Source organism: Xanthomonas sp. fls2-241-TYG-148 (assembly GCF_030208815.1).
Classification (GTDB): domain Bacteria; phylum Pseudomonadota; class Gammaproteobacteria; order Xanthomonadales; family Xanthomonadaceae; genus Xanthomonas; species Xanthomonas campestris.
In genome coordinates this window covers 576,717-618,333 of record NZ_JARVTE010000003.1, presented here as the reverse complement: position 1 = coordinate 618,333, position 41,617 = coordinate 576,717, and the positions used below count along the sequence as shown (strand labels likewise).

Annotated in this window: 38 protein-coding genes (1 of these 38 running past the window's edge); 19 read left to right on the top strand and 19 right to left on the bottom strand. The window is 67.2% G+C overall.

All coding sequences use genetic code 11. The features are described from left to right. Nucleotides 1–539 precede the first annotated feature (539 nt). Nucleotides 540–2,342: a DUF885 domain-containing protein gene (locus QRM60_RS07950; RefSeq protein ID WP_115556387.1), complete on the bottom strand. Its 1,803-nt coding sequence runs from the start codon at nt 2,340–2,342 to the stop codon at nt 540–542. Between the two features lie 100 nt (nt 2,343–2,442). Between QRM60_RS07950 and QRM60_RS07945 the strand changes: the two genes are divergently transcribed. Both QRM60_RS07945 and QRM60_RS07940 read left to right on the top strand, forming a co-directional pair. After that, the gene (locus QRM60_RS07945; protein ID WP_267478103.1) at nt 2,443–2,568 is read left to right on the top strand and encodes a hypothetical protein; all 126 of its coding nucleotides are present in this window, start codon (nt 2,443–2,445) and stop codon (nt 2,566–2,568) included. Then, the gene (locus tag QRM60_RS07940) at nt 2,565–3,365 is read left to right on the top strand and encodes a DUF4349 domain-containing protein (RefSeq protein ID WP_042598281.1); all 801 of its coding nucleotides are present in this window, start codon (nt 2,565–2,567) and stop codon (nt 3,363–3,365) included. The genes QRM60_RS07945 and QRM60_RS07940 overlap by 4 nt, the downstream gene beginning before the upstream one ends. A 60-nt stretch (nt 3,366–3,425) precedes the next feature. On the opposite strand, the gene QRM60_RS07935 is transcribed toward QRM60_RS07940, so the two are convergent. The 4 genes from QRM60_RS07935 to QRM60_RS07920 form a co-directional block, all read right to left on the bottom strand. Then, nucleotides 3,426–3,719, bottom strand: coding sequence for a hypothetical protein (locus tag QRM60_RS07935; protein ID WP_014508313.1), 294 nt, complete (start codon nt 3,717–3,719; stop codon nt 3,426–3,428). An 89-nt stretch (nt 3,720–3,808) separates the two neighbouring features. Further along, the gene (locus tag QRM60_RS07930; RefSeq protein ID WP_285445925.1) at nt 3,809–5,143 is read right to left on the bottom strand and encodes a DUF2867 domain-containing protein; all 1,335 of its coding nucleotides are present in this window, start codon (nt 5,141–5,143) and stop codon (nt 3,809–3,811) included. Nucleotides 5,144–5,260: 117 nt separating this feature from the next. Then, entirely contained in the window at nt 5,261–5,575 is a 315-nt protein-coding gene (locus tag QRM60_RS07925) for a metalloregulator ArsR/SmtB family transcription factor (protein WP_012437889.1), read from the bottom strand. Nucleotides 5,576–5,842: 267 nt separating this feature from the next. Beyond that, nucleotides 5,843–6,835, bottom strand: a complete 993-nt coding sequence (locus QRM60_RS07920; protein WP_285445912.1) for a LysR substrate-binding domain-containing protein — start codon at nt 6,833–6,835, stop codon at nt 5,843–5,845. 170 nt (nt 6,836–7,005) lie between these two features. Between QRM60_RS07920 and QRM60_RS07915 the strand changes: the two genes are divergently transcribed. Continuing rightward, complete coding sequence (locus QRM60_RS07915; protein WP_273672260.1) at nt 7,006–7,893, top strand: DMT family transporter; 888 nt, start codon at nt 7,006–7,008, stop codon at nt 7,891–7,893. 76 nt (nt 7,894–7,969) lie between these two features. On the opposite strand, the gene QRM60_RS07910 is transcribed toward QRM60_RS07915, so the two are convergent. The 4 genes from QRM60_RS07910 to trxA form a co-directional block, all read right to left on the bottom strand. Further along, the gene (locus QRM60_RS07910) at nt 7,970–8,875 is read right to left on the bottom strand and encodes a peptidylprolyl isomerase (RefSeq protein ID WP_285445911.1); all 906 of its coding nucleotides are present in this window, start codon (nt 8,873–8,875) and stop codon (nt 7,970–7,972) included. A gap of 236 nt (nt 8,876–9,111) precedes the next feature. Next, on the bottom strand, nt 9,112–9,351 hold the full coding sequence (locus tag QRM60_RS07905) for a DUF378 domain-containing protein (protein WP_042598290.1): 240 nt from the start codon (nt 9,349–9,351) through the stop codon (nt 9,112–9,114). 170 nt (nt 9,352–9,521) lie between these two features. Then, nucleotides 9,522–9,971 carry a DUF4442 domain-containing protein gene (locus QRM60_RS07900; protein ID WP_285445910.1) on the bottom strand — a complete coding sequence of 150 codons (450 nt, stop codon included), beginning with the start codon at nt 9,969–9,971 and terminating at the stop codon, nt 9,522–9,524. Nucleotides 9,972–10,092: 121 nt separating this feature from the next. Continuing rightward, entirely contained in the window at nt 10,093–10,950 is an 858-nt protein-coding gene (gene trxA / locus QRM60_RS07895) for a thioredoxin (RefSeq protein WP_014508307.1), read from the bottom strand. A gap of 157 nt (nt 10,951–11,107) precedes the next feature. Between trxA and QRM60_RS07890 the strand changes: the two genes are divergently transcribed. The 6 genes from QRM60_RS07890 to rsfS all read left to right on the top strand — a co-directional run bounded on the left by QRM60_RS07890 (nt 11,108) and on the right by rsfS (nt 17,938). Beyond that, nucleotides 11,108–11,734 carry a DUF998 domain-containing protein gene (locus QRM60_RS07890; RefSeq protein WP_285445909.1) on the top strand — a complete coding sequence of 209 codons (627 nt, stop codon included), beginning with the start codon at nt 11,108–11,110 and terminating at the stop codon, nt 11,732–11,734. A gap of 72 nt (nt 11,735–11,806) precedes the next feature. After that, entirely contained in the window at nt 11,807–14,449 is a 2,643-nt protein-coding gene (leuS, locus tag QRM60_RS07885) for a leucine--tRNA ligase (protein ID WP_285445908.1), read from the top strand. A 417-nt stretch (nt 14,450–14,866) separates the two neighbouring features. Further along, nucleotides 14,867–15,517 carry an LPS assembly lipoprotein LptE gene (gene lptE, locus QRM60_RS07880; protein ID WP_285445907.1) on the top strand — a complete coding sequence of 217 codons (651 nt, stop codon included), beginning with the start codon at nt 14,867–14,869 and terminating at the stop codon, nt 15,515–15,517. Nucleotides 15,518–15,537: 20 nt separating this feature from the next. Further along, nucleotides 15,538–16,566 carry a DNA polymerase III subunit delta gene (holA, locus tag QRM60_RS07875; protein ID WP_115556381.1) on the top strand — a complete coding sequence of 343 codons (1,029 nt, stop codon included), beginning with the start codon at nt 15,538–15,540 and terminating at the stop codon, nt 16,564–16,566. A 167-nt stretch (nt 16,567–16,733) separates the two neighbouring features. Then, on the top strand, nt 16,734–17,462 hold the full coding sequence (nadD, locus tag QRM60_RS07870; RefSeq protein WP_238595608.1) for a nicotinate-nucleotide adenylyltransferase: 729 nt from the start codon (nt 16,734–16,736) through the stop codon (nt 17,460–17,462). A gap of 56 nt (nt 17,463–17,518) precedes the next feature. Next, nucleotides 17,519–17,938: a ribosome silencing factor gene (gene rsfS, locus QRM60_RS07865; RefSeq protein ID WP_042598304.1), complete on the top strand. Its 420-nt coding sequence runs from the start codon at nt 17,519–17,521 to the stop codon at nt 17,936–17,938. Between the two features lie 72 nt (nt 17,939–18,010). On the opposite strand, the gene QRM60_RS07860 is transcribed toward rsfS, so the two are convergent. Then, nucleotides 18,011–19,546, bottom strand: a complete 1,536-nt coding sequence (locus QRM60_RS07860) for an alkaline phosphatase PhoX (protein WP_042598306.1) — start codon at nt 19,544–19,546, stop codon at nt 18,011–18,013. Between the two features lie 120 nt (nt 19,547–19,666). Between QRM60_RS07860 and rlmH the strand changes: the two genes are divergently transcribed. Further along, nucleotides 19,667–20,137, top strand: coding sequence for a 23S rRNA (pseudouridine(1915)-N(3))-methyltransferase RlmH (gene rlmH, locus QRM60_RS07855; protein WP_011037743.1), 471 nt, complete (start codon nt 19,667–19,669; stop codon nt 20,135–20,137). A 516-nt stretch (nt 20,138–20,653) separates the two neighbouring features. On the opposite strand, the gene QRM60_RS07850 is transcribed toward rlmH, so the two are convergent. Then, on the bottom strand, nt 20,654–21,331 hold the full coding sequence (locus QRM60_RS07850; protein WP_225042378.1) for an energy transducer TonB: 678 nt from the start codon (nt 21,329–21,331) through the stop codon (nt 20,654–20,656). Nucleotides 21,332–21,714: 383 nt separating this feature from the next. Continuing rightward, nucleotides 21,715–22,452, bottom strand: coding sequence for an SIMPL domain-containing protein (locus tag QRM60_RS07845; RefSeq protein WP_285445906.1), 738 nt, complete (start codon nt 22,450–22,452; stop codon nt 21,715–21,717). Nucleotides 22,453–22,574: 122 nt separating this feature from the next. Here QRM60_RS07845 and QRM60_RS07840 point away from each other — a divergent pair, with 122 nt between their 5' ends. The 3 genes from QRM60_RS07840 to QRM60_RS07830 all read left to right on the top strand — a co-directional run bounded on the left by QRM60_RS07840 (nt 22,575) and on the right by QRM60_RS07830 (nt 28,707). Next, nucleotides 22,575–23,147, top strand: a complete 573-nt coding sequence (locus tag QRM60_RS07840) for a Maf-like protein (RefSeq protein WP_115540621.1) — start codon at nt 22,575–22,577, stop codon at nt 23,145–23,147. After that, complete coding sequence (gene rng / locus QRM60_RS07835; RefSeq protein WP_011037739.1) at nt 23,148–24,647, top strand: ribonuclease G; 1,500 nt, start codon at nt 23,148–23,150, stop codon at nt 24,645–24,647. It abuts the gene before it with no gap. 169 nt (nt 24,648–24,816) lie between these two features. Continuing rightward, nucleotides 24,817–28,707 carry a YhdP family protein gene (locus QRM60_RS07830; RefSeq protein WP_285445905.1) on the top strand — a complete coding sequence of 1,297 codons (3,891 nt, stop codon included), beginning with the start codon at nt 24,817–24,819 and terminating at the stop codon, nt 28,705–28,707. Between the two features lie 12 nt (nt 28,708–28,719). Here QRM60_RS07830 and QRM60_RS07825 read toward each other — a convergent pair whose 3' ends face one another. Continuing rightward, nucleotides 28,720–29,475 carry a DUF6065 family protein gene (locus tag QRM60_RS07825; protein ID WP_285445904.1) on the bottom strand — a complete coding sequence of 252 codons (756 nt, stop codon included), beginning with the start codon at nt 29,473–29,475 and terminating at the stop codon, nt 28,720–28,722. Between the two features lie 98 nt (nt 29,476–29,573). Between QRM60_RS07825 and tldD the strand changes: the two genes are divergently transcribed. After that, the gene (tldD, locus tag QRM60_RS07820) at nt 29,574–31,019 is read left to right on the top strand and encodes a metalloprotease TldD (RefSeq protein WP_014508291.1); all 1,446 of its coding nucleotides are present in this window, start codon (nt 29,574–29,576) and stop codon (nt 31,017–31,019) included. A gap of 343 nt (nt 31,020–31,362) precedes the next feature. Here tldD and yjgA read toward each other — a convergent pair whose 3' ends face one another. Then, nucleotides 31,363–31,956, bottom strand: coding sequence for a ribosome biogenesis factor YjgA (yjgA, locus tag QRM60_RS07815; protein ID WP_115556375.1), 594 nt, complete (start codon nt 31,954–31,956; stop codon nt 31,363–31,365). Nucleotides 31,957–32,154: 198 nt separating this feature from the next. Between yjgA and pmbA the strand changes: the two genes are divergently transcribed. Next, nucleotides 32,155–33,522 (top strand): metalloprotease PmbA, encoded by a 1,368-nt coding sequence (gene pmbA, locus QRM60_RS07810; RefSeq protein WP_285445903.1) that lies wholly within the window; start codon nt 32,155–32,157, stop codon nt 33,520–33,522. Between the two features lie 127 nt (nt 33,523–33,649). Beyond that, the gene (locus QRM60_RS07805; RefSeq protein WP_040942277.1) at nt 33,650–34,039 is read left to right on the top strand and encodes a DUF4870 domain-containing protein; all 390 of its coding nucleotides are present in this window, start codon (nt 33,650–33,652) and stop codon (nt 34,037–34,039) included. A 71-nt stretch (nt 34,040–34,110) separates the two neighbouring features. Here the strand turns inward: QRM60_RS07805 and QRM60_RS07800 are convergent, their stop codons facing one another. Further along, on the bottom strand, nt 34,111–35,208 hold the full coding sequence (locus tag QRM60_RS07800) for a M35 family metallo-endopeptidase (RefSeq protein ID WP_285445902.1): 1,098 nt from the start codon (nt 35,206–35,208) through the stop codon (nt 34,111–34,113). A gap of 110 nt (nt 35,209–35,318) precedes the next feature. Here QRM60_RS07800 and QRM60_RS07795 point away from each other — a divergent pair, with 110 nt between their 5' ends. Beyond that, complete coding sequence (locus tag QRM60_RS07795) at nt 35,319–35,528, top strand: hypothetical protein (protein WP_153065443.1); 210 nt, start codon at nt 35,319–35,321, stop codon at nt 35,526–35,528. A gap of 165 nt (nt 35,529–35,693) precedes the next feature. Here QRM60_RS07795 and QRM60_RS07790 read toward each other — a convergent pair whose 3' ends face one another. From QRM60_RS07790 to QRM60_RS07775, 4 genes are all read right to left on the bottom strand, one after another. Next, complete coding sequence (locus QRM60_RS07790) at nt 35,694–36,569, bottom strand: polyprenyl synthetase family protein (RefSeq protein WP_076054633.1); 876 nt, start codon at nt 36,567–36,569, stop codon at nt 35,694–35,696. Then, the gene (locus tag QRM60_RS07785; RefSeq protein WP_011037729.1) at nt 36,570–36,833 is read right to left on the bottom strand and encodes an exodeoxyribonuclease VII small subunit; all 264 of its coding nucleotides are present in this window, start codon (nt 36,831–36,833) and stop codon (nt 36,570–36,572) included. 31 nt (nt 36,834–36,864) lie between these two features. Continuing rightward, nucleotides 36,865–38,163, bottom strand: a complete 1,299-nt coding sequence (gene tilS / locus QRM60_RS07780) for a tRNA lysidine(34) synthetase TilS (protein ID WP_285445924.1) — start codon at nt 38,161–38,163, stop codon at nt 36,865–36,867. Between the two features lie 84 nt (nt 38,164–38,247). Further along, nucleotides 38,248–39,954 (bottom strand): alkaline phosphatase, encoded by a 1,707-nt coding sequence (locus tag QRM60_RS07775; protein ID WP_285445901.1) that lies wholly within the window; start codon nt 39,952–39,954, stop codon nt 38,248–38,250. A gap of 139 nt (nt 39,955–40,093) precedes the next feature. On the opposite strand from QRM60_RS07775, the gene QRM60_RS07770 reads away from it, so the two are divergent. Beyond that, entirely contained in the window at nt 40,094–41,434 is a 1,341-nt protein-coding gene (locus tag QRM60_RS07770; protein WP_228419106.1) for a dicarboxylate/amino acid:cation symporter, read from the top strand. 7 nt (nt 41,435–41,441) lie between these two features. Further along, a protein-coding gene (locus tag QRM60_RS07765) for a class I SAM-dependent methyltransferase (protein WP_228419107.1) crosses the window boundary here: on the top strand, nt 41,442–41,617 show its start. The gene runs 643 nt beyond the window's last position; the window shows 176 of its 819 coding nt (coding positions 1–176); it begins with the start codon at nt 41,442–41,444; its stop codon lies beyond the right edge, outside the window.

Sequence of the window (41,617 nt, the reverse complement as noted above, 5' to 3'; positions counted from 1 at the left end):
TAGCCACTTGCTATGTTGGCCACACGAGGCTTCGCCCGCACCCTCATCCGCCCCTTTGGGGCACCTTCTCCCGAGGGGAGAAGGGATGCAGGCAGCTCACATTGAGCCCCTCTCCCGTCGGGAGAGGGGTTGGGGTGAGGGTACGGGGCGAAGCCACTTGCTATGTTGGCCACACGAGGCTTCGCCCGCACCCTCATCCGCCCCTGCGGGGCACCTTCTCCCGAGGGGAGAAGGAATGCAGGCAGCTCTCATTGAGCCCCTCTCCCGTGGGAGAGGGGTTGGGGTGAGGGTACGGGGCGTAGCCACTCGCTAGTTGGACTACACGAGGCTTCGCCCGCACCTCATCCGCCCCTTTGGGGCACCTTCTCCCGAGGGGAGAAGGGATGCAGGCAGCTCTTCATCAAGCCCCTCTCCCATCGGGAGAGGGGTTGGGGTGAGGGTACGGGGCGTAGCCACTCGCTAGTTGGACTACACGAGGCTTCGCCCGCACCCTCATCCGCCCCTGTGGGGCACCTTCTCCCGAGGGGAGAAGGACGCGGTCACTGAATCGGCTGATCCAGCATCAACTCGCGTGCAAAGCGTACCGGCGGTGCGCCGTAGGACAGGATCTTGTCGTGGTAGGCCTTCAGATTGAAGGTGCTGCCCAGCTTGTCCTGCACCGCCTTGCGCGTATCCAGATGCTCCTGCACGCCCACGAAGTAGGTCGGCAACTGGGCCGACGACAGCTGCGCACGCACCCACTTGCCCGACGCTTCGCTTTCCTGCTGGAAGGTGTCGTGGGTCATCAGGTGCATCGCCTTGTCGCGATCCCAGCCGTCCACGTGTACGCCCTGGTCGAGGATCGCGTTGGCGATCGTGCGCAGATAGAACTTGAGCTGCACCAGGTGGAATAACGGGTCGTTATCCAGGTAGCCCTGTTCCTGCATCATGCGTTCGGTGTAGACCGCCCAGCCTTCGGCAAACATGCCCGAGCGCAGCACCGCGCGCAGCGTGGAGGGGAACTTGCCCGAGTGCCAGCCTTCCAGGTAATGGCCCGGGGTGCCTTCGTGGATGCTGAGCAGGTGGATCATGCGGCTGTTGTATTCGCGCAGGAACGAATCGACCTGCTTGGCATTCCAGTCGTCGGGGATCGGCGACACCGCATAGAACGTCTTGAGGTTCTTGTCGAGCGGGCCGGGCGAGTCGCAGTAGGCCACCGCCACGCCGCGCTGGAATTCCGGCATCAGGATGATGTCCACCGGCGAATCGGGCAGGGTCATCAAATCTTTCTGGCGCACGAATTCGGTGGACTGCGCGAGCGCCGCCTTGGCATCGTCCACCACCTTGTCGCGCGCCGGCTTGTCGGCATAGGCCAGTTCCAGCGCCGCCTCGATCGCGGCCTGCTGCTGGTCATCGCTGGGCGCATCCGGCAGGGCCGGCGCGCCGGGCTTGTCCTTGAGCACGGTGCGCGCAATGCCGTACATCTCCGTGCGTACGCGCGTGAGCTCGGATTCGGCACGCTGCTTGATCTCCGCACGCGAAAGCGACGACAGCAGCGCAAACTTCAGCTTCTGGTCGTACTTCTCCGCGCCCACGCGGAAGTCACCCTTGGCGTTGGGCACCAGCACCGTGTCCAGCCAGGTTTGCTGCTCGGCCACCGCTTTCTTCAGGTTGTCGATGGCGGCCTGCGCACGCGCGGCATCGGGCGGGGACAGCTGGCCGATGTTGGGCGCGATGAAGGTGTCGACGATGCTGAGGATGCCCTTGTTCTGCTTGGCCACCGTCTCGGCATGGATCTTGGGCACGCGCGCCGGATCCAGGTTCTCGCGCGCCTGTGCGAGCAGGCTGGGGATCTTTTCCATGCGCTGGGTGGCCGAGGCCAGGCGCTCGGGCAGCGGCGCGAATTCACGCGCCATCAGGCTGTACAGCGCGCTGCCGGCCAGGCCGTTGTAGACCTGCGGGTCCCAGGCCCAGCTCTGCAGCACCTCGGTGTTCCAGATTTCCGATTGCAGCTGGTTGCGCAGGATCGCCGCGTCCACCTGGTTTTCGCGCGAGAGCTTGCTGACGTCCAGCGCATCGAGCTCGGTCAGTAGCTGCTTGCCGGCGTCCAGGCTGCGCTGGCGGCCGGCGGTGCTCAGATCATCGAGCTGGCTGTCGAAGCGGTGGTCACCGACCTGGGTGGCATTGACCGGCGACAGTTGCATCCAGGTGTCCAGCGCGTGCTTGGAGAGCGCGGCAAAGCGCGCATCCGGGCTCTGCGCATCCTGTGCAGTGGCGGCGGCGGTGCCGGCACGCGGCGGTTCGGGCTGCTGGCAGGCGCTGAGACCGGCGAGCAGGGCGAGGACGAGCAGGCGTTGACGCATTCGTGAGTCCTGGGTGGTAGCAATCGCTCAGCATAGGCATCCAGGCTGCCGGCCGCATCCGCCATTGGTTTACCCTGGCCACCTTCCAAGGAGGTGGACCATGCACGACACCTGCAGTTTTGATTGCGGACGCATCGCGTTCGATCTGCACACCGAAACCCGCATCCGTGGCGTGTACGGCTGCAATTGCTCGCCGCGCCATGCGGCCGAAGGAGCCAGCCGATGAGCGCCGCGCTGCGCACGGTGCTGCTGGCGCTGTTGTCCTGTGGTCTGGTGGCAGGCTGCGCTCAACAGCAGCGCGAGCTTGCCGGTGGGGCCGCTGCGCCTGCAGCGCCGCCGTCCGGCCAGGGCAATTTGCTGGCGTATGAGCACGAAGTGCGGATCGAGTTGGCCGCCGACCAGATCGGCCCACGCATCACCGCAGTGCGCACTGCCTGCCAGTCGGCGCAGTACGGCGATTGCGCGTTGCTGGCGGTGTCGCAGGAAGGCGGGCGCGCGCCCAGCGGCAGCATTCGCGTGCGCGTGGCGCCGGACGGCGTGGACCCGTTGGTGCAGCTGGCTGGCCAGCAAGGTGATGTGGCCGCGCGCACCACGCATGCCGAAGACCTGGCGCAGCAGATCGCCGACACCGGCCTGGCGCAAGCGCGCCTGCAAAACGAACATGCCCGGCTGCTGCAGCTGCAACAGCGCCATGACCTGGCGGTGACGGATCTGCTGGCCTTGTCCAAGCGGCTGGCCGAGATCGAAGCCGAAGCGCAGCAGACCCAGCAACAGGCCGCGCAGCAGCAACGCCGCGTGCGCACGCAGTTGCTGACCATCGAATTCCGTGGCACCAGCGGCGAGCAGGGCCGTGGCGAGATCGCCGAAGCGGCTGCCGAGTTCGGTCAGGTGTTTGCCTCCAGCGTGGCCTTTGTCATCCGCGCGGTGGCGGCCTTGGTGCCGGTCGTGGTGGTGCTGGCCATCGTCGGCTGGCTGCTGCGGCTGGCGTGGCGCTGGCGGGCGCGGCGGCGCCGGGTGGTGTAACGCCTCAGGCAGGCCGGCGCACAGCGCTGGCCTGCCCAGATGCGGCAGTGCGATGCGGGCTTAGCCCTCGTCGACCTCGAATTCAATGAACACATCCAGCTGCAGCGCCAGTTCCTGCACGGCGTCGCGCACCTTCTGCGCAGTCGATTCGTTGCCGGCTTCCACTTCGAATTCGTGCGTGCCCGGACCTTCGTCGTCGGACAGACCTGCCGAACTGGAGTCGTCATCGTCCAGGTGCGGCATCAGATCGTCGACTTCCTCGACGTGCTCGATGCCTTCGATGCTCTGCAACAGATTGCCAATGGCGCGGGCATCGTCGTCGGTGCCGGTGATACGCATGCGAAGAGTCGGCATGGGCGTTGGTCCTGAGTGGTGGGAACGCAGAGCCTAGGTAGCGGCAGGCAAAGGCAAGGTGATGGCCTGCCGGCTCCGCGTCATGCGCTTCATGCCGGCTGCGTGCGCCAGCCTGCCTGCGCGTGCTGCGCCGTCTCCAGCACCTGCCGCGCGGCGCTGCCGAGCATGGCCGGCATGATGTAGTGACGATGGGTGCGGTGGATCGCCGCCATGTACAGGTGCCCGAACAGGTTGCGGCAATGCACCTGCGTCGCCATGGTCACCGCGAGCGTGTGTTCACCGGTACGGCGCACGCTGATCGCCGAGCGGAAACGCACGTGTTTGTCGTCCGCGCCCAGTAGCACCTGCACCTGCCGGCCATCGGCGTCGCTGCGGTGCGCCAGCACCGGGTAACGGCCGGCGAACCGCTGCGCTGCATGCGGGTCCAGTAACGACGACACCGGGCAACCCAGCGGCGAGGTGCGCAGCCCCAGCGGTTTGACCATCAGGTTGCGCAGCCGCATCAATCCGCTCACCCCGCTCGGTGGCTGGTCGATGAAGGCCTGCAGCAGATCGCACATCAGCTCCGGCAGCCGGTCGCTGTGCAGCTGGCGGGTATCCAGTTGCACCTGATGGCTGTCCTGGTAGTGCACCGGCGCGCTGAAGTGCGCGTGCAGCAGCGCATCGTCTGCCACGGTGGGCAGTGCGCGCACACGCGGTGCCGGCGCACTGGTGGCCACGAAGCCGCCACGTTGTGTCAGCGCCAGGGCCTGGCGCAGGCGACCGGCCCAGCGCCGCGCACGGGCGCACGCACGCTGCTGCCAGCTCTGTGGTCTGACGTTGAAGGACAGCGCCGTGGTCGGCACCTCGCTGGGGCGGAACTGGTCCGATTCCAGCAATGCGGTGACCGCCGCCGGCAGCAGCTCGGTGAGGCTGGCGATGGTGGCCTGGCCACTGCTGACCAAGGCCTGCCGCGCGCTGTCCAGCGCACCCGCGGCTTCATCGGGATGGCAGGACAGGGCGAACAACGCCGAATGGCTCGCGCTACCGCGCGCTGGCGCGAACTGATGCCAGGTGCCACCGCCAAAGCGCACCGTGAACAGGCTGTCGCCGGGCAGGTCCACATGGCGCAGCGCGTGCAGGAAGGCCTGCGGATCCTGCGCAATCTGCTGCGCCGAAGCGGTCGAGAACCGCAACTGCGCGCCGCCGCTGCCGGTCACCGCAGTGAACACGCGGTTGCCGGCATGGCAGTGAAACGGATGCCCCTGCGGGCCGACCGAAAACGAGAACAGCGAGGCCGGGTCGCCCAGCTGGAAGTCCGGTGCCGACAGCTGCGCCGATGGCTCGTCCAGTGCGGCGTGATGGGCCGGGTGCCGCTGTTGCCGCACGCCGGCCTGAGCGATCAGGCCGTCGCCGGCGCCTGGATCCAACTGGGCGATCAGGATCACTTCCACCGGCCGCCCGCCGCTGCAGGAGGGCAGCAACACGCGGGGGAAACTCGCTTCGGCAACAACCTGTTGTGGGTACATGGCAATCCTTGCAGTCATGACGAAGAGCGGAATTCAGCGCGGTTTCTTGGCCAATTTGCGCGATTCGCGTTGCAACGGACCGGCCTTGGGGCAGACCTCGAAGGCGAAACCGCTGAGCGTGTTGACCATGTTGTCCGGGGTCAGCCGGTACACCACGAACTGGCCGCGCCGTTCGCTGCTGACCAGGCCAGCCGCCGACAACACCGACAGATGCCGCGAAATGGCGGGCGCACTCATCGCAAAGCGCTCGCCAATCTGGCCAGCGGTGAGTTCCTGCGCCGACAGATAAGCCAGGATCTCGCGACGTGGCCGCGATGCCAGGGCTTCGAAGATGCGATCGATCGACATGATGGCTTAGCTAATTAACGAATTAGCTAATTAACTCGCTTGGTGTGCGAGGTGTCAAGTGATTTTTACTGGCGGGTCTGGCTGGGAGCGACGCCCGTCCCTGTTTGGAGAGGGTGAAGTACGGTGCAAGGCCGTGTTGGCGTGCTCGCATCTCATTGATTTTGGGTAGCCGCTACGCCGGTAGGCGGCAGACTGATTGCACCGCTTGCATGACGGGAGGCATCGCGGCGCAGTTGCAGATGGCGATGCACTACCTCCGGCGCAAGCTCACTCGGATGCCGGCGCACGGCGCGATCGCCGTCGCTGGCTTGGCGCGCGCGTGCTCTCGCCGGTGGGCAATGCCAGCAGTTCGGCGGGCAGTGCCGGCATCGGCGTGCGCTCGTCCAGTGCTTCGCGTTTGAGCCAGTCGATGAACACGGTGGCCGCCGGGCTGGGCGCGCGATGGCTGGGGTGCACGATGTAATAGGCGTAGCGCGCCTTCAAGGTCGGGCCGGGCAGGCGTACCAGCTCATAGCGCTGCAGATACGGTTGGGCAATGTGCTTGCGTGCCAGCACCGCGCCCAGTCCGTACACGGCCGCGCGCATCGCATCGGTGCTGTCGTTGAAGGTGTGCATTGGCGGTAGCGTGGTGCCGCGCACCTGCGCCGCACGGAACCAGTCGCGCCAGCCTTGCGGCGACATGTCCGACAACAGCGGCAGTTGCGCAATCTGCGCTGGCGTCTGCAATGCGGCCACTTCCGGCAACGAGGGCGAGGCCACCGGGAACAGTTCGTCGTCCATCAGGTGGTGCGAGGTCAGCCCCGGCCAGGCGCCTTGGCCATAGCGGATGCCCACTTCCGGCCCGCCTTCCTCGAAGCGAGAGAACGCCGGGTCCGATTGCAGGTCCAGGCGGATATGCGGGTGCAGGCGGCAGAACCGCGGCAGACGTGGCAACAACCAGCAATACGACAGCGACCGCAGCGTGGTCACGCGCAACGGGATGGCGTCTTCGCGCGGATGCAGATTGCCTGCCACCGCGGCGATCTCGGCCAGCGCCGCGCTGGCGGCATCGGCCAGCTGGCGTCCTTCGGCGGTGAGCATTACGCCGCGCGGCAGCCGCTGGAACAAGGTTGCACCGAGCAGTGCCTCGAGCTTGCGCACGTGATGGCTCACCGCGCTGGCGGTGAGGTGCAGTTCTTCCGCCGCATGGGCGAAGTTCTGGTGGCGCGCGGCTGCGGCGAAGACGCCGAGCGCAGGCAGCAAGGTAGGGCGTAGGTGCATGAGGCATGAGTGAGATTTGTGGCTCGCCCCGATACTACGCGCTTGTCGCGCCTGCGATGTACGCGGATGCTTTGTCGCTCCGCACCTCGATCCCGCGCCATGACCGCTCGCCTGCCCAATGTTCTTTCACGCGTGCGCACTGGCGCACTGCAGGCCAGGAGGGCGCACGCATGAGTGCACAGCCGTCACTGCAACCGGCGCTTGGCGTGCGCGATTGGCGCACCCCGCTGGAACTGGTGTTCCTGGGAATCGTGTGGGGCTGCTCGTTCCTGTTCATGCGTGTGGCCGCGCCGCATTTCGGCGCCGCGGCACTGGTGGAAATTCGTCTCGCGCTGGGTGCCGCGGTGTTGTTGCCGTTTTTGTGGGTGGCGCGCCGCCGCTTCCCGCTGCACCGTTGGCCGATGCTGGCCGCCATCGGGGTGCTCAATTCGGCATTGCCGTTCCTGCTGTTCGCCTGGGGCGCGCAGCATGCGCCCGCGGCGGTGGGCGCGATCTGCAACGCGATGACGGTGTTGTTCACTGCATTGATCGCGTTCGTGTTCTTTGGCGAACGCATCGGCACGCGCCGCGCGGTGGCACTGTTGATCGGCTTCATCGGCGTGCTGGTACTGGCCACCGGCAAGTCCGCCGGGCTCAGCGTGGGGCCGGCCGCGTTGGCCGGCGCTACCGCGTCGCTGCTGTATGGCATCGGCTACAACCTGGTGAAACGCCACATGGGCGATCTGCCGCCGGCAGCGTCGGCAGCCTCCACATTGGGGTGCAGTGCGCTGCTGCTGGCGCCGGTGGCGTGGTGGCAGTGGCCGAGCGCGCCGGTGCCGGCAAGCGCGTGGGCCTGCGCCGGTGCATTGGGCGTGGTGTGCACCGGGCTGGCCTTCCTGATGTATTACCGCCTGATCCAGCGCATCGGCCCCGCGCGCGCCTCCACCGTCACCTATCTGGTGCCGGTGTTCGGCGCGCTGCTGGCCTGGGCACTATTGGGCGAGGCACTGACCTGGACCATGCTGCTGGCCGCGGTATTGATCCTCGGAAGCGTGGCCTTCAGCCAACGCGCACGTTAACTATGCGCAGTTTTTCTGGGAGTGGTGAGGCGAACCCGCTTTTGCGATTCCCCATTCCCAATTCCCCATTCCCGACTCAACGCGCAGGCGGCGTCCGCACCGGCAACGGCACATTGCACAGATCGATGTGCCCGGCCGGTCGCTTGTAGAAATCGTCCTTGCGGTTGCGGCGTGCTTCGGCCACGTCCCGGAAGGTCTGGCTGTCGGTGCGCAGCAATTGCAGCGGCGTGCGCTCGGGCAACGGCACCTCGCTGGCGAGCCGGATCGCGCGCAGCGTCGTGCGCTGCGCGGCGTCTTCGTAAAAACCCATTGGATCAGGTCCGCGCGGAATCACGCTCAGCAGTTCCATGCCCTTGACCACGCGGCCGACCACGGTGATGTTGCGGTCCAGCTGACGGGGCGATTGACCGGTGACCACGTAGAGCTCGGCGCCGATGCTGCTGTCTTCATCGTTATTGCGACCCGCGCCCAAGGTGCCATAGCAATGCGCCAGCCAGGTCTTGCCGCTGGCCGGATCGCGGCCCACCGGAAAACCGTCGACGAAGCCGACCTGCGGTGCCCAGCCGTCGCTGTCGGGCAGGCGCTGGAAATCCAGGCCCTGCGAGGCGCGTTCGAATTCGGCCGGCAGATGCGTCTTCGCCGATCCCAGTGATTTGGCCTTGGCCGGCGTCTCGCCGTCGGGGTCGCCGAACTGCACCACAAAATTGTCCTGCGAGCGATAGATGCTCAGCCCGTCCCAGAAGCGCTCATGCGCCAGGGTACGGATATTGCCCACATGCGCCGGCGCGAACTGCGGAGCTAGTTCGATGATCACCCGGCCGCTGTCCAGTTCCAGATACAGCGTGCGCTCGGGATCCGGGACGCGCCACGCGGAGGCGGGCGAGGCGTCGAGCAATTGCTGCGGGCTTCGGTAGGCAGCGCTGGCAGCGGTGGGCACCAACAGGGCGAGCAGGCAGGCAGAAGCGAGGGTGCGCAGAAGCATGAAGGCAGCCAGCGGGGAGGTGACTGATTCTTGCCGACGCGGCGCGCCAACGCAAAGGGCGGTGCGCTACCCATGCCATACGCCAGCAGCACAACGCCGGCACGAAGGCCGGCGTTGTGGTGATGCAAATGCAGCAGCGGCACGATAAATCAGCTGTCTGGACACAACCGGCTCAGCGCGCCGCCGATGCAACGTTGGAGCGGCTAACAAAACGGCGTCGTTGTTGCCAGCGGCTCTTAGTGGTTACGCACGTGCGGGCTGGTGTGGTGCTGTGCCGGCGCATGGTTGTTGCGGAACAGCGGGATCAGCTGCCACAGCGCAGACAGGCCGACCAGTGTGTACACCACGCGCGACAGGGCCGCGTCTTGTCCGCCAAACAGCGCGGCAACCAGATCGAATTGGAACAGGCCAACCAGGCCCCAGTTCAATCCGCCGACGATAAGAAGCACCAGGGTGATGACATTGATCGCTTTCATGGGAGGCAGTCCGTGTGTGGGTTTGGAGTGCCTAGATTCACCATCGCAGCGCAAATGCATCGTGAGCGTTTCAACGCGTCTTTTTGCATTGCAAAGACGCATCACTCACGTGGTGAGGACGGCAATCGACCTCGTCTGCGGCGTGCTGTGACGCGTATTTCTCGCGCTCGTCAGCGTTGCGGCTTGCGCTTGATGTAGAGCTGCTTATGCACGCGCGCAACCACATCACCGCTGCGGTCGTGCACGTCGGTGTCGAACCAGTGCAGGTATTTTTCGCCGCTGTCGGTGGCGCTGCGCAAGGTGTCGAGGATGGCGTTGTCGAGCACGAAGTCCGCGGTCACCGTGCCACGGCCGGGCTTGATGAAGTCGATGCTGCCGGCCTTGTCCCAGACGTAGTAATCGCGTCCCAGGTTCTGCATCACCAGCAGCATCCAGAACGGGTCGGTCATGGCGAACAGGCTGCCGCCGAAATGCGTGCCCACGTAGTTGCGGTTCCATGGCCGCTGGCGCAGCTCGACCCGCGTGTAGCGGTAATCGGCCGACAACACGGTGACGTGGATGCCCGCGAACAGGAACGGCGGCCACAGGTTGAGGCCGAATTTGAACAAGGGTGCACGCATGCTCGACGTCAGCTCTCCAGGCCAGTGCCGAGAATAACATTCGTATGCGTATGGAGTAATGCCGAAGGCACATCGCGCTGCAGATGCGGCCGCGACGGCCGGCATCTGCAGCGCGCAGGGATCAGAACAACAGCGCCGACATCTTGCGGCGGTAGCGGCCCACCAGGTCTTCGTCCTCGATCACGCGGAACGCGTCGATCAGGCTGCGGCGCGGCAGGTTGTCCTCGAAACCGCGGTTCTGGCGCAGCATTTCCAGAAACTGCTCCAGCGCCGCTTCGTCGTCGCCTTCGAGCAGGTGACGGACCCCGAGCAGATGGCGCGCGTGCAGGTCGCTGCCATCGGCGGCCACCGTCGCCTGCAGGGCGGCGGCGTCGGGCGCATCCTTGAGCACGTTCGCAAAGCCCAGCCGCGCCTTGGCGCGCACGGCGCGGTCGTCGGTGGCCAGGTTGGCGGGCAGGGCGTCGATCAACTGCTCGGCCTCGAGCGTGTCGCCGGTCTTGAGCAGCGCCAGCGCCAGGTCCAGCTTGAGTTCGTCCTTGTCCGGCTCGGCGGCGATCGCCTCGCGTAGCGCGGCGACCTGCGCCTGCGGGTCCAGCGGTGCCAGCGGAACCTCTTCGGCCACCTGCGGCTCGGCCGGCAGCACGCCGTGCTGGGTCAGGAACTCGCGGATCTGGCCTTCCGGCATGGCGCCCGGGAAGCCGTCCACCAGTTCGCCACCCTTGACCAGGAACACGGTGGGAACCGAGCGGATCTGGAAGGCTGCAGCGATCTGCTGCTCCTTGTCCACGTCGACCTTGGCCAGTTCGAATGCGCCGTTGTAGTCGGCTGCCAGCTTTTCCAGGATTGGCGTCAGCGATTTGCACGGCCCGCACCAGGTGGCCCAGAAGTCCACCAGCACCGGTGTCGTCAACGATTTCTGCAGGACCTCGGTCTCGAAGGTGTCGGTGGTGACATCGAATACATGCGCTTTGTCGGACATGGGTTTCCAGGAGAATGACGGCAACAGTGGACCGTAATGGTGGCAAACCCGGCCCAGACAAGGCCAGCGTTGCCGCCGCCAGGGGTTCACGCCGCGCCCGCCGCGCACGACAATGCCGTGCTCTGGCGCGTTGCGCGCCGCGACGTGGAGCAGGGCAATGGCGATCATCGAGGGTGTGCAGCGGTATCTGGGCTTGATCGCCGCCACTGCCTTTGTGCTGGCAGTGGCCGGCTTCGGGGCCGCGCTTCCCGGCTACCTGCAGGGCAGTCACCCGGTGGCATTGCTGGGCGCAGCCGGGGTGCCGCATGCGGTGGGCTTCAATCTGCTGGCGTTCGTGCTGGTGGGCGGGCTCGGCATGGCCACCGGCATCAGCCTGCTCGCCCGCATGCCGCCCAAGGCTGGCTGGAGCCTGCGCGTGGGTGGGCAGTTGATCGTGCTGGCGGGCCTGGCCTTCATCGGCATGGGCCTGTTGCCGCTGGATCCCACCGACCTGGACGCGCGCGCCAGCCAGTCGCATGCCACCGCCTGGCTGCTGTGGGCGGTGGCTTTCGTCCCCGGCATGCTGTTGATTGCCGCGCAGTTGCTCAACCAGCCCGGCATGCGCGCGCTGGCGTGGCTGAGCCTGGCCGCCGGCCTGCTGGTGGCGGTGCTCTCGTTCGGCCCGCCCGGGTTGCTGCGCCAGGCGGTGGCCCAGCGCGTGGCGTTCCTGGCCTGGGTGGGCTGGTTGGCGGTGGCGGGCTGGTCCTGGCCGGCGCTGGTGCGGCCGGGTAGCCGCCCGGTCTGAGCCAGCGGTTTGGAGCACCTGCTGCACTGCGGTACCCTGTACCGCTTTGCACCGCCCGAGCATCTGCTCCCAATGTCCACCGTCGAACCGAACGCCTACGACCCCCAGCAGGTCGAAACCTCCGCCCAGCAGTTCTGGGATGCCACCCGCTCCTTCCAGGTCGACGAGAACTCGGACAAACCGAAGTTCTATTGCCTGTCGATGCTGCCGTACCCCTCCGGTGCGCTGCACATGGGGCATGTGCGCAACTACACCATCTCCGACGTGGTCAGCCGCTACAAGCGCATGACCGGGCACAACGTGCTGCAGCCGATGGGATGGGATGCGTTCGGCCTGCCGGCCGAAAACGCCGCGATCAAGAACAAGACCGCGCCGGCCAAGTGGACCTACGCCAACATCGAACACATGCGCGCGCAGCTGAAATCGCTGGGCTATGCGATCGACTGGTCGCGCGAGTTCGCCACCTGCACGCCGGACTATTACGTGCACGAGCAGCGCATGTTCACCCGGCTGATGCGCAAGGGCCTGGCCTATCGCCGCAACGCGGTGGTGAACTGGGACCCGATCGACCAGACCGTGCTGGCCAACGAGCAGGTGATCGATGGCCGCGGTTGGCGTTCTGGCGCGCTGGTGGAAAAACGCGAGATTCCGCAGTGGTTCCTGCGCATCACCGATTACGCGCAGGAATTGCTCGACGGCCTGGATCAGTTGGACGGCTGGCCGGATTCGGTCAAGACCATGCAGCGCAACTGGATTGGCCGCTCGGAAGGGCTGGAGATCCAGTTCGACGTGCGCGACACCAACGGCGCGCCGCTCGATCCGCTACGCGTGTTCACCACCCGCCCGGACACCTTGATGGGCGTGACCTTCGTGTCCATCGCCGCCGAACACCCGCTGGCGCAGCACGCGGCCAAGTCCAATCCGGAACTGGCCAGCATGCTGGAGACGCTCAAGCACGGCGGCGTGTCTGAAGCCGAGCTGGAAACCCAGGAAAAGCGCGGCATGGCCACCGGCCTGACCGCGGTGCACCCGATCAGCGGCGAGGAAGTGCCGGTGTGGGTGGCCAACTTCGTGCTGATGGGCTACGGCACCGGCGCGGTGATGGCGGTGCCGGGTCACGACCAGCGCGATTTCGAGTTCGCCAACAAGTACGGCCTGCCGATCGTGCAGGTGGTCAAGCTGCGCGAGCCGCGCAATGACGACGAACAGGCCTGGGATGCCACGCAGTGGCGCGACTGGTACACCGACAAGAGCCGCGAGCTGGAGTTGATCAACTCTGCCGAGTTCGATGGCCTCGATTACTACGGCGCCTTCGAAGCATTGGCCGAGCGCTTCGAGCGCAAGGGCCAGGGCCAGCGCCGCATCAATTACCGCCTGCGCGATTGGGGCGTGAGCCGCCAGCGCTATTGGGGCTGCCCGATTCCGGTGATCTACTGCGCCAAGTGCGGCGCGGTGCCGGTGCCGGAAGACCAACTGCCGGTGGTGTTGCCGGAAAATGTGGAATTTGCCGGCACCGGTTCGCCGATCAAGACCGACCCCACCTGGCGCCAGACCACCTGCCCGGAGTGCGGCGGCCCGGCCGAGCGCGAAACCGACACCTTCGACACCTTTATGGAGTCGAGCTGGTACGTGGCGCGCTACACCAGCCCGAACGCACGCGACATGGTCGACCGCCGCGCCAACTACTGGATGCCGGCCGACCTGTACGTGGGCGGCATCGAGCACGCGATCCTGCACCTGATGTATTTCCGCTTCTATCACAAGCTCATGCGTGACGCGCGGCTGGTGGATAGCGACGAGCCGGTGACCAACCTGCTCACCCAGGGCATGGTCATCGCCGAGACGTTCTATCGCGACGCCGACAACGGCGGCAAGGACTGGATCAACCCGGCCGATGTGGAAATCCAGCGCGATGAGCGCGGGCGCGTGGTTGGCGCCAGCCTGATCGCCGACGGCCAGCCGGTCCATATCGGTGGCACCGAGAAGATGTCCAAGTCCAAGAACAATGGCGTGGACCCGCAGGCCATGGTGGCCAAGTACGGCGCCGACACCGTGCGCCTGTTCTCGATGTTCGCCGCACCGCCCGAGCAGTCGCTGGAATGGAACGAGGCCGGTGTCGACGGCATGGCGCGCTTCATGCGCCGGCTGTGGGTGCAGGTGCACAGGCATGTGGGCGAGGGCGCTGCCGCTGCATTGGATGTGGCCAGCCTGAGTGCCGAGCAGAAGGCGATCCGCCGCAAGACCCACGAGACCATCGGCAAGGTGGACGACGACTACGGCCGCCGCCACAGCTTCAACACCGCCATTGCCGCGGTGATGGAGTTGTCCAACGCGCTGGCCAAGTTCGACGACGCCAGTGCGCAGGGGCGCGCCGTGCGCCAGGAAGCGCTGGAAGCGATGGTGCTGCTGCTCAACCCGATCACCCCGCACGCCAGCCATGCGCTGTGGCAGGTGCTGGGACGTGGCGAAACGCTGCTGGAAAACGTGCCGTTCCCGCAGGTCGACGCGGCGGCGCTGGTGCGTGATGCGCTGACGCTGGCGATCCAGGTCAACGGCAAGTTGCGTGGCACCATCGAGGTGGCCGCCGACGCAGCGCGCGAGCAGATCGAAGCACTGGCGCTGGCCGAGCCGAACGCGGCCAAGTTCCTGGAAGGCCTGAGCGTGCGCAAGATCATCATCGTGCCCGGCAAGATCGTGAATATCGTGGCGGGCTGAGTGCTGCGCAGTGCCGGGTTGCCAGGCCCGGTCCGGGCGATTTGCCGGATCGGCGCCTGGCGACGGTAGCTTAGGTTTTACCTGTGTTGCTGGCGATGCATTGCATTGGTAATTGGTAAGTCGCAATGCGCCGTTGCGGGTGGTGCCGCGTTTCGCGTGAGGAACTCCACTGGTGCGTGGTGACGCGCGCGGGGGGATTGCTCGGGCGGTTCACGGCAATCATCGCAATGACGCGTGGCGACGTTTGTCAGATCTGTTGCCGTGTTCCCGGTGATTCAGTTCATTGGCGCGTGGCGACGCGTTTTTCATTTCCGGGCGCCGCAATGTAGTGCGGCGCCCTCTCAAGCCCCGTTCACGCCGTCTCGGGCAGGCTAGCCGCCTGTTGCCGCCGCCGGGGCGCTCCTCCAGACTGTGCCCATGATCCGATTTCCTACTGCCTTCGCCGCCTCCCTCGTGCTTGTCTCGAGCCTCACCGCCTGCGGCTTTCACCTGCGCAATTCGTTGGCGCTGCCGCCGGATACGCCTGCGGTCAAGGTGCAGTCGGCGGTGCAGTACAGCGAACTGGCCAAACTGCTGCGCCGTGGCCTGAAGGCCGCCGGCGCCACCCTGGCCGACGACGGCGCCAAGAGCGGCTTTGCGCAGGTGCAGGTGTTGTCCGAGCGCTGGGGCGATCTGCCGATCGCCATCGACAGCCAGGGCCGTGCGCAGGAATACAGCCTACGCTATGCGGCGATCTTCACCGTGACCACCGCCAACGGCGCAGTCCTGGTGCCGCAGCAGGTGATCGAGCTGTCGCGTGATTACGTGTCGCCGCCGGTGGATGCCACCGGTACCGCGACCGAGCGCGAGATCCTGGCCGACGAGCTGCGCAAGGACATGTCTGCCTCGATCCTGCGCCGTATCGACAGCGTGGTGCGCGCCCGCGTGGAGCGCGGCGAATCGCTGGAAAGCACGCCCACCGCGCCGCTGCAGCCCAGCACCACGCCGCCGGTGCAGCCGTCCGGCACGCCGGAGTCGAGCGTGCCGGCGTCGCTGCCGCCCGCACCGCAGCCGTCGAACAACAACTAAGCGCTCGCGCGCCTTCGTCCATGGAACTACGCCCAGAGCAGCTGGCCGGCCAGTCCAGCCAGCCGTTGCAGCCGGTCTATCTGATTGCCGGCCCGGAAACCCTGCGTGTGCTGGAGGCCGCCGACGCGGTGCGTGCCCGCGCGCGCGCCGAAGGCATCAGCGAGCGCGAAGTGTTCGACGCCGACGGGCGTGAGTTCGACTGGAACCAGCTGGACGCCAGCTTCAATGCGCCCAGCCTGTTCAGCCCGCGCCGCCTGGTCGAAGTACGCATGCCCAGCGGCAAGCCGGGCAAGGACGGCGCCGAGGTCATCACCCGGTTCTGCGCCAACCCGCCGCCGGACGTGGTGCTGCTGATCACCGCCAACGACTGGAGCAAGGCGCACCAGGGCAAATGGGCCGATGCGGTCGGGCGGATCGGCACCATCGCCGTGGCCTGGGCGATCAAACCGCATGAGTTATCGGACTGGATCGAGCGCCGCCTGCGCAGCCAGGGCCTGCGTGCCGATGCGGCCGCGGTGCAGCGGCTGAGCGAGCGGGTGGAAGGCAACCTGCTGGCCGCCGCACAGGAGATCGACAAGCTCGCCTTGCTGGCCGATGGCAAGGTGCTGGATCTGGAGGCGATGGAATCGCTGGTGGCCGATGCTGCCCGTTACGACGTCTTCCGCCTGGCCGAAACCACCTTCTCCGGGCAGCCGGCCGCGGTGGTGCGCATGCTCGCCGGCCTGCGCGCTGAAGGCGAGGCAGTCGCGGCGCTGATGCCCATCCTGATCAAGGAATTGCTGCGCACCGCCTCCCTGGCCAAGGTGCAGGCCGGCGGCGGCAACCTGGGCGCCGAAATGAAGGCCCAGGGCATCTGGGAATCCCGCCAGGCACCGTTCAAGCGCGCCTTGCAACGGCATCCCGAGCCGCGCCGGTGGGAACGCTTCGTCGCCGAGGCCGGGCTGGTCGATCGCATGGCCAAGGGGCGCGCCGAGGGTGACCCCTGGGTGGCGCTGGAACGCCTGCTGGTCGCTGTCGCCGAAGCCCGCGCGGTGAGATTGCTGGCGTGACAGCGGGGCAGGCCGGAACTGCTGAGCGGGGCGCCGGCTCCGCAGAGCGAGAGCCTCCAACCGCAGCGCAAGGCGCACGGCCGGTACCTCCCACCGGCGTCGCTCCAACGTCACCCGCCACCAACGCGCAGGCCGCCGCGTCAGAGCCGCTTCTTCCCGAATCCCAGATCCCCAATCCCGAATCCCGGTCCCATACCGACTCCCGATTGCCGATTGCCGATTCCCGCCCCAAGCTCCACCTCTACTACGGCGGCACCTTCGACCCGATCCATCTCGGCCACCTGGCCATTGCCTGCGCCGCACGCGATGCGCTCGGCGCGCAGGTGCATCTGGTGCCGGCCGCAGACCCGCCACATCGCCCCGCGCCCGGTGCCACCGCCGCGCAGCGCACCCGCATGCTGGAACTGGCCCTGGCCGATCTCCCCGGGCTGCTGCTGGATACCCGCGAGGTGCGCCGCGCCGCGCAGGGCGGGGCGCCGTCCTACACGGTGGACACCCTGCACGAGGTGCGCGCCCAGCTCGGGACCGCCACGCCCATCGCCTGGCTGCTGGGTGCCGATGCCTTTGTGGGCCTGCCCGGCTGGCATGAGTGGACCGAACTCTTCGGGCTGGCGCATCTGGTGATCGCTGCGCGCCCCGGCACCGCGCTGGACCTGGCCGATGCGCCGGTGCTGGCGCAGGCGGTGCAGGGCCGGTGGGCCACCGACGCGCGCGACCTGCTCAACGCGCCGGCCGGTCGGCTATGGCGGCTGCCGCATCCGTTGCGCGGCGAATCGGCCAGCGCGGTGCGCAGCCGCATCGCCGCCGGTGGCCAATGGCAGGAGCTGGTGCCGCCGGCGGTTGCCGCATTTATCGCCGAAGAAGGCCTGTATGGCTGCGTTCGGCCGGCTAGCTGAACACGCGAGCGGCCGGACTTGCCTATAATTCACCCAAATCTATCGAGTTGCCTGCTTTGACCAGCCAAGCCCAAGTCATCAAGACCTCCATTCCGAACCCGCCGCCGTCCGTGCCGGCCCTGTTGGCCACCGTGCGTGAGGCCGTCGAGGAGCTGAAAGCCAAGGACGTGGTCGAGATCGACGTGCGCGGCAAGTCCAGCGTCTGCGATTACATGGTGGTGGCATCGGGCACCTCGACCCGCCACGTGAAGTCGATTGCCGAAGAAGTGGTGAAGTTCGCCAAGCGTCTGGACGTGATGCCGCTGGGCGTGGAAGGCGAGCGCGAGGCCGAGTGGGTGCTGGTGGACCTGGGCGATGTGGTGGTGCATGTGATGCTGCCGCGCGTGCGCGAGTTCTATGCGCTGGAGCGCTTGTGGACTGTTGGCGACCAGCGTCCGTCCGATCTGGAAGAGGCAGCGGACGACGAGCAGGCTTAAGTCTGCGCACCTGCGTCACAGCAACGAACGGCGCCCTCGGGCGCCGTTCGTGTTTGCGCGTGGTCGGGCGGCTTACAGCGGCCCGCGCTCCCATGGGCCGGTGATGGCCAGGGTGATCCCCGGGGTCTGGATGTTGACGAACAACGTCTGCGCCAGCGGATCCCAGCAGGCGCCGCAGAACTCGGTGTCGCGGTAGTCGCCCTCGGCAATGGTTTTGCCGGCATCGGCGATCTGCTGCGAGGTCAGCTGCACGTTGTTCTTGGCTAGATAGAACGACTCACCGTTGCGGGTCAGGCCCAGCAGGCGTGCGCCCGGGCCGTATTCGTCCGGGCTCTCGCCGCCGTCTTCGCACAGCACCACGCCACCGCGCGCGCTGACGGTGACGTTGTCCGGGTTATGCGCCGCCAGCTGGTTGCCACTGACGAACAGCGCGCTGAGCCGCTGGGTAAACAGGTCCAGCACCCACACCGCGCCATTGCCGTAGCCGCGCCGGCCCTGTGCATCCACGCCGGTGCTGGTGTCGACGATGAACAGCTTGCCGTAGCTGTACCAGATGCCTTCGCCGCGACTCATGCGCAGCGCGCCATCGGCCCAGGCCTGCGCGAACGGTCCGCTCAGGGTGTCGTTGGCGCCGATGTCGGCAAAGCCCGCTGGTGCAGCGATGCTGTCCAGATCCGGCTCTTCGATGTCGACCCATTCCAACTGGAACTGCTGACCGATGCTGGCCACGGTGAGGTCGGCGTTGCGCTTGCCACGCACGCGTGCGGCCTGCAGCCGGCCGCCGTTCTCCAGCGAGCCGTTGCGGCCGCGGCGGTCGTTGGGAATGAAGCGGTACAACCCGGCCTTGTTGCGGTCGTCTTCGGTGAGATAGACGATGCCGGTGCGCGGGTCGATCGCCACCGCCTCATGGCTGAAGCGGCCCAGCCCGACCAGCGGCCGGCCGGTGGTGCGGTGGCTGTCCGGGTCCACTTCGAACACGTAGCCGTGCTTGCGCCCGGTGCTGGAGACCGCATTGGTCTTGATCTCTTCGCAGCTCAGCCAGGTGCCCCAGGGCGTCGGACCGCCGGCGCAATTGACCAGGGTGCCGCCCAGGCTCGGTTCCAGGCTGCCCCAGCCGCGCCGCCCATAACTCAGCGTGGTGGTGCCGCCGCCGGCCTGCGCGGTGCCGCTGACGATGCCGGTGTCGTACATCGCCGGCGCACGGAATGGTGTGGCCGCGCCACGCTCGTGATTGCGGATCAGCACGTATTCCAGGCCGCGCAGGCCATCGGTGCCGGGGCGCCAGCCGGGCCGACGCAGGCTGACCACGGCCATGCCGTCATGCCGGTCGGGGCAGGGTTGGCCATCGTCCATGCGGTCGCCGCTCCAACCGAACGAGCGGTAGCTGAAGCCGCGCGGCAGCTGCAGCAAGGGCAGGCCGGTGCTCTGGTCGGCGACCGGCGCGAGCGGGCCGTAACGGCTGGGCACCGGCGCCAGGCGCATGGAGGGCGTGGTAGCGGCCTGGGCCTGGCGCGATTGCAATGCGCTCAGGCTGCCAAGGGCACCGGCGGCCATCACGGCGGCGCTGCCTTTGAGGACCTGGCGACGGGCGGGATCGAAAACATGCATCGAACGACTCCTGCGGGCTGGGTGGTCGGGCGACACTAATTGCCGCCTGTAACCACGCCATGACACACAACGACAAATCGCCACGGACAGCCCAGGCTGTGACGCGGATATCATGTACGGATGAAATGCCGACTCATCGCCACCGGCGAGCGCGCACCGGCCTGGGTGGCGCAGGGCTTTGCCGAATATCAGAAACGTCTCTCGCACTGGATGCCGCTGGAGCTGGTCGAGATCGAACCCGGCCTGCGCGGCAAGGGCCGCGACGCGCAACGCGCCATCGACGACGAAGGGCGCCGCGTGCTGGCGGCGCTTCCCAAGAATGCGCATGTGGTCGCGCTCGATGTGCCCGGGCGCCCGCTCAGTTCCGAACAGCTGGCCCAGCGCATGGAACATTGGCGCGGGCAGGGCCGCGATCTGGCCTTTTTGATCGGCGGGCCCGAGGGCCATGCCGCCGACGTGGTGAAGAGCGCCAACGAGAGCTGGTCGATCGGCCCGCTAACGTTGCCGCACATGCTGGTGCGCCTGATCGTCGCCGAGCAGCTCTACCGCGCGGCCGCGATGCTGGCCAATCATCCTTACCATCGCGCGTAGCGCTTTCATGGCACGTGCTGTGCAGCTGGCCTGATCAGCGCAACTGAGCGCAGATTGTGCAGCGTCCAGCTTGATGCACTCGGCAGTTGCGGCCTGCTTGTACACGCGTCGTCGCGGTTTCAAGCAGGCAGGGCGTCCTCACCATCGCGCGTCATGGCGTCATGGCGAGCACTGTGCAGCTAACTTCATCGAGTGCCTGGTCGCCGATTGCGCTGTGTCCAGAGGGAGGCGTTCGGTAGTGGCGTCCGGGACGTACCTCCGCGTCGTTGCCATTCTGATCGTGCCGGCCGGGATGACGCCTGGTCACTAGCCGGTCCCGTGTTGGTTGCTTCAAACCTGTTGATGTGGCAGGTCATCGCCTGCGTTCCCTGGATGACGCACAAGACCACCAAGACGGCAGCGTCGGTGGTTACGCTTGCTGCCGAGCGCGCATGCCTGCTCGGCAGGAGGGTCGGTATGTGGAGATTGGCAGCAGTGCGGCGGCTGCAGGTGCAGGCCGCCGCGTCGGTCAACGCTTCAATTCAACGAAAAGCTCACCGGCACCAACCCGTAGGCCTGTACCGCCTGGCCGTTCTGCATTGCCGGCTGGAAGCGCCAGCTGCGCAGTACCTGGCTACGCGCGGCCAGATCGAGCGCGCGGTGACCGCTGCTGGTTTGCACGCTGACTTCGGCCGGGCGGCCGTCGGTACCCACCAGCACGCGCAGCATCACCGTGCCTTGTTGCCCGGCGCGCAGCGCGGCCACCGGGTAACTCGGTGCGGGCGCGCTGAGATAGTGCAACTGCCCGGCGTCCACCGGCCCGCTTGAAGGGGGGGCAGCCGGGGCGCTGATAGTCGGCGCCGTATCCGACACTGCCTCCAACGCCACGTGCGCGGTGTCGACCACCGCTGTCTGCGTCACCGATGGCTGCTTCACCACCGGATCGGCAATGAGAGGAGTACGGGTGCTGGGCGCCTTGAACTTCACCTCGACCGGAAACACGAGCGGCGGCGGCGGCGTCGCCGGCACGGTGATCGGCATCAGCCAGCGCTCCTTCGGCGTGGGCGGTTGCATGACCTGGTGGTGCGACAACGGGATCAACAACAAGCCACCGGCCAGCAGATGCAGCGCCACGGCCGTGCTCATCGCCAGGACGCGCGATGTGTCGATGCCAAGGGGACGGGAAGAAACCTGCGATTGCGTGCGAACCATCATCCACCTCCAAAACGGAACTGCGGAAAGGACCAGCGCGGCCCGGACGCACTACACCATCCGGTAGCGTAGGTTTACCGCAGCGCGCACGGCTGCACAAGCGACGCGTAGCGTCGGCTGCAAGCAGCCCGGTCGATCGTGGGTGGAATGGTGCGTGGGCAGTCGGCGCCATGCCTGAGTGCGCTATAGCGCTCAAGCTGCCTTTGTGCGGTTGATGCTGAAGAACGGCCTTCAAATCACAATTAAAAAATGCAGCACTTGGCAGCTCCAATGGCCCATGCGTTCACCGGCGAACGCCGCCAAGCTACGACGCTGGCGGATCAACGGGCAAAAAAACTGCCCATGACGGGCAGCTTTTTCGAGTGCGCTATTGCGGTGCTAGCGCATCAGCGCCCCAGTTCGAACGTCACATCCAGGGTGATCGACAGGGTGCTTTCGCCCGGAGCCACCTGGGTGTCCATCTCGGCCTTGGCCGAGCGCATCGAGGCGGCCATCATCATCGGGCGCACCACGCCGCCGCCGCTGCGGCCTTCGGAGATGCTGACGATGCGGCGTACCTTGAGCCCCAGCGACTTGGCGTAGGTTTCGGCGCGGGCCTGCGCCTTCTTGAGCGCGGCCACGCGGGCTTCGTCGTAGACCGGTTCGGGCTGGTCGATCGAGAAGCTGGGGCCGCTGATGTCGTTGGCGCCTTGCGCAACCAGGGCATCGAGCACCTTGCCCAGCTTGGCGATGTCGCGCACCTTCAGGCTGACGGTGTTGCTGGCCTGGTAGCCGATGATCTTCGGCGCTTCGTTTTCTTTGTAGCTGTACTGCGGATTGAGATTGATGCCGCTGGTCTGCACGTCCTTGTCGGCGATGCCGGCGGACTTGACCGCGGTCATGACCTTACTCATCTGCTCTGCGTTCTGGCGCATCGCGGCATTGCCATCCACCGCCTGGGTCACCACGCCGGCCGACACCGTGGCGATGTCCGGCACGCGCTTGGCTTCTGCTTCGGCCGACACATTGAGCAAGGTGCCATCGTTGGGAATGGTGTAGCTCGGAGCGGTCTGGGCGTGGGCGGTCATGGCGGTTCCGGCAGCGATGGACAGGGCCAGCAACAACGGCTTGAGGGTGGTACGCATGGAGTCTCCTTGTCTGTGCGCGCAGCGTGTTGTGGGGCCGATGAATATGCTGTGAGTCGATCGTGCGCGGCGATGGCGCGACAGGCAAGCGTGCAGGGACGGCCAACAGGTATGCTGGGTGGATGCTCTATCTCGCCTCCCGATCGCCGCGCCGACACGAACTCCTGCAACGCCTCGACGTGCCGTTCCAGACCCTGGAACTGGACGTGCCCGAAGTGCGCGCGCCGGGCGAATCGCCCGAGCACTATGTGCACCGCGTGGCCTTGGACAAGGCGCGCGCGGGGCTGGCACTGGTACAGGCCTACGATGCACAGGCCATCGTGCTCGGCTCCGATACCGAAGTGGTGCTCGGCGAGCGCGTGTTCGGCAAGCCGGTCGATGTCGATGATGCGATCGCCATGCTCACGGTGCTGGCCGGGCGCACCCACCAGGTGCTCACCGCGGTGGTGCTGGTCGGAGCACAGCGGCCAGCGCTGCAGGCGCTGGTGGTGTCGGAGGTCACCTTCGATGCGCTCGATGCGACCCGGATTGCCGCTTATGCGGCGTCTGGCGAGCCCATGGGCAAGGCCGGCGCGTACGCGATCCAGGGGCGTGCGGAGCGCTTCATAACCCATTTGTCTGGCAGCTATTCCGGCGTGATGGGATTGCCGCTGTTTCAGACCTCGCAATTGCTCACAGCCTTCGGAGCGCATTAGATGTCGGAAGAGATCCTGGTCAACGTTACCCCCCGCGAAACCCGCGTGGCCGTGATCGAGAACGGCATGTTGCAAGAGCTGCATATCGAACGCGGTTGGCGCCGCGGAGTGGTGGGCAATATCTACAAGGGCAAGGTGCAACGGGTGATGCCCGGCATGCAGGCTGCGTTCGTGGAAGTGGGCCTGGAGCGCGCCGCGTTCCTGCATGCCAACGACGTGGTGCGGCCGGCCCCGGCGCCAGCGAGCGTGGTGGATACCGAAGAAACCCCGATCCCGCCGCCGCCGGCCGCCTCGGTGCCGATCGTGGAGTTGTTGCGCGACGGCCAGGACATCGTGGTGCAGGTGGTCAAGGACCCGATCGGTACCAAGGGCGCGCGGCTGACCACGCAAATCAGCATTCCCTCGCGGTATCTGGTGCTGTTGCCGCAGTCCAAGGTGGTGGGTGTCTCGGCGCGGATCGAAGACGAGGCCGAGCGCCTGCGCCTGAAGACCATCGTCAGCGAGGTCTCGGCCCAGCATGGCGGCTTCGGCTACATCATCCGCACCAATGCCGAGGGCCAGCCGGCCGAAGCCCTGGCCGAAGACATCGCCTATCTGTCGCGGGTCTGGAACGTGGTCGAGCGGCGCGGCCGCGAGGCGTCGGCGTGCAGCATCATTTACGAAGACCTGAGCCTGCCCCTGCGTGCGGTGCGCGACCTGATCCGCAAGGACGTGGAGAAGGTCAAGGTCGACTCCAACGAGACGTTCGTGCAGCTGCAGGCCTTCGTGGCCAAGTACATGCCGGTGCTGGCCGAGCGGCTGGAGCTGTACACCGGCGACCGCCCGATCTTCGACCTGTATGGCGTGGAAGACGAAATCGGCCGCGCGCTGGACAAGCAGGTGCCGCTCAAGTCCGGCGGCTACCTGGTCATCGACCAGACTGAAGCGATGACCACCATCGACGTCAACACCGGCTCGTTCGTCGGCCAGCGCAATCTGGAAGAAACCGTGTTCCGCACCAATCTGGAGGCGGCGCAGGCGGTGGCCCGGCAACTGCGGCTGCGCAACCTGGGCGGCATCATCATCATCGATTTCATCGACATGGATGATCCCGAGCATCGCCGCCAGGTGTTGCGCACGCTGGAAAAAGCATTGGCCCGCGACCACGCCAAGACCACCGTGTACGAGTTCTCGCCGCTGGGCCTGGTGGAGATGACCCGCAAGCGCACCGTGGAAAGCCTGGAGCGGCAGCTGTCGGAAACCTGCGGCCAATGCGGCGGGCGCGGCACCATCAAGACCGCCGAAACGGTGACCTACGAAATCTTCCGCGAGATCACCCGCGCGGTGCGTCAGTTCGATGCGGCGCGGCTGCTGGTGATCGCCTCGTCCAAGGTGGTGGCGCGCATCACCGACGAAGAATCCGCGGCGGTGGCCGAGCTGGAGGAATTCCTCGGCAAGAGCATCCGCTTCCAGTCCGACGACCAGTACCTGCAGGAGCAGTTTGACGTGGTGCTGCTGTGAGGCAGGGAATGGAGAGTCGGGAATCGGGAATGGGGGAAGAGCGAAAGGCTCTCTGCGGGATACTGTTAACGGCCTTAGAATGGGGGCGTGCGCGAACGGATGATCGTGCGTACGGGGCGCTGCGTGCTCTTACGATTCCCGACTCCCGACTCCCGATTCCCCGCCGTTAATGCCGACCCCGCTGCGCCGCCGTCTCCGCCTGTTTCGCCGTTATGCGCTCACCGCCAGCGCGCTCGCGCTGGTGGCGCTCGCCGTGCTGGTGGGCGCGGCCAGCCAGGTGCTGCCGTTGGCCGAGCAGCATCCGCAACAGATTGCCGCGTGGCTGAGCGAGCGTGCCGGCCAGCCGATCCGCTTCGACCGCCTGCAGACCGAATGGACCCGCCGCGGCCCGTTGTTGCGTCTGGATGGGCTGCGTATCGGCCCCAACGGTGACGTGCGTGTGGGCCAGGCCGAAGTGGTGCTGGCGATGTACGCCGGCCTGCTGCCGGGCCATGCGCTGACCGAGGTGCGCCTGCGCGGGCTCGCTTTGACCCTGCAGCGTGGCGATGACGGGGTGTGGTCGGTGCAGGGGCTGCCCAGTGGCCGGCACGCCGATCCCCTGGACGCCTTGCGCCGGTTGGGCGAAATCCAGGTGTCGGAGGCGCGGCTGCATATCGATGCGCCGTCGATCGGGCTGGACACCACGCTGCCACGGATCGATCTGCGGCTGCGCGTGCAGGGCGCGACCTTGCGCGTCGGCAGCCGCAGCTGGATCGACCCGGCACGCGCGCCGCTGACCTCGGTGCTGGAGTTCGACCGCGACAGTGGCGATGGCAGCGCGTATGCGCAAGCCGCGCCGGCGGACCTGGCCGCATGGGCGTCGCTGCTGCAGGCCGGCGGTGTGCGTGTGGATGGCGGCAGCGGACGGCTGCAGGCCTGGGCGCAGCTGCGTGCCCGCCGCGTGTCTGCGGTCACCGTGGTGGCCGACCTCACCCAGGTGCAATTGTCGGGAGCGCCGTTGGCTGGCGAATCGGCGCGCCGCACGCTCAAGTGGGAACGCCTGCAGGCGCGTGCGCGCTGGCAGACCGTGGCGGGTGGCTGGCGGCTGGATGCACCACAGCTGCGGCTGGGCAGCGCGAACACGCTGCAGCATCTCGACGGCCTGAGCATCGCCGCCGGGCGCCGTTATGCGGTGCTGGGCGATGCACTGGATGTGTCCGGGCTGATCGCCGCCGCTGCGCTGAGCGACCAGCTGTCGCCGGGCCTGCGCCGCTGGTTGGCGTTGTCCAGGCCGCAGTTGCGCGTGAGCAAGCTGCAGCTGGCGGGCGAGCAGGGCGGCGCGGTGCGCGCGCAGGGGCAGGTGGAGGAGCTGGCATTCCAGCCAGTCGGGAAATCGCCGGGCATCAGCGGCCTGCGCGGGCACTTCGACGGCGATGCGCAGGCGATCGCGCTGCAAACCGCGCCGGACGCCACGCTGCGCTTCGACTGGCCTACCGGCTTTGGTGTGGTGCACGAGGTGCAACTGGCTGGCAGCATCGTCGGCTGGCGCGAGGGCGACGGCTGGCAGGTCGCCACGCCGGCGCTGCGGGTGCAGGCCAAGGACTACGGCGCCAACCTGCGCGGCGGGATGTGGTTTCAGAACGATGGCACCCGGCCACGCATCTCCCTGGCGGCGCAGCTGGATGACGCCGCCCTGCCGGTGGCACGCAAGTTCTGGATCCGTTCGAAGATGAGCAAGGCCGCCATCGACTGGCTCGACATGGCGGTAGCCGGGGGCGTGATTACCGGCGGCACCGGCCTGGTCAGCGGCGACCTGGACGACTGGCCGTTCGACAACAACGATGGCCGCTTCGAAGCCTTCGGGCAGATTCGCGATGGCGAAATCCGCTTCCAGCCGGACTGGCCGGCGATGACCCAGGTGCAGGCCGACCTGCGCTTCATCGGCAATGGTTTCTCGCTGCAAGGCAGCGGCGCGCTGGCCGGCACACCGGTGGCGCAGTTCGGGGCCGGTATCCCCAATTTCGCCACCTCCGAGCTCTATGTGCGCGCCTCCACTCAGGCTGACACTGCGCAGTTGCTGGGCATGTTGCGCAGCAGCCCGCTGGAGCGCCGCTATGGCGACACCTTGCGCAACCTCACCACCTCCGGCCCGGCCGCGGTCACCTTCGATCTGCTGCGCCCGTTACGCACCAAGGGCGTGGGCGGGCATCTGCAGGGCACCGTTGCGCTGCAGGGCGCCAAGCTGGCCGACGCGCGCTGGAACCTGGCCTTCGATCAGGTCAGCGGGCAGGCCGAGTACCGCGACAGCGGCTTCGGCGCCGAGCATCTGAGCGTGCAGCACCAAGGCCGCACCGGCGAGCTGGCGTTGCGTGCCGGCGGCTTCGTGCAGGACCCGGCGCAGGCGTTCGAGGCGCGCTTCGGGGCCACGCTCGATGCGAAGGAGTTGTTCGACCGCGCGCCGCAGATGGAATGGCTGCGTCCGTATGTGCATGGCAGCGCGCCATGGCAGGTGGGCGTGGATGTGCCGCTGGCGCGTCCGGGGCAGCCCGATGTGCCTGCACAGCTCACGCTGCGCTCGCAGTTGGTCGGCACCACGCTGGATCTGCCCGCACCGCTGGACAAGCCGGCCACGCAGCCGCTGGACACGCGGGTCAAGGTGGCGTTGCCGGTCGGCAATGGCGATATCGACGTGGCGTTCGGCCAGCTGGTGGCGGTCAAGGCCAGCAGCCAGGGCACCCAGACCGGCGTGCGCGTGGTGATGGGCACCGACACCGTGACCGAGCGGCCGCCGGCCAATGGCCTGGTGGTCAATGGCCGCACCGCCTCGCTGGATGCCATCGACTGGATCAGCCTGGCGCGCGGCAGTGCCGAGCCCGACATGCCGCCGCTACCCGGCCAACCGGCGCAGCCAAGCGAAAAGCTGCCGCTGCTGCAGGTGGATGTGCAGGCCGATAAATTGTTGATGATTGGCGGCGTCTTTCCGCAGACCCGCCTGCGCCTGCGCCCCACCCGCGATGCGGTGGCGGTGACGTTGGATGGGCCGTCGCTGGCCGGCCAGCTCACCGTGCCGAATACCGATGGCGCCGCAGTGCAGGGCAAGCTCAGCACGGTGCGCTGGCAGCCGGTGGCCGCTGCGCCGGAACCGGCCGCGCCCGAGCCCGGCGACCCGCTCGCCGGCGCGTTGCCGGAGCCGGCGCGGCGCGCGGTGGCCGAGTTCGACCCGGTGTCGATCCCACCGCTATCGCTGGATATCGACGACCTGCGCGTGGGCAAGATGACCCTGGGCGCGGCCACCTTGCGCAGCAGCCGGCTGACCGACGGCATGCAGGTAGACGAGCTGCAACTGCGCTCGGATGACCAGAACATCGGCCTGACCGGCGCCTGGCGCGGCAAGGGCGAGGCCGCCAGCACGCGGCTGTCTGCGCGCGTGGACAGCCGCAACCTGGGCAATCTGCTGCAGAACCTCACCCTGGGCGGGCAGCTGCGCGGCGGCGAAGGCCAGCTGGAACTCAACGCCGGCTGGCAGGGCTCGCCGACCGGGTTCGCGCTCGGCTCGCTAGAGGGCAATCTCACCGTGGACGCCCGCAACGGCCAGTTGCTGGAAGTGGACCCCGGCGCCGGCCGTGTGCTTGGCCTGCTCAGTGTGGCGCAGCTGCCGCGCCGGTTGATGTTCGACTTCCGCGACTTCTTCTCCAAGGGCCTGGCGTTCAACAAGCTTGCCGGCGAAGTGCGCTTTGGCGATGGCTTTGCGCGCACCGATGCAATCCGGATCGAAGGCCCGGCTGCCGACATCGCCATCCGCGGGCAGACCGACCTGCGTGCGCAGACCTTCGACCAGACCGTGGACGTGAATCCCAAGGCCGGCAATCTACTCACGGTGGTGGGCGCGGTGGCCGGTGGCCCGGTGGGTGCGGCGGTCGGCGCGGCCGCCAATGCGGTGCTCGGCAAACCGCTGGGCGCGATTGGCGCCAAGACCTATCACGTCACCGGGCCGTGGAAAGAGCCGCAGGTGGACGTGGTGGACCGCGATGCGCGCGAGCGTGCGCCCGCCAGGCCGGCGCCGGACAAGGCGCCGCGCTAGGCAGTCAGTCGATCACTCGGCGGGTGGGTCAGGCGGCGCGCTGGCACGCGTGAATAGCGGCAGACGCAGCCGCGTGCGGTGCCCGGCCACCGGCGTCTGCGCAGGCGCAGTCACGCCACGAAAGTAGCCGCGCTGCCATTTCTCGCGCGCCGCCGCCGATTGCGCGTCCGGCAAGGCTTCCAGGAAACGGCTGCGGCTGTCGGTCCAGTCGGCATGCTGCTGCGCCAGCGCCGGCGTTTCGGACAACGGCTGCCACTGCGGCTGCACCTGTTCGATCAACTGCCGCTGCAGCGGGAACAGATGGCAAAACGGCTCGCCCGCCTCGAAGCGCACCCGCCCCGGCCGGGTAAAACGCCAGTTCATGGTGAAGGTGTACGGGCTCCAGTCGGTTTCCACGATGCCGCTCAGCGCACCGATGCCATCCTTGGGGCAGTTCAACGGCCCGCTGACGAACAGGTTCACACCCGCGTCGGTCCGAAACAGGCAGGGCACGTGGAAGGTGAGCATGCCGTAGCCGAAATGGCTGATCGCCGGCGCGGCGGTGCCGGCATCGGCGGTGATCACCACCGCGCCCAGCCCATCGCCGCCATCCCAGGCCGCCTCGAAACCAGCCTGGCACAGCAGTTCCCAGCCATGCGCATTGGCGATGGCCAGCGGCAGGCACCGGTAGGCGTAGCGTTGGTCGGTGGCATCCATCCAGGCGCGTTCGTGCGGCGCGGGGCGGATATCCAGCGTGTGTCCGTCCAGAACGTGGGCAATGAGCTTCATGCGTGCGCGGTGGCTGGCGGCGGGCTGGCGATGATAGCCGCGTGCCACGTTCAGCCGCGCGACTTGTCTCCCCGGCGCGCGACCCCCATCCTGACCGCATGACCGACACCGCCCTGACTCTGGCCGAATCCCGGCTGCTGCTTCCCTCCGGCCTGGATACCGGCCACCTCGACCGCACCTTCGGCGCCCTGCTGGGCCCCGGCATCGACTTCGGCGACCTGTACTTCCAGCATTCGCGACGCGAGAGCTGGAGTGTGGAAGACGGCATCGTCAAGGACGGTGCGCATTCCATCGAACAAGGCGTGGGCGTGCGCGCCATCTCCGGCGAAAAAACCGGCTTTGCCTATTCCGACGACATCCAGCGCGAAGCCTTGCTGGAAGCGGCCCAGTCGGCGCGCGCAATCTCACGTGATGGCGGCGCGCAATCCACCCGCACGCTGGTGCGCGGCAACGGCCGTGCGCTGTATCCGGCCACCGACCCGATCGACGACATGGACAGCGCCACCAAGGTGGACCTGCTGCGCCGCATCGACCAGTACCTGCGCGCTGCGGACGCGCGCGTCAAGCAGGTGATGGTGAGTTTGTCCGGCGGCGTGGACACGGTACTGATCGCGCGCAGCGACGGTGTGCTGGCCGCCGACGTGCGCCCGCTGGTGCGCTTGAACGTGCAGGTGATCGTCGAACACGGCGGCCGCCGCGAGTCCGGCTATTCCGGTGGCGGTGGCCGTTACGGCTACGCCGAACTGTTCGCCGATGGGCGCCCGGAAGGTTTTGCGCGTGAAGCATTGCGCCAGGCGCTGGTCAATCTGGATGCGATTCCCGCGCCGGCCGGCGTGATGCCGGTGGTGCTGGGGCCGGGCTGGCCGGGCGTGCTGCTGCACGAAGCGGTGGGCCATGGTCTGGAAGGCGACTTCAATCGCAAGGGCACCAGCGTCTACGCCGGCCGCATTGGCGAGCGCGTGGCCTCCAAGGGCGTGACCATCGTCGATGACGGCACCCTGGATGGACGCCGCGGCTCGCTCAATATCGATGACGAAGGCACGCCCAGCCAGTGCACCACGCTGATCGAGGACGGCGTGCTGGTCGGTTACATGCAGGACACCCATAACGCGCGCCTGATGGGCGTGGCGCCCACCGGCAATGGCCGCCGCGAATCCTTCGCGCACCTGACCATGCCGCGCATGACCAATACCTACATGCGCGCCGGCGAGCACGACCCGCAAGAGATGATCCGCTCGGTCAAGAAGGGCATCTATGCGGTCAACTTCGGTGGCGGCCAGGTCGACATCACCAGCGGCAAGTACGTGTTCTCCGCAACCGAGGCGTACCTGATCGAAGACGGCAAGGTCACCGCGCCGGTGAAGGGCGCCACCCTGATCGGCAACGGCCCGGAAACCATGCAGAAGGTGCGCATGATCGGCAACGATCTGGCCCTGGACGAAGGTGTGGGCGTCTGCGGCAAGGACGGGCAGAGCGTGCCGGTCGGCGTGGGTCAGCCGTCGCTGCTGATCGACGGCATCACCGTGGGCGGAACGCAGGCCTGAGATGCGGGGATTCGGGAATCGGGAGTGGGGAATCGCAACGGCAGGGGCGCAGAGCAGTGCGTCGAGCGTTTGCGGTTTGCCGGTTCAGCGGAGGGGAATCGGGAATCGGGAGTGGGGAATTGCAACGGCAGGGGCGCGGAGCAGTGCGTCGGGCGGTTGCGGTTTGCCGGTTCAGCGGAGGGGCATCGGGAATCGGGAATGGGGAATCGCAACGGCAAGGGCGCAGAGCAGTGCGTCGGGCGGTTGCGGTTTGCCGGTTCAGCAGAGGGGTATCGGGAATCGGGAATGGGGAATTGCAACGGCAGGGATGGCCGTTGCCTGGCTCTATGGATCGGGCCGATCCCTATTCGTCGCCTTCTTCGTCGCCATACGACGCCGATTCTTCGTCTTCCAATCCCGCATCCCCACTCTCCAATCCCGGCTTCTGGGACAGATCACGCAATACCTGGAACAGCTCACGGTAAGCGCGAGGCGGCTTGTTCTTGGCCCGTTCGTGGATCGCGTTGCGCACCAGCTGACGCAGTTGCTGGCGATCGGCGGCCGGGTAGGCTTCCAGCAGTTCGGCCAGCGCGACGTCGCCTTCGGCGAGCAGGCGCTCGCGCCAGCGTTCGACGCGGTGAATCGCCGCCACTTCGCGGCGCGCGGTATCGCTGTTGGCATCCAGCGCATCGCGGATCGCATCCAGGGTTTCGTCGTCCTCGCGGCGCATGTGCTTGGCCAGAAACGCCAGCTGGCGCTTGTGCGCGATATGCGAGGTGATGCGCTTGCTCTCTTCGATGTGCGGGATCAACGACTCGGGCACCGGCAACTTGGCCAGCTGCGCCGGGGTGAGCGCCACCAGCTTTTCGCCCAGGTCGAAAATTTCCAACGCCTCGCGCCGTTGCTGGCTGCGGCTGGCGCCACGAAATTCACCGGTATCTTCATCGCGTCCGCGCATGCCACTACATCCCAAAACGTGTTTAGTTAAATTTCCGGCCATGAACGGCTGGACTCCGGCGGAAGACTCCGCACCAAATTCAGACACTGCGGCCATGGATGGCCGAGCGTTCTGCGGAAGGATCCGCATCCAAATTCAGACAGTCCGGCCACGATGGCCGGGCTTTCGCGGACGGATCCGCATCCAAAGGATAAAGCATTGAACGCACTCTCCTCCGAAACCCGTGTGACCGACGACAGCCTGCAGCGCCTGGAGGCACTCACCGAGATCTCCCAGCGGCTGCTCGAGCGTGCCCGCGCCGCCGGCGCGACCCAGGCCGAAGTGAGCTGCAGCGAAGAACGCGGTCTGGACGTGAACGTGCGGCTGGGCGAGGTGGAAACCGTCGAGTCCACGCGCGACCGCGGTATTGCGGTGACGGTGTACTTCGGCAAGCGCAAGGGCAGTGCGAGCACCGCCGACCTGCAGGAATCCAGCCTGGAGGCCACCGTTGCGCAGGCCTGCGCCATTGCCCGCTACACCGAAGACGACCCCGCTGCCGGCCTGGCCGATGCGGAGCTGATGGCGCACGACTTCCCCGAGCTGGACAGCTGGCACCCGTGGGCGCTGGACGCCGACACCGCCGTGGACCTGGCGCTGGCCTGCGAAAACGCCGGCCGGCAGGCCGATGCGCGGATCAGTAACTCCGATGGCGCCTCGGCCAGCACCGGGCTCAGCCTGTCGGTGTATGCCAACTCGCACGGATTCATCGGGCGCGAGCGTGGCACCCACCATTCGATCAGCTGCGCGCTGATTGCCGGGCAGGGCGACGGCATGCAGCGCGATGGCTGGTACAGCAGTGCGCTGGCGCGCGAAGACCTGGAAGCACCGGACGCGATCGGCCGGCATGCCGCCGCGCGCACCGTGGCACGGTTGCAGCCGCGCTCGCTGCCGACCGGCCAGTTGCCAGTGCTGTTCGCGCCGGAAGTGGCACGCTCGCTCGTCGGGCACTTGCTCGGTGCAGTGTCCGGCGGTGCGTTGTACCGCCGCGCCAGCTTCCTGCTCGACAGCGTCGGCACGCAGCTGTTTCCCGACTGGTTCGGTATCGAGGAATTGCCGCACTTGCGTCGCGGCCTGCGCTCGGCCGCGTTCGACGGGGAAGGCGTGGCCACGCGCCGCTCGGCCTTGGTCGACGGCGGCGTGCTGCAGCGTTATGTGCTGGGCAGCTATTCGGCGCGCAAGCTCGGGCTGCAGACCACCGCCAATGCCGGCGGGGTGCACAACCTGCAGGTGACCGCCAATGCCGGCGACCTGGCATCGATGGTTGCCGGCATGTCGCGCGGCCTGCTGGTCACCGAGCTGATGGGCAACGGCGTCAACGCGGTGACCGGCGACTATTCGCGCGGTGCCGGCGGGTTCTGGGTCGAGAACGGCGAGATTGCCTATCCAGTCGACGGGCTGACCATTGCCGGCAACCTGCGCGACATGTTTGCCGGGATCGAAGCGGTGGGCAGCGATGTCGACCCGCGCTCGCACGTCAAGATCGGCTCGGTGCTGATCAATCGCATGACCGTGGCCGGCGACAGCTGAGTCGTCCGCCCGATGCCTATGCCTGCCAGCGTCCCGGCGCTGGCGGACCCATGGCTTCCCGCACTGGTGGCGCGCGGATTGGTTGCTATAGTCCGCCGCACACCACAACCATGCATGGGGAGACATGATGAGCGAGTTCGACACACACGCCGCGCCACCACCGCCGCCGATCAGCACCGGCACGCCCTCGGAAGAGCGCACGTTGGCACTGGCCGCGCACCTGCTGGGCATCCTGACGTCCTTCATCGGCGCGCTGGTGATCTGGCTGATCAGCAAGGACGCCAGCCCGTCCAAGCCGTTTGCCACCGATCAGGCCAAGGAAGCGCTGAACTTCCAGATCACCGTGATCATTGCCTACGTGGCTGCGGTGATCCTGACCATCGTGTCGTTCGGCATCCTGTTCTTCGTGCCGACGCTGGTGTGGGTCGCCAACCTGGTGCTCTGCATCCTGGCGGCGGTCAAGGCCAACAGCGGCGAGAGCTACCGCTATCCGTTCACGCTGCGCCTGATCAAGTAATTCTTGATTACGCGTAAAACAAAGGCCCGGCAGTCATGCCGGGCCTTTGGCGTTTTTAGAAAGTCACGCAATCAGTTCTGCGCCGGGGTGTTCTCGGCAAAGTACTCGTGGCTGTCGGCATTGGTGATCGCCTGGGCCGGGTTGCTGATCGCCAGGCTGCGTGCGCCGGACTGGCCATAAACGCGGTCCTGGGTGCCGGCCACCACGGTGAAGTGGCTGGTCTCGTGCACCAGCGTTCCGGCCTTGGAGTCGGTGCCGGTTGTCGACGCGCTCCAGAACGCGTTGCAGACATGGATCTCGTACGGCTGGTTCGGATAGACGTAAGCGAAGGCGTCCGCCAGATCCGCTTCGCAGCTGCAGTTGATCGTCAGCTGGCCATTGTTCTGGTCCAGCGCGTTGTCGATGTTGACGAAGTTGGAGCTGACCCGGCTGTAGCGCGCGGCGTTGTAGGTGCCGAACCAGGTGGTGTAGCGCGCCCCGGTGCTGCCGCCGTTGAGGTAGGTACGCGCGTTCTGCGAGTAATTACGCGCGGCAGCGACGCCACTGGCGGCTTGGTTGGTGCGGGTGGTGCTGCAGTTGAGATAGTTGATGCCGTTGACCACGGCGGTCGGGCCGATTGCGAGCTGGCGCTGTACGCCACGCCGGGCGCCGTCCAGCCAGACGGTGAGCGGGGTGCTGGTGGCCACTGCCGGCAGGCCGTTTGCGGCCTTCATCAGGCTGCCATCGGAGAGCGAGGCGTACTGCAGCGACGAGCGCACCTGGATGGTGTAGTTGCCGCTGGTGGACAGGTCATAGGCACCGGCCAGATCCACCTCGCCCTGGACGCTCTGGCCCGGCTGCAGGATGGTGAAGTCGGCTGCCTTGGGCAGGCCGCGCTTGACCAGGCGCCCGGTGTAGTCCACCGGCTTGCCGTCGCGGCTTACCTCCAGGATGCCGTTGTCCAGCGACTTCAGCGGCAGCTGATAGGTCGGAACGCGGGCGACCTGGCTGCCGTTGTTGGTAACGGTGACCGCGATCTTGCCTTCATGTCGCCCAGCCTGGTCGGCCACTGGCGCCAGTTCGATGGTCAACGGAACCGGTCCGCGCACGGACTGTGCCTGCGCCGAACCGAGCACGCCGACGACGGCCAGCGTGCCTGCTGCAAACGATGTAAGAAAAACATTCTTCACCAGTGACTCTCCTTGGTCGGGGGATGCCCGCAAGCGCGGGCAGGCCAAACCTAGGCAGAGCGAGCGAACGCGACAAGTCGTTCAATTAGCGATATTTCTGGATGTGGTGCATGGGTTATGCATCCGGATACATCACTGGTGTAGATTATTCAGCAATAAAGCGTGCCGGCGATCATGGAATCGTGGTGCCTGTGTGTCGCCGGCTGACACAAACTGTGGCGACCAATGTGCCGTTTTGTGACCAGGCGCGCCTGTTGCCTGAATGGACCCGCGTGATCGACCGTGCGGTGGCGCACGGAATGCGCAAACGTGTCGCGTAACGCGAACACCGGGGAGGTGATGCATGCGGCAGCCGCTGTGATTGCGTTGGCGTCTGGCGGGGCGGTGATGTGGTGCGGAGCGATGCGTTGGAGTCCGCAGATGCTCGGCATCCACGCGCAATCACACGCGCTCGGCAGCCGCGCGTGAGGCCTGGTTAGCCCCGCCTAGTGGGCGCGGTCGACCGCGAAGCGGCCGAGGCTGGCCAAGGTAGCGCCGGGTTCGCCGTAGGGCTCCAACAGTTCGTGCATGTGGCTGGCCAGTTCCGCCAGCTTGGTCTTGGCGCCGTCCATGCCCAGCAAGGCGGGGTAGGTGGACTTGGACTGCGCCGCATCCTTGCCGGCAGTCTTGCCGAGCTGGGCGGAGCTTGATTCCACATCCAGGATGTCGTCACGCACCTGGAACGCGAGCCCCAGCGCGTCGGCAAACGCATCCAGGCGCTGCTGGTCGGCAACGCCCGCGCCGCCAGTCAGCACGCCCATGCGCACCGCGGCACGGATCAGCGCACCGGTCTTGAGCGCATGCATGCGCTGCAGTGCGTCCAGCGCCTGCACTTGGCCGGTGGCGTCGATATCCAGCGCTTGCCCGCCACACATGCCGGCCGCACCGGCGGCCGATGCCAGGCTCTGCAACCAGCCCACCCGCAGTGCCGCGTCTGCCGGCGCCTCGGCCAGCAGCTCGAATGCGCGTGCCTGCAAGGCATCGCCGGCAAGGATTGCGGTGGCTTCGTCGAAGGCGATGTGCACCGTGGGGCGGCCGCGACGCAGCGCGTCATCGTCCATGGCCGGCAGGTCATCGTGCACCAGCGAATACGCGTGGATCAGTTCCACCGCCACCGCCGGCGCATCCAGGCTGCCTTCTTCGGCGCCGAACAAGGCACCGCTTGCATAGACCAGCAGCGGACGCATGCGCTTGCCGCCACCGAGCACGGCGTGGCGCATGGCCGCGTGCAGACGCTGCGGGGCGAGGGCGGGGCTGGGAAGGCAAGCATCCAGCTGCCGTTCGGTGCGAGCAACCCAGCGCTCAAACAACGCCGCGCTCACTCAGCCGCCATCCAGCGACGGAGGCTCGAATGCTTCTGCCTGTTCGGGGCGTGCGGGGTCGGTCACCAGACGCACGCGCAGTTCCGCCTGTTCCAGCGCCTGCTGACAATCGCGGTACAGCCCGATGCCGCGCTCGTAGGCGGTGAGCGACTGCTCCAGGCTCATCTCGCCCACTTCCATCTTCTGCACCAGTTGCTCGAGTTCTTCCAGCGACTGTTCGAAGCGGGCGACGGGGGAGGATTCGTTCAAAGACTTCTTGGCCATCGACAAAGTGTGCGGCGCGCGCGCAGGCGGGTCAATTCGCGGGTGCAGCGCTGCGCCAGTGCAGGCGCGCGGCGTGCACACGCAACCACTGGTCCAGCGTGGCAGACACGATCTGATCACCGGCGGCCAGCAATGTCTCGCCGGCCCACAACAAGGGCAGGCGCGCGCGCTCCCACGGCGGCAGGTCTGATTGCTGCAGCAGATGTTTGAGTTGATGCGAATGGGTCCGGCCCGGCAGCACGATGCGCTCGCCCCCCTGGCGCGCGCGCACCTGCAGTGGCTGCTCGAAGCGCAGTCCGGGCGTGCCGCGCAGTTGCAGTTGCGCACCGTCGGGCAATAACAGTGTGCTGTCGCCGTTCCACTCGGCCTGCCACTGCGCTGGCCACGTCGCGCGCGCACTGAGCAGGTACAGCTGCTGGCGCCAGCGGCGAATTTCTGTCTGTTGCCAGGCAAAGCAGGTCTGCCGATCCGGCTGCGCGGTGGCGATCTCGCGTTCAAGCGCGTGCACGCCTTGCGCCGGCAGCGGCGGCGCGTGCGCGGCGGCCACCCAGGCGCGCAACAGGCGTGCGCGGCGCGCGGGGGAATGGCTGCGCAACGGCTGCAGCTCCAGGGCGCCGGCGCTGTTGCAGACGGTGGGCAGCAGATTGGCGTCGTCGTCGTGCAGCAGGGTGCTGGCATCGCCGCACAGCTGCGCGCTGCGGGCCAGTGCATCGGCCGCCAGCGGCCAGCGCTGCTGCAGCGCCGGCAGGACCTGCGTGCGCAGGAAATTGCGGTCGTGCTGCGGATCGGCGTTGCTGGGATCGTCGATCCAGCGCACTGCATGCGCCTGCGCATAGGCCGCCAGGTCGGCACGTGCGTGGTAGAGCAACGGGCGCCACAGCGTGCCCGGGCCGAACGGGCGCTGCGGACGCATCGCCGCCAGTCCGTCAGGGCCGGAAGCGCGCAGCGCGCGCAGCAGGAAGGTTTCGGCCTGGTCGTCACGGTGATGCGCCAGTGCCAGCCACTCGCCCGCTGCCAGGGTCGCTGCAAAGGCCGCATGCCGCGCGGCGCGTGCGGCCGCTTCCAGCCCGCTGCCGCTGTCGCGTGCCACCTGCACGCGTACGACCTGCAGGGCAACCCCCAAGGCCGCGCACTGCTGTTGGCAGTGCAGCGCCCAGGCATCTGCATCCGCATGCAGGCCATGGTGGACATGCACTGCGCGCAGGCCGGCCTCGCGGTAGCCGGGGATGGCGGCCAAAGCGTGCAGCAACACGGCCGAATCCATGCCGCCGCTGTAGGCCACCAGCAGCGGTGCCGGTGGGGTGGCGGGGATCAACCCGGCCGCCTGCATCACGTCCACGTCAGGCCATGCCCGTCATGACGCCGATCGCTGCCGGCCGCGCACCGCACCGGTTGTGCGCGGTGCGCTCGGCCATCAGCGCTGGGTCGCGCGCTCGAAGGTGGCGGGTGCGGGCAGGTTCACCGGCACCCCGGCGCTGTCGCAGGTGCCGGCCTTGCACAGGCGCTCGCGCAGACGCGGGGTGGCCTGGACGATGACGTGGTAGATCACGTTCTCTTCCAGCGTGCCGCGGAACGCCGCGCTGCCCGGGCCGGTGGCCCAGATGCCGACGTCTTCGCCGCCGTGGCTTTCGGACTTGGTCGGCACCAGCGATTCCTGCATGTAGCTGGGCGCCTCGGTATCCACGTGGGTCAGGTCGGGGCGGCCGCTTGCCGGCTCGCTGCTGCTGGGCTCGTGCGGGAATTTCTTCGGGCCGGCCGGCTGTGCGTTGGTCGCGCCGGTATGGCCGGGGCCATTGGCGTAGCTGAGGGTGGTGTAGGGCTGGCCGGCCAGATCGGTGGCCAGCTGGGTGCGGTCGCCTTCTTCGCCGCCGGTACCGCGCACCTTGCCCAGGATCGGGTTGCCGCGCACCGGATAGCCGACAAAGTTGAGCGTGTGCGAATGGTCGGCGGTGACGATGATCAGCGTGTCCGGCGGCGCCGTCTGCACGGCGGTGCGCACCGCATCCGACAGCGACACCGTTTCATCCAGCGCACGGTAGGCATTGCCATAGTGATTGGCATGGTCGATACGGCCGCCTTCGACCATCAGCACGAAGCCGTTCGGGTCGCGCGACAGCGACTGGATCGCGGTGCGGGTCATCTCGGTCAGGCTGGGCTCGCCTTGCGGCGTGCGGTTGCGGTCATGGTCGAACTGCATGTGGTCGGGCTCGAACAGGCCCAGCAGCGCCGGTGCGCCAGCGGCGGCCTGCAATTGCTGTTCGTTCCACACGTAGGCGCCCTGTGGGTGGGACTGCTTCCACTCGGCGACCAGGTCGCGCCCGTCCAGACGCAGGCCGACCTTGTCGTCGTACTCGGGGTCGCGCTCCTGCACGGTCTGGAACTGGCTGCGGCCGCCGCCGAGCACCACCTGCGGGCCACGCCCGAAGCGTGCGGTGGAGAGCAATTGCTGGGCGATGTCCTGGCAGCCGGCGGTGCGGGCGGCCTCGGGCAGGTCGGTGTCGTTCTCCCAGTTGCGCTCCGGCGAATGCGCGTAGGTCGCCGCCGGCGTGGCGTGGGTCAGGCGGGTGGTGGTGACCACACCGGTGGCCATGCCGGCGCTGTCGGCCAGTTGCAGCCAGCTCAGCAGGCCCTTGCCCAGGCTGTCGGCACAGTCGCTGCGGTTGCCGCTGCTGACCCCGATCGCGCCCATGTGCGACTTCACCCCGGTGGTGATCGCGGTCATGGTGCCGGCCGAGTCGGGGGTCTGCGAATCGGTGTTGTAGGTCTTGCTGAAGGCGGTGGCGGGGAATTGCTCCCACGACAGCAGATTCTCTTCGCCCGGGCCGCCCTTGCGCTGACCGTCCAGGATGCGTGCGGCGGCCACCGTGGTCAGGCTCATGCCATCGCCCAGGAAAAGGATCACGTTGCGCGCCTTGCCGGCCATCGCGCCGTTGCCGGCGGCACGCGCCGCGCCAGAGCGGTACCACCATTGCGGGGTTTCGCCGGCCGGATGCGTTACCGGTGGCACGTCCACCTTGACCGAGGCGGGCGCCGCGGTGGTGGATCCGGCAGTGGAAGCGCAGGCGGCCACGCACAGCGTGGTCAGGGCGGCGAGGGCAGGCAGGCGGTAACGCATCGGCATCGAACTCGTGACTGAATCAATGCCCATTATGCCGGGATGCATCCGTCGCACTGATGACACGCCGCTGTTCTAGTCGTGGCCTCGCGGGCAGGGCGGCCCTGCGATAAGGTGCATGCACTCCCCCCGGATGATTTCAAGCATGACATTGGTCTCGGCCTGGTTGCGCATTCCGTTCTGGCAACGCGTGGTGGCCGGCTTCGTGCTGGGCGCGATCGCGGGCGCAGCCATGGGCCCGGCCGCCGAGGTGTGGTTTGGGCCGCTGGGTGATCTGTACGTCACCCTGATCAAGATGATCGCGGTGCCGCTGGTGTTCTTTGCGGTGATCAACGCAATCTCGTCCTTGCACGGGCAAAAATCCGTTGCGGCGTTGGGCGGGCGCACCTTCCTGTGGTTCGTCATCACCGCCGCGCTGGCAGTGGGCGTGGGCCTGGCGGTGGGCACGATCATGCAGCCCGGCGCCGGCCATTTCAGCCTGAGCGTGGACTCGGCGTGGAAGCCGCGCGATGTGCCCAGCCCGATCAAGGTGCTGCTGGATGTGGTGCCCTCCAACCCGTTCTACGCGCTGACAGGCATCGGCACCAAGACCAATGCCGCCGGCGAAACCGTGCTGGCCGCCGGGCGTGGCTCGATCCTGCCGGTGATCTTCTTTGCCGCGCTGCTGGGCTTTGCGATGGTCAAGCTGGGTGACCGCGTGGCCGAGGCGCGCAAGCTCACCGGGCAGCTGAGCGACATCATGATTCAGGTCACCCGCTTCGTGCTGGAGATGACCCCGCTGGGCACCTTCGGCCTGATTGCGGGCCTGGTGGGCAGCTACGGCTTTGCGAAGCTGCTGCCGTTCGGCAATTTCGTGCTGGCGCTGTATGTGGCCTGTGCGCTTCACATCGTGGTGGTCTACAGCAGCCTGTTGCTGCTGCACGGGCTGAACCCATGGAAGTTCTTCCGCGGTGCGGCGCCTGGGATGCAGGTGGCGTTCGTGAGCTCGTCAAGCTTCGCCGCGATGCCGGTGGCGATGCGCTCGATCACCCACAACCTCGGCGTGAACAAGGACTACGCCGCCTTCGCCGTGCCGCTGGGCGCGAGCATCAAGATGGACGGCTGTGGCGCGATCTTCCCGGCGTTGTGCGCCGTGTTCATCGCGCAATACACCGGCGTGCCGTTGACCGCCAACCAGTATTTCGTGGTGCTGATCGCCTCGGTGCTGGGCAGCTTCGGCACCGCTGGCGTGCCGGGCACCGCGGTGGTGATGGCCACGGTGGTGCTCAGCGCGGCCAACCTGCCGCTGGAAGTGATCGGCTATCTGTACGCGATCGACCGCATCCTCGACATGATGCGCACCATGACCAACGTCACCGGGCAGATGCTGGTGCCGGTGCTGGTGGCCAAGGAGACCGGTCTGCTGGACAAGACGATCTACGAGTCTGCGTCCACCAACGTGGGGCTTGAGGATCCGCCCGCCGATCGCGCGGCGCCGCTGCGCTGAGCCGGTGATGGAAGACGGTTTCCCCACCGTGCGCGGGCAATTGCAGGCGCTTGCGCCGTTGCACGTCATCGACGGTGTGCTGGTGCAGGACGGCCTGCCCGACGATCCGTTTGAGCAGCAGTACCTGCAGATCCGGCGCAAGGAAGGCCGGCTGTACACCGACGCGCAGGTGCGCAGCCTGCC

Coding starts and splice junctions, on each gene's coding strand:
- QRM60_RS07950 (WP_115556387.1), bottom strand. CDS start 2,342: ATGCGTCAACGCCTGCTCGTCCTCGCCCTGCTCGCCGGTCTCAGCGCC.
- QRM60_RS07945 (WP_267478103.1), top strand. CDS start 2,443: ATGCACGACACCTGCAGTTTTGATTGCGGACGCATCGCGTTCGATCTG.
- QRM60_RS07940 (WP_042598281.1), top strand. CDS start 2,565: ATGAGCGCCGCGCTGCGCACGGTGCTGCTGGCGCTGTTGTCCTGTGGT.
- QRM60_RS07935 (WP_014508313.1), bottom strand. CDS start 3,719: ATGCCGACTCTTCGCATGCGTATCACCGGCACCGACGACGATGCCCGC.
- QRM60_RS07925 (WP_012437889.1), bottom strand. CDS start 5,575: ATGTCGATCGATCGCATCTTCGAAGCCCTGGCATCGCGGCCACGTCGC.
- QRM60_RS07920 (WP_285445912.1), bottom strand. CDS start 6,835: ATGCACCTACGCCCTACCTTGCTGCCTGCGCTCGGCGTCTTCGCCGCA.
- QRM60_RS07915 (WP_273672260.1), top strand. CDS start 7,006: ATGAGTGCACAGCCGTCACTGCAACCGGCGCTTGGCGTGCGCGATTGG.
- QRM60_RS07910 (WP_285445911.1), bottom strand. CDS start 8,875: ATGCTTCTGCGCACCCTCGCTTCTGCCTGCCTGCTCGCCCTGTTGGTG.
- QRM60_RS07905 (WP_042598290.1), bottom strand. CDS start 9,351: ATGAAAGCGATCAATGTCATCACCCTGGTGCTTCTTATCGTCGGCGGA.
- QRM60_RS07900 (WP_285445910.1), bottom strand. CDS start 9,971: ATGCGTGCACCCTTGTTCAAATTCGGCCTCAACCTGTGGCCGCCGTTC.
- trxA (WP_014508307.1), bottom strand. CDS start 10,950: ATGTCCGACAAAGCGCATGTATTCGATGTCACCACCGACACCTTCGAG.
- QRM60_RS07890 (WP_285445909.1), top strand. CDS start 11,108: ATGGCGATCATCGAGGGTGTGCAGCGGTATCTGGGCTTGATCGCCGCC.
- leuS (WP_285445908.1), top strand. CDS start 11,807: ATGTCCACCGTCGAACCGAACGCCTACGACCCCCAGCAGGTCGAAACC.
- lptE (WP_285445907.1), top strand. CDS start 14,867: ATGATCCGATTTCCTACTGCCTTCGCCGCCTCCCTCGTGCTTGTCTCG.
- holA (WP_115556381.1), top strand. CDS start 15,538: ATGGAACTACGCCCAGAGCAGCTGGCCGGCCAGTCCAGCCAGCCGTTG.
- QRM60_RS07860 (WP_042598306.1), bottom strand. CDS start 19,546: ATGCATGTTTTCGATCCCGCCCGTCGCCAGGTCCTCAAAGGCAGCGCC.
- rlmH (WP_011037743.1), top strand. CDS start 19,667: ATGAAATGCCGACTCATCGCCACCGGCGAGCGCGCACCGGCCTGGGTG.
- QRM60_RS07850 (WP_225042378.1), bottom strand. CDS start 21,331: ATGATGGTTCGCACGCAATCGCAGGTTTCTTCCCGTCCCCTTGGCATC.
- QRM60_RS07845 (WP_285445906.1), bottom strand. CDS start 22,452: ATGCGTACCACCCTCAAGCCGTTGTTGCTGGCCCTGTCCATCGCTGCC.
- QRM60_RS07840 (WP_115540621.1), top strand. CDS start 22,575: ATGCTCTATCTCGCCTCCCGATCGCCGCGCCGACACGAACTCCTGCAA.
- rng (WP_011037739.1), top strand. CDS start 23,148: ATGTCGGAAGAGATCCTGGTCAACGTTACCCCCCGCGAAACCCGCGTG.
- QRM60_RS07830 (WP_285445905.1), top strand. CDS start 24,817: ATGCCGACCCCGCTGCGCCGCCGTCTCCGCCTGTTTCGCCGTTATGCG.
- QRM60_RS07825 (WP_285445904.1), bottom strand. CDS start 29,475: ATGAAGCTCATTGCCCACGTTCTGGACGGACACACGCTGGATATCCGC.
- tldD (WP_014508291.1), top strand. CDS start 29,574: ATGACCGACACCGCCCTGACTCTGGCCGAATCCCGGCTGCTGCTTCCC.
- yjgA (WP_115556375.1), bottom strand. CDS start 31,956: ATGCGCGGACGCGATGAAGATACCGGTGAATTTCGTGGCGCCAGCCGC.
- QRM60_RS07805 (WP_040942277.1), top strand. CDS start 33,650: ATGAGCGAGTTCGACACACACGCCGCGCCACCACCGCCGCCGATCAGC.
- QRM60_RS07795 (WP_153065443.1), top strand. CDS start 35,319: ATGGGTTATGCATCCGGATACATCACTGGTGTAGATTATTCAGCAATA.
- QRM60_RS07785 (WP_011037729.1), bottom strand. CDS start 36,833: ATGGCCAAGAAGTCTTTGAACGAATCCTCCCCCGTCGCCCGCTTCGAA.
- tilS (WP_285445924.1), bottom strand. CDS start 38,163: ATGCAGGCGGCCGGGTTGATCCCCGCCACCCCACCGGCACCGCTGCTG.
- QRM60_RS07775 (WP_285445901.1), bottom strand. CDS start 39,954: ATGCCGATGCGTTACCGCCTGCCTGCCCTCGCCGCCCTGACCACGCTG.
- QRM60_RS07770 (WP_228419106.1), top strand. CDS start 40,094: ATGACATTGGTCTCGGCCTGGTTGCGCATTCCGTTCTGGCAACGCGTG.